Here is a 55,378-nt window from a genome sequence, read left to right on the forward strand (position 1 = left end):
ATTTTAGATGTGAAAATTTGTCTATTATATTGTCTTGCTTTCATCATAATAGCAAAGTACGCAAGCTGATATGCACGCTTATCTATATCTAATCCATATATATTCTTCTCAATAATTTTTTTTGCAGCATCTCTTTTGCTATACCCACAGCATTCATATACTTGCATTAATATATCAAACGCATACACCAAAATGTGTCCGCTACCCATACACGGATCAATTAGTTTAATTTCTTCTGGGTTAATTACCTTGCTTCGCTTATATATATCACTCAGTTGTTCGTGCACTTTTCTATCTTGTTCTACGTCATCAATATAGTATTTCCATCCAGCACACATGTCCTCATTGGGGTGTCCTTTTAACCAAAAACGCCCAAGACTATTTTCAATCATATATCTTATAGCCCAGTCAGGAGTATAAATTGTTGTAGCAGCAGGCAATAATTCCTTAGAAATCCTAGTTTTAGCCATACTTCCATCATATACTAGTTCGTTGATTTCCGTATTATAATACTGATACAACCATCCTATAATCTCAACTTGTCCTTCCTTGGATACATTAAAATCATCTTCTGGGATATCATTAACCAAGCGGTAAACAACACCATCTTTATCCGTAAAAGATACATTTAAAAGAAGTTCAGTATAGTCACTGGTTTTCTCAAAAAGATTAGGAAGGTTAGCGTTTAAAGCATTACACTGCTTAATAAAAAGCATTCGAAACAGTTCATCCAGCTTGTTTTCTTGTTTAAGCTTCATAACTTGGTCTTTTTCGTAAGCTGAATACTCAAGGTCTACGTCTAATGCGTGTGTTACAATATCTGGTTCCGATTTCCCTTTACTTTCAGAAGAAAGTACCCTTACTCGGGTTGGAAGATAATCGTTCACTTCCATAAAACGAATAGCAATCAGACGATTAAACCAGGTATAGGCTACTTCCTCGATAACATTTTTATATGCTGTATTATAATCAACCTGACTGGATTTTCGTTGAATCTCTTCTACTAATTTCTTTCGCTGTTCAATTTCAGTGCCTGTAATAGAGTTCGGCTCTTTAGTTCCGATATCAAAAAACTGAACAGTTTGTGTTGACTGTGGTAGCGGATTCTTGATTTCTTTTTCAGTGATGCCTAAAAGTCCAGCTTTATAGATTATATCTGCTATGAGCTTGTTTCTTGCCCATATAGCAAAATGCTTAATCGCAGTTTTATTCATGGTTTTCCTCCTCTAAAACTCAATATTTATTATGGTATCTTGATCGATTTCCTTCATGATTTTTTCTCTTAAATCACTTATATATTTATCTAAATCTTGAGTCGTTTCTATTTGCCATGATGAAGTCAAACTTACATTCTTAATGCTAATGCTCTTTCTTTTTTTCACTGGTGGCTTTGGACTTGGAGTCTCGCCGCCATATGGAGGTGTTTCTTCGGCTATTTTTTCGTCTTTTCTAGCCATTTCATTAAGAAGTCTTACTTTCAGTGCATCTGCTTCAACCTTTACATTCTGAAGCGTAGCCACATTGTTGCATGTAGTTGCTTTATCATGAATTTCTTTAAATAGCTTAATATACCGATCTTTTAGCTCATGCTTATAAGCCTTGGTATCAAGCACCTCAAATACTCTAGTTTTTGAATCTGCTATGGCATTTAGAATAGGTCCTTCCATTTTAGTTAAAACAGCCATATAAGCATCGTTGAAACGATCTAAAAGATCAGGTAGTTTAGGAATATCACTATATGGCATTTCTTTAGTTATAATGCCTTTAACCGCTTTGACACATTCCTCTACCTTTTCATCTACTATAAAGGTTTTACTTTCATCATAGATTTTCATCAAACGAAGGGCACGTTCAAAAATAGTCTTTTGTTCCCCTGAGAAAAATGCTTTTACAGGTTCATAATCTTCCGCAAAATCAAGATAGTCATCACGATCGGAATGGACTTTTTTGAAAAATTCTGAAGGCGACTCTATCTGAACAACTGCACGAAGTAAGCTTTTACCATTAGTAATGATTTTCTTCCCTGGCAAATGGTGACTACGATACATGATTTCAAACTTTTCCAGTTCGTTAATAATATTCTTGCTATAGCTTTGGAATGATTGCATCATGGAATCATCGTCATCATTGATACTTGACACACCAAATAATTCCTTCATGACTTCACGAACAGCTTTCTTCTCTTCAATACCCGCTTGCTTACGTCGTTCTGTAAGAAGTTTTTCAACATACTCTTTTTTAGTGATATATCTAATGATCTCATCTTCCGATTTATTCATTAAAGTAATACTAGCACCATTAACCGTCATAGAGATATCTCCATTTTTAAACAGCTTTGCCACTATCCACTCCACATCATCTTCCACAAAACCGTAAGGTGCTTTCATAAAACGATCCATAATACTTTTCATAGATGTTTTCGTATGCATAGATGAGTTGCTAGCAATATAACTAAGTACATCATGGATAGCATTTACATTTGCTTCCTGATCACCTTCAATGGTTAGTGACTGCTGGTTGGATGATTTGAATAATGCTCTTATATTTGCTTCATTCATAGCAGCATCAATATAGGGTAGCTTGTGGTAAACGGTAGAAACTAATCGTCCGATAGCTTCATTAATACGAGAAGACACCTCTTTCGATCCAATCTGTGCCCGATCTCCATTTACATATATGTCAGCATTTTTCATAGATTCTTGCAGAAACAGTTTTGCATTGCCATTTCTTTCACGCATCTCAATTCGCTTAGCCTCTTTGATCTGCTCAAACTTAGCTAATTTATTTGACGTCGTAAGCCTTAAATATTTCTCTATTTTAAGAGCACTTCGGAGTTCATTTAAAAAAGTAGAATCATTAGGTAGTACAACAAGAACTTCCTTACCTTGACCTGACATCATTCGAAGGGTAGTTTCATCCTCCCCGTAATCAGACCCTGGAGTCAAAACACGAACACCAATATCGTGGTTTTGATTAGATTTGTAAGGTCTATCATCTACAATCTGGTTGAAAGCAAAGCTATATCGTCCATTGAACGCCGGATATCGGTATTTCTTATCACTGAAAATGTCTTCGAAAATTAGCTCCGAAGCTTTACTTATTACCTCTGCCATCTCGACGTTCTGGTTTTCAATTTCTCTATTGATTTCCTGCTCTTCATCTGTTAAGAATACATAGATTTCGCCATTTTTTTGAACTAGCATCTGACGAACTAAGATCTTCAGTGCTTCTTCTACTCGCTTTTTCAAAGCAATTCTATCGGTGTCAATATCTGATATCATCAGACTGGTTATATTGTCAATATTCGCAGTAATTTCTTTAACATACTTAATCATAAACAGAGTTTTTAGGACATTGACATTAAAGCAATCCGCTTCTTGATCAGGGTTGATATAGCTATTGTCAGCCGCACGTGAAATAACCCCTTTGTGACTGTGGTCCAGAAACTGATGCAGGGCATCATAGAACACATTAAAGGGAATCAAAGCACCATGGTCTCTATCCATAAGCTTCATGGCTGACTCCTTAAATAGTGCAATCATGGAACGTTCACCTTCAGAAAGATGCTTACCGGATGCACCATGAGTTCTGATAGAAGTTAGAACACTTGCCAGCAAATTGAACTGATAAGGTACAAAAGGATACACCAAAGAAAAGTCATTTTCATTACTATATAATTTCTTTTCTACACCATCATTAAAGACAATTAAATTTTTAATAATTGTCGATTTTTGCTCATACAAAATTCTTAAAGTTTGGTCAGCTGTTGTTGTTTTATCAAGGATTCTCTTCTTAATAACCTCATCCACATTGGCAGATGACAAGGAAAGACGTGTGTCAAAACGCCCTTGAATCTTCGAAAAATCATTGCCTTTTGTTTTTGTAATGGAGTCAATATCCTGTTGGCTAGTCACAACTATCCAAACCTTACCTTGGCAAGCGGTACCCAGATCCTCCGTTACCGTCTGTAGGTTGAGCATGAGCTTAGAATCCTCGCCTATGTACTGCCCAATCTCATCTACTAAAAACACAATATGGTGGTTGCGTCCTTTTCTGTCAAGATACTCCCTTACCATTTTAGCAAAATTTTCTATGCTAAGTTGATAAGGTTCCGTAGCCTTTTCGCACCAATTCCTAGCTGCTGCTTCACTCATGAATTCCATTTCTAACAGGACTTCAACTACAGAGTCTTGAATGAAGTCAAATTTATGTCTGGATTCTTCCCATGGTTTCCCGAAGTCTTCCTGAAATTTATTTTTAAATATCTCGTATTTCTCTTGCTCTACCAATTGCCTTTCCAAATCTGCAAGAAAAGGAATGGATCCACAAAATCCTTGCATTTCATTAAACACCTTTAAAAATACAGAAACGATGGCATCCTTTGACTGCTTTCCTGACATTTCACTCTTTGAGTCAATGTTAAAGAGAACCACATCCGTAGGAACACTAGCCGCAAGTTTCATATCTGCAAGCACGATTGGGTCGATAATTTTGTTGTCATCTATAAAATAATCGATCGCATTCTTGCCATTGACTACCTTGTTCTCAAGTAAATAAGATAATATTTTTAAGAAGTGGGATTTACCACTTCCAAAGAAACCAGAAATCCAAACACCCATTTTATCTGTATGGCCATTGACACCTTTTTTGTAGCTACTTAAAAAGTCAGCAAAATGCTTTTGAAGCTCTCTGGTAACGACATATTCTTCAAGTTCCTGTTTGATATTTTCGTCATCAGCTTGCCCTACTTTGATAACACCTTTGATATCTCGATCAATTGGCTTTGCAAACATATCTTTTATAAACATATCTTATCCCCCTCTAATCTACTAGCTTAAAAGCTCTGTAGTAATTATCATCTTTTATGGTTGAAAAAAGGACCAATTCTTGTCCATCATATTTTCCAGGATAAAAAAGAACTACCGGTACTCTGTCTATCGCTTGATGGAGATTATTAAGTATCTTGTGTGATCTTAGTATCGGATAGCATTTACCTATCCCTATCAGAAAGACCACTGCATCCTTCGGTGTGTTTTCTTGTATATGTTTTACAATCATGCTGTCTTCATCATTAACTTGTAATAGATTTCCCACAGCTTTGATGATACGTTCAAGACCTTTTTTCTTTTCAAATTTAAAGCATTGATCCATAAAGCCTTCAGATTCTAGAATATCAATTACAATATCATATAAATCAAAGACAACCAGCTCAAAGCCATCTGAACCTTTTAAATTTTTACCCTTCATATAATCAATTCGTTCCCTGACAATCAACTCTTTCTCAGCAGGATAATCAAAAACATAGTACCCTACTTCATTTCCCAATCCTTTGTTCTGTCTAAAGCTCTCACTCTTTATAAGTCGCTCAGCAACATCCAGCCTTTCTTCTAAACTGGCCATCTATCTCACCCCCATCAAAGTATGAAGTGTTAACCCCATATGGTTTTCTTTGAGTTTATCCTCTAATGTCTTGTCGAGGATTGGTTTTCGGATTTTTCGGACCTTAGTTGCCCTTTCCAAAACCCCAGCTTCCATAAGAAGGGTCTTATAGCAATTCCCAAGGCGCTTCAATGTATAATCTGTCCACTTAGCAACTCGCTCATTTTGTAATTGCTTGTCTTTGAAGAAGATACTGATATCACTATCTGTGATTTCATCCACACCAATAATCAGTTTTTCACGGTAGACTTCATACATGAAATCAAAGAACAGTGTATCGCTCTCCATTATTGCGACTAAAGTAATAAGCTTTTGATTCAATACGTCACTTTCTTCAAATAGTCTATAAAAGCTAGGATCCAAGGCTTTAACACGAGTAGATATGGTATTAAAAATTTGAATGGATCTTGCTTCTGTCGGTGCTGAAAATATATTTTCTTCTAAATTCATTTCCTTTATTTCTGGTAGCGTCTTTCCACTATTCAGTAATTGAATTACCTTGCGAAATTCGGAAAACCAGAACGAAAGTTTGACCATTCCTGCACTGTATTCTTTACGTTCCATATTGTTTTTCCTCCTGTTATCATATCTATTCATTTACTTTCTTTCTTATCATCGGCTATTGGAATTACCTCCATAATGTCCCCTACATCACAATGAAGAACACGACAAATTTTCACCAGTACTTCCATTGAAATATATTCATTGTTTGATAATTTAGTCAAGGTGTTAGGGCTAATCCCTGTTTCCTTGCGCAATTCAGTTTTTTTCATGCCTTTATCGATTAATAACTTAAACAATTTGTTATAGGATACACTCATCATAAACACCTCGATTTTTAATTAGGAATAGAATTACACAAATATAGTATAGCACAATAGCTTTCAAATAACCAATAAAAAAATATAGATATTTGAGATTTTTTCTTAAATATAAAAATGGTTGACAGCTTAATTTCAGCCTATAATGAGTATCTTAAGGATTCATTTGCTGAAAAATTTTATATAGGAGTTCTTTCGCTAAACCGTTAAACCCTTAAAGCAAAACTACATTTCCATGGGTGAGCTCAATTCAGCTCTTTTTCCTCATCCCCTTAAAACACACCCAAAATCTATCTCTTTGGCCACTCTCAAAAAATAAACAAACCCCTGAAAACACCGTAAATACGTCATTTCCAAGGGCTTATACATCTATTTTCTTGTCAGCAGAGCAACCGCCTCAACATGATTCCTTCAGGGAAACAAACATCATTACAATTTCGCAAAACACCTTCATTCTGCGAAATTGCTCACCCCCCTAAAGCAAAAATCCCCTAAACCGTAGTCTAGGGGAACATAAATCATTCTTCGATTTTCATTTAAAATCTATAAGCCACTGATTCCAACCTACTTCTTCTCTATCAACACCACACACTCGACGTGGCTCGAGTTGATAGCATTGATGTCAGAAATTGATTTTTGACACCGACGTATTGGGGAAGAGATCAATCGGTTTTTCGCTTATTTTTGAGAAACCGTCGTATGGGGAAACAGGTCGAGAGCATTAATCGTGTTCAAAACCTAACTTGTATATGTCTGGCTAATCGGGTATAAGGTCAGATGGTGGTGGGAGTTGAACGCACACAGCCCTCAAAAGGCACGACTAAACTTGCTGGACAAAATTCCTGCCCCCCCCGTCCCCTTATTGATCACTATTGGTAAAACAATTGTTATCAGACCAATCGCTCCAACCTTCGGCATTAAGCATCGACACTTGCCAGCAGTATATTTCACCGTCATCCAAGAAGTTAGAAACAGTATAACTGCTTTTTGTGCTTTCGGTCAAACGGTTATAAAAAACTGTGCCATCACTTTGCCTGACAATTCTTATTCTATAATTTTCAGCACACTCTGTAGCTTCCCATCTGAAAGTAATTGAAGTCCCTGGGATAAAATCTCCTTCAGCGGGAGACAGTGCTGCTAGTTCTACTGGTTCTTCCGCAGCTACATCTGTATCAGCAGATGGTTCCTCTTGTTGTTCTGGTGCTGGCTCTGTATCACCAGATGGTTCCTCTTGTTGTTCTGGTGCTGGCTCTGTAGTTCCATTACAACCTACAACTGCTATCGACATTACTAACAGTACTACTAAACTCAACAATAACATTTTACTCTTCTTACTCATTTTCTTTAACCCCTCCTAATGCGTATTTATCATAACTTGCTAATAAAATATACCCGTATATTTATTAATTTTATCTTCTTAAGTATACTACATTTATTGATTTAGTGTATTCCCCTGCTCCATATCTATCACAATGGAAACCCAGATGAAGCTATTAACTTGTTTGTTCTTGCATTTCTCAGCATGCTCATCGAATGAGCAATATGTCGCAAAGTGCCTAAATTTAAGGATTTCTAAGTTTTTGCTTTTTGTAGTAGATTTACCGTCTCAACATGAGCGCTATGAGAAAATAAATCCACCAATTTCAATTTCTTCACCCGAAAACCTCCCGGTAGACGGTAGTCGATATCTTTCGAACTTCCATAAACCAAATGTCTTTTCCCCTATAACAAAAAAGAAAGGTCCTGCCTCCTCTCTTTAACTTTCCAACTCATCCCTTTTTTCAACATCCAATAACCTTACCTGCTGCTCTAAGTTCTTTACTCTTTGGTTGATGCTCTCCGTTTCTTCATCGGTTAAATCTCCATCTACGACCTTTTGGGCTAGCTCTCTCATTTCAAAGATTTTTTCCTCTATCAAGTCAAGAATTTTGATTCTGTACTTTACCCTTTCCAGTTGTTGTTCCATTTCTTTTTTAACTTGCTCTTGGTCTTTCATTTTATCAGTCCTATTTGGTTTTAATTATAGCTTGATGTCTAAATTACTACCCAGGTTAGGGTTCACGGATTGCTCCATCATCCTTTGACTAGCCTCTAAGGATTCTAGACTACTCCCCATTAGCTTTTCCAATCCTCCACTTTGGGTATCCATCGCCATCTTCATGACGGATATACTAGCTTCCTGCTGGAGCTTCATCTGGCTGAGGCTCATTGATAATGCTGCTATATCCATGGTATTCGCTCCTTTCTTTTAAGAAACAATATATGGCTTTAAAACTCTAGTCATCTCCTCTTTCCAGGCATCAAACTTTGGTATTAAATGTAGCTTCATTATATCTATTGCTTTTTTGCCATTAGTTTGCTCTAGGTCTTTTAATAGTATTTCTAGGGCTGATTTTAATTCTTCATTTTTACTTTCTATTTCATTTTCTTCAAACTTTACTATTAATGGACTTACTGCTCCTTCTATTGTTGTAAAGGCCTCTGTAAGGTCTATTAGCATATTTATGGTCTCTTCTACTTTCAGTTCATTAAACTTTTTATTAACGTAGTCTATTCCTTCTTCCATGGTTTTCATTAGTTCTATTGTGTTATTTATTACTACCATTTCATCTTCGGTCATTATCTTAGTCATATTTTCAATCCTTTCTTTTTTAGTCATAGTATTCAATACTTACTTTTCCATCTTCCTTATACATTTCGTACTACCTGCATAGTCTTCTATTCTCTTTTTATATAGAATCCATGAATTTATATTGATAAGTATTTATTACCATTTAGTTATTTTTTACTTTATCACCTACTTATATTAAATCCAATTTTTTCGCGACTTTTATTCCCCTTCTTTCAAAGAATTTATTGAATAGTTGCTTAGCTAAATTTCTAGAAAACACTCCACTTTTAACCATTCCCCATTTTTTAATATCGTCAATATCAACCACACCATTTTGAACTTTTTCATCTACCAACTTGCACTTTACTTTTTTATATCCTAAATAAGCAAAAACTGCGATTCTATGCTGTCCTTCCGTAAACAAAAATCTATAATCCTTTCCATTTTTCAAAATATAACCATACATATATCCATCCACATAAATTTCAGGTTCGTAAGGACTATCTTTAAGTATTTTATAAGTAGTGATTATTCTATCAAACTCTTCTTTTCCAAAAGAGTCTTTATTAGGTCCAAAATGATGACTTCCACCCGGTCTTGTTTCTACTCTATTAGTTTGAGCTTTTACTTTACCTTTCACATTGAACCATGGATATATTCCCCAACCTTCTGAAATTGGCTTTTTACTTTCTTCTATTTCGTCATCAAAATAATACTGCTCTTGTAAGTTTCTAGGGGTGAAGCTTTCATAGTATTTTTTTAATACTGAGTCTTCGTATCGAATATTTGGATTTTCTTCATATTCCTTTATCACTTCAACAAAATGTTGCCAGTCATTGACATAGTGAAAACCATTTAAGTCGCAACATTTTTCTATATCTACATAAAAGATACTCGATTTTGATTTTTCAACTTCTAAACCTGTTGGTATTAAGGTTTTATTCTTCTCTTCTTTCAAATTATCTAAGAAAAGTAATTCATATCCTTCTATTCTTTTATCTCTTATCACCTTGTATGTTTTTTTACTATCTATATATTCCTTAAGCTTAGATATTTTCTCATGCATTTCACTATGATCTTCTAATTTTGCCGGTAGTGCGAAGAAGAAGTGTTCTTTTGATTTTTCTTCTAATGTATCAATATACTCCTTTAGTTCTTCTAGCGAGAATTCCTCAAAAAAACTACGCTTTCTAGGTAACAGAATTATCATATTAAAGTTATCCGATAGTTTTTTTGCCTTGTCTAGATCGAAGTTCATGTCTAGGTACTTTGCCGTCCCTATGGATGTATCCCTAATCTTACTATTTAATTCTATTCCTATCCACTTTAACCTGGTTTCAGTATTATTATCCACTGCTAAGACATTAAAGCCTATATCTGAGAGGGTTCTTGCTATTACTCCATCATTACAGTTTATTTCAAAGACTTTCCCCTCATCAATTTTTGCGTTTTCTATGATTATCTCTAAAAAACCTTTAGACAGTCTTAACTCGTCGAGCTTATAGATGATTCTTACAACCTCTTTATTTGCCTTTACGATATACTCATAATAGTCCTTTTTATGATTGATTTTCATACCTCTATTTTTATTCTTTTCCAGTTTAAGCTTGAGCCTATTCATTGAATTTTGCACTAGTTTTTTTTCTTTTTCATCTTGTATTAGAAATTCTGCATTTCTGTATGAGTTATAAGCATCTAAATACTGCTCTTCCTTTTCAAAGCATGCCCCTAAAAAGTAGGAAAACATGAAAACATTTGGATTTTCTTTTAACCCTTGTAAGAAAAGTTCCTTTGCTCTTTCAATATCACCTTGTTTATATGTAATTTGTCCTTTATATAGTAATATATCCTTATCTTTTGGTATTACCTTCTCATATTCTGCAATTCCTAACATAGCCTCTTTATATTTTTCTTCTTTGATATATTTCTCTATGGTTCTTTTGATTTTTTGTATTCTATCTAAAACATCCTTTTGATCCATGAATATGGCCCTCCTTATAAAAGCATTATATATAAAGAGCCAGAGGAAAAATCCTCTGACCCTCTTATTGGATCTTGCTTTTGAAATTGTTTTAAGCTATTGATCTTATCCTAATAACTGAAGCACTGATTGTGGTGCTTGGTTTGCTTGTGCTAACATGGCAGTTGAAGCTTGTTGTAGTATGTTTTGCTTTGTAAGCTCCATCATCTCTTGTGCCATGTCTACGTCTCTAATTCGAGATTCTGCTGCTTGTAAGTTCTCAGATACGTTATCTAAGTTGGAAATGGTGTGCTCTAGTCGGTTTTGGATCGCACCAAGCTTAGATCTTTCAGCTGATACGTTTTCTAGTGCATCATTGATCGCTGTAATTGCCACATTGGCTGCTTCGTGTGAAGAAATGTCAATTCCTTCTACATCTCTAGAAAAATCTGATGCGGAGAATACATCTCCTACATTCAATCCTTGCAGATTGTCGTATCCTCTTAGGTCAAACTGAACTCTGTTCCCATCACCATCGAAGAAACGCACTGTATTATCACTTGGAGCAATAGTATCTGTATAAGTGTCTGTACCATCACTGAAAGTTAACTCTACACTATCGTCTGCTCCTGCTCTTAGGCTAGCACCATTTGTACTAATAGCAAGAAGACCAAGTATGTCTCCATCAGTTGCTACAGTAATGGTTGATGCCCCTTCAAAGTTTGATTCTAAAATAATATTGTCTCCTGCAGTATTTAATGCTGCAATATCTCCACCAAATCCAGTTGTTGCCTCTGCGTTTATTGCTGCAACTAAATCATCAAGTCCGTGTACTCCTTGACTTAGAGTAACACTAATTGTTTGCATATCTCCATTTGCATCTGCGATGTCAAATTCCATTTCTCTTCCTGCTGTATTAGCTGAAGACAAGTCAAGTACGTTATTATCAACTTCTACTTCTAAACCAGTCATTGTAATGGATGTAAGTCCTGCTGTTGCAGTTCCACCAATATCTAAATCATCAAAGTCAATTGTAAATGTAATGCCATGGTTATCATAAGTGAAATCTGTATTTCCATTACCACCAACACCTAATCCACCTGAATCAAATGTGTAAGTGTCTGTTGATAAAACAGTGTCACCAGAAGATTTAATGATAACTTCTATAGTTCCAGAACCATCAGTTGAAAGTCCTGTTACATTTAAATCAAAATGGTCCGTTCCTTCTAATAAACCACTTGCATTTACTGCGACTGTACTTATTAGAGATGAATTAACTGAAGTGGCTGCAGAAGCATTTACACTAAAATTACTTAATACTGCATGATTTGCTATTGCAGATCCACCGTCATCTACGATATCATTTAAATCAAGGGTGAACGTCTGTCCTGATTCAATAGATGTTAGAGTAAAGTCAACACCGTGGTCATTATATACAAATTCTCCGTCTGTGTTTGCTGCAATTCCAGGATCCACACTTGTAAACACATTACCATCAGCATCTTCTGCACTAATATTAACTGTAATGTGGTCTCCACTTGCAGAGGCTTCGATCTCAATTTCATTTGTTTGAGCTCCTGATGAAGTGTTCCCTAAGTTAGTCCAGTCAAACCCTGTATAAGCTGCAATACTGATCTCGTTTCCAGCAAATTCAGCTTGTGCATCAGTATTCGAAACTCCAACAGCAAAATACGTGTCAATATCCGGTGCATATTCTTCAATCACATTTTCATTGTCAGCTGTAAGTCTTGCTGCTATTGCTCCACCACCAGTTGCTGTTAAACTGAATCCGTCTAAATTAAAACCTAAATCTGCTTCTACCCCTGTTACACCTGCACCAGACTGACCCATACTTGTAACATCAGAAACCACTTCTAAAGCCTCAGCACTCATGTCATTAATAGCCAGCTCAATATTTTGGTCTTGATTAGCACCAATTTGGAATATAGTATTATCCATAGTTCCATCAAGTAAGTTTTGTGTATTAAACTCGGTAGTTTCAGAAATTCTTGTTAATTCTGCAGATAGTTGGTTTACTTCTTTTTGAAGCTCGTCACGGTCAACGTCTACATTGGTATCATTGGCTGATTGTACTGCTAGTTCTCTCATTCTTTGAAGAATCGCGTGAGATTCGTTTAGAGCACCTTCTGCTGTTTGAATAAGTGAAATACCGTCTTGTGCATTTCTAGAAGCTTGATTCAAACCTCTAATTTGCCCTCTCATCTTTTCACTGATTGCTAATCCTGCTGCGTCGTCTCCAGCTCTGTTAATTCTAAAGCCTGAAGATAACTTTTCCATCGACTTTGAGCCACTGTTTTGAGCGATCCCTAACTGACGATGGGTGTTCATTGCCATTAAGTTGTTGTTAATTCTCATTATTAATTCCTCCTTGAATTATATGTATTCTCCCTTGAATGGCTTCCTTGCCTTAAGGGAAACTTAGTATCTTTGATTCTTCAGAGCAATCCGGCCGGAATTGACTGAGTGAATCAATTACTTGACTCATTAATAGTTTCGGTTATTATTTCTATTTGATTAAATTGTTGTACGCTGTTTTAAGAGATTTAGCTGTATATATTTTCTTTTTACGCTGTAATTCTCTTACTAAAGCCTCAATCCTATTTTTTTACTCGTCCTATTATTTCTTTTAACTCTGTTATATTAGGGGCAGCAGCCATTCTATTTTCCTGTTGAATTGCATCGTAAAGCTCTTTTCTGAAAATATCCACCTCTTTTGGTGCATCTATCCCCAAGCGCACCTGGCCATCCTTGACCTCAGTTACTGTAACTTTGATATCCTTCCCGATGACAATGGCTTCCCCTTCTTTTCTGCTCAGGATCAGCACATTATTTCACCTCTTTCTGGGCCTGCTCATTAAAGAGCCGGTGGCGAGTTGTGTAACCACTATCAGGCAGTATAACTTGTTTACCCAGTTTTCGGCGACCATTGATAATCAGTGGAGCCTGAAGATTTGCTGTCATCTCTTGAGGATTGTTGTGGGGAATTGTGACTAACACCAGGATTACTGCCTCTTCTTCCCTTTCAATGCCAATGTCTACCAGGTCGCTTTTGTCTAGCTTTACTTTGTAGTCGGTAAAAAAGGCCATGGGTTCTGCCACCACGAAGGACAACTCGAGTTGATCCACCGCTTGAAGGAAGTGAAAGGGACTGTCCTCACTGTGATCAATTAATACAAATCTGTGGCTTTCTTCAAATCCGGGAATGCCCCGAGAAAATAAGATAATATCATCGGGGTTTATTTCTAATTCACCAAAGTCTCTGGTATTTATCTTCATTGTTACCCTCCTATAGTGAAAAAGACCCTTTTCCGGGTCTATTTTAAAATATTTTATCCAAATTATTACCTACATAGGTGATGTCAATATGAGGTCTCTGTTGCCAGTACACGTCCACATTGCCATCTCTAGCATGAATGTTAGTCCGACCCCTAATGAGCTGGCCATTGACACTTCCCTTCCGTACATCCACCTGTACATCTCTAATGTCAAACCTGATATCCACTGGAGTTTTGGGAAGAACTTCAATAGTTAGTCGCTTTTCTCTGGGAACCTGTTCCCGCTGAGCAGTTATTCTAGCTACATTTACAGACTCATGAAAGTCCGCCATGCGGTTGCCCTCATTCACCCTGCGATCTATCCCCCGAGCCGCTGCCGCCCTGCCATTATTAGCATATGTTTTGGCAAAAGATACATGTTTCTTGCGACCAAGCTCGTCAAACTGCTGGGTTTGATCTATTTCAACTATCCTGGGGTGGTGCACATCAATGATTACCGCTGGCTCTACTGGACTTAACTCCATTCTAGGTTGTTCAGACTTCATTTGAAAATGATTTTTAGTAATATTTAGACCTATTTGGCCCTGTTGACTGTGGATTCTCAAATCCATTCAACTCACCGCCTAACGCAGGAAGTCAACTAATGTGGGCTGAATAGTTCTAGCTCCAGTAGCTAGAGAAGCCCGATACACATTCTCAAAGTTAGTAAAGTGGGTAATAGCCTCGGCCATATCCACATCCTCCATCTTGGAGGATAGGTCTGTTAGGTTGATGTTTAAGTCTGTTAACCAAGATTGGGTGTGATCTAATCTATTCACCCTTGCTCCCACATCAGCTCTAGTAGTGAGGATATTATCCATAAACTTGTCAATCTCCCCTAAATATTCTGATACAGCCTTTTGATCTATATCTGGGTCAAAATCTTCTTTACTTAATTTATCTGCTAATTCATCTAAGAGGCCAAAAATGTCTTCTGTAACTTCACCGTAGGTAGCAGATGCTTCGTCATTATCTCTAATCCCAAAGACGTTGCCGCCATCCACATTGATTGGCACCTTCACACCTTGGCCGATTTCAAATTCAATATCCTTGCTGTTACCTTCCCACTCTACGGCACCATCTCCATTAATTACAGCTGGGGAGTTTAGTGTATCGGTCCCTGCAAAGATATGTCTATCTCCCACCTTGGTATTGGCCACCTGAACTAAGTGATCTCGCAGCTGTCTAATTTCATCGGCCATTGCTTTAAAGTCAGTTTCTGAGTAGGTGTCATTGGCACCCCTCACTGTGATTTCCCGAACCCGGTGCATTACATTTCCAGTCTCACCTAATGCTGCGTCTATGTTCTCCATCCAAGTCAGACCATCTCCCACGTTACCTTTGTACTTGTCTATTTCCGTGCGCTGGGTTCTATTTCTAAGAGCGTTAACCAGGTTAGCTGGGTCATCGGCAGGGCGCCGCATCTTCTTGCCACTGGCCATCTGGTGCTGTATTTTTTCCATGCTGCGCAGGTTTTGCTGCATATTGCGGAGCATATTGTTGCTCATCATGTTTTGAGTTACTCTCACCACTCTCACTCCTTCTACTTGCTTTTACCTATCTACCTTCCAACTAATCCTACTCTATTTATAAGGGTATCTAGCATTTCATCCATGGTAGTCATCGTTCTAGCCGCCGCATTGTAGGCGTGCTGGAACTTAATCATATGAGCCATTTCTTCATCTAGGGAAACTCCTGAAACAGATTCTCTTCTGTTTATCTGTTGATTGAGTAACTGCTCCTGGTTTAAAGACATTCGCTCTGCTTCTTGGGTGTCTATACCCAGTTGACCTACTACCCCACGGAAGAAGTCGTCAAAGGTTGCTTTAGAAGTATTGACTGTCATATCATTTCCATACTTATCAACAATCGTAAAATTATCACTAAAATTGCCTACTCCGACCCCAGGCAACTCTACCAACTGAGGGTTTCGCATATATTCCCTTGAAGTTATAACTGCCATATTGTGCTTAAGTTCTGCTAATGCTAATGCGTTTTGATTGTCACCTGCTATCACTCGTTCCTTTCCAGATTCACCTATAAAATCCCTACTAGCAGCAATCTTACCAGTATCATTAATAATTTCTTGGTCCACAAACATATCTCTAGCTCTAACTGGAGCTAAAGCCTCATACTCTTGAATAGGCGGATCGTTAGTAGTATCTTCCGCTTCTGATAATATGGTTTGAGTGAAAAACACCCGCGCATCTGTATCATCCAACCCATAACCCTGCAAGTGAGTCCAGTTAGTTGCTGTAACTACAGAATTTGCTAAGTGGTCTATCTCTCGCATCATGTCTGGGATAATTCCCTTTACTTCTCCATTCTCTATGTAACCCACAGATTCCATGAGGGCGTGTAGCTCTCCACTTCTAATATTTAAGGCTGCCCCATCTTTCCACTGGACCGTGTTTATGCCCTTGATTTTGTCCAGTTCCCACTCGTGGACATTTCCGTCTAAGTCATTGTACTGACTAGTACTGGTCATAGGCACAGTCTCTAGTTCATTAACCCTAGTTCCCATCACTAAGGCCTTGCCGCCCACTGTTATCCTAACTGAGCCGTCCTGGTCCTCCACATAGCTCATGTCCACAATCTTACTCAGTTCATCCATTAAGTGATCCCGCTTATCTCGCAGGTCATTAGCGTTGGAGCCATCCACTTCAATTCGCACAATCTGATCATTTAAGTCTCTAATTTGTCGAGCTAGTGAGTTAATCTGATCTACCTTTACTCCTACAGTGGCGTTTATATCCTGCTGAAGCTCTGTAAGCTGCCTGTCCATATGGCGGAAGGTCTCAGCCACAGCAATTCCCCGTTGGCGCACAGTTGCTCGCACCGCGTCGCTCTCTGGGTTCTTGGACAATTCCTGCCATGACTCCCAGAACTGATCCATTACCGTGCGCAGTCCCGCGTTAGAGGGCTCGTTAATGACCACCTCTAGCTTCTGCAAAGTATCTGCCTTGGCATCCCAATAGCCCAGCTCTTTGCTCTCGTTGCGCACCTGTAAATCGATGAACTGATCCCGCATGCGCTGAATTTCCTGCACCTCAGATCCTGTTCCCACCTGCCCCGCTTGATGGGGCTTGTTCATGCTGGGAATAGTCCAGGGCCTAGTTGCACTCTGAACGGCACTTTGCCGAGAATAACCTGGCGTATTGGCGTTTGCTATATTATGACTAGTCACATCAAGGGATCGCTGTTGAGTCTGCAATCCCTTTCTGGCTATTTCTAAACCGAAAAAAGTAGTCCGCATTCTGCTTCCTCCCGTATGTTACTCTTCTATAATTAAACCCGCTTATCAAAGACCCGGTTAACCGACTGGCGCTTATTGGCATCCTGTTCTGAGCCCCGGTCGTAGGTCTTCTTCTCCTCAATTGCGGTAAACATTTTCATGGCGTAATCGATATAGCTAAGGGAATCCTTAATCAAAACCTCATTCTGGCTACTCACTGTCTTGATTTTGTCCACTTTGTCCGTAAGTTGCTTTTGCAACTCTATAAATTCCTCTCGCTTTTCCTGGGGTGCCACTTCAATTACCATAGACAAGGTTATATCCTTGGCACTTAAGCCCAGCTCTGTGCCCAAATTAGCCAGAACTTGGGAGCGTTCCTCCTCCAGTTTGCCCGAGGCCACAATTGATAATTGCTGCTTTTTCAAAGCGCTATTGAGCTCCTCAAAGTTGTTAGCCACCAAGGCTTTCTGCATCTCCTCTGTTATGCTCAAAATCCCATTGTAATGTTTTACTTCATCTCTTAGTACCTGTGCCAAATTTGCAAAGCTGGACATCTAATTCACCCCATCACTAAATTAATTCATCAATTCCCTTAGTCATTATTTTCTCTGCGATCTCTTTACCTGAAACATTATAGGTTCCCGCTTCTACCTGTTTCTTCACCGCTTCTACTCGTTCCTCTCGCACCTGAGAAGTCTCCTTTAGGGCCTTGGCCGCTGTCTGATACAGCTTCCCCTGTTGAGAGATCATTGACTTATCCCGCTTCTGCACTCCTGTACTCTGCTGCTGGTTCTTTTTCCCTTCTACAGCAGTCTTCTTATAGCTATTTAGCATGCTATTTAAGTGGGGATGTGTTATTTTCATGGAATTCACCTGCCTCACCGTACTTTTCTACTAAACCTATTATCGGCTAACAGTATCTTTTTATAAACAGGAGTATACCCTGTTTATTATTAGCTTCCTCCCCATATCTCCCTCATACTCATTCTCAGTGCTAAAAATAGCCTATAGCGTTTAATATTTTCTTATATATGGAAAAAAGCCAACCGCAACCAGTTGACTTTTAGCGCCTTCTAAATCTGTCCTTCATATGGATCTCCATTTTATCCTTTTTACTCAAATTGGGATCCTTACCCTGCCACTTATTTTCATCAGAGGCATCTCCTCCACCTAGTCCTTGAGATAAACCGCTCTTTAAATCCTTGGCACATTTGTCGCAAAAACGCCCTGTGAATATCTTGGCATCACAGCGCTCACAATAGAGCACAATACCGCTAGAGTTCTTGCTCAGCTCCAGTCGCCCTTCACGCAGATAGGAAATAATCTTCTTTTCGCTAACTCCAGTTTCCTCGCTTACTACAGCAATATTAGCTCCTGGATTTTCCCACAAATATTCCTTTACCTTTAGGTAATTCTCTTCGTCCTCTTCTATACATCTGGGACAGAGATTTCTAGTAGTGTACATAAAAATGCGTCCGCACTGGGGACAGTTCTTAACGCTCATTTGCCCACCTCCTCTTGGTTCCTACACTGTTTTCCTTTATATATTTTATCTTTTTTCGCCTAAAGGTGAGCTTATTCCTGCATTTTTTATCTAGTTTTAGAAAAAATATATCAAAAGTCCTATTACTTTAATTGTTAACCCCTAGAGCCAAAGCAAATACATTAACCTTACTAACTCCTACACTCAGCAGTTCTCGAGCTGCATAGTGACAGGTAGCTCCCGTAGTAACCACATCGTCAATTAAGATTACATCCTTCCCCTGAAGCTTTTTCACCTCAGATGGTTCAACTGTAAAGGCATCCCGCACGTTATCTAAGCGCTCACGCTTGCTCAACTTGCTCTGAATAGCCGTATTTTGCTCTCGCTTTATGGCATTTACTACAGGTATTCCTAAGTTCTTGCCCAGCTCCAGGGCTAGTTCTTCTGCCTGATTAAAACCCCGCTGGACTAATTTTTCCCCATGCAAGGGTATGGGTATCAAAGCTGCAGCGTTGCTGTAATCCCTGTGCCCAATCAATTCCGTAGCCATAATCCTTCCCAGAGATGGCCCCAAGCTGCGCTTCCCCACAAACTTGTATTGGTGTAGCATTTCTTGAAGTAGACCCCTGTGGTAGCCCACGGCCCGAACTAGGGTAAAGGAATCCCTTAAGGACTCACAGTTAGGACACTGAGCTACTTGCCTTTGGGTACTCTTACCACAGCGCTTGCAGTAGGGTGGAATAATTTCTTCTAACTGTCTCAGACAGTTACCGCAAAGCCCTGCTCCCCTGTATTCCTTATGGAAAAAGTCAGAGTGCATTGGGCCTGCACAATGGGCGCACTGGGGCTCCCTAGGTAAAAACAGATCCATCATCTCCCCAGCTAATTTACTTAACATCACTGCTCTCACCACCTTCGGACCACATGTTTTCCTCTACCAAATACCCCTTAGCTCTGGCCAAGTTGTTCTGGCGCCTAATATCCCGCACTGCTTCTTCCATGGCTTGACTAACCTTGTCTGCTACAAAGAGCACTTTTCCCTGAGGATATTTACTACTGCGACCGGAACGACCAGCCATCTGAATCAGTGTCCCCCGGTCAAAAATGTGACTGTACCCGGAAAAGAGAACCAGCACATTGGCCTTTTCCACTGTAATGCCTCGCTCCACAATGGTGGTAGTCACGAAGATGGGGAACTGGCCATGGGCAAAGCCCCTGCATTTCTCCCCTCGATTATCATCTCGGGAGTGACTGTATTCCACCCAGGTGCCATCAAAGCTGTTAAAGGGCGGAAGGCGAGTGGCTTCCTTCAGTGCCTTTCCCACCTGCTCTGCCAGGAAGATAGAAGGGGTAAAAACAAATAGCTGGGCTAAATCCCCCTCTACTGAGCTGTGGATAAATTCTAATAGTGTATGGCTAATGGAGAGCTTTCCACCCTTGACCAGCTGACAGTGCTTTCCTATTAAAAACTGAGGCTCGGGCACTGGATGCCCGTGATGGCGCGCTGGTATATGCACAAGCCCAATCTCACCTCGGTCTGCCTCCACAATCAAGTCCTCTCTGGGAGTGGCACTCATGTAGACTACCTTGCCCTCAGGTTTTTTTGCTCGCTCCACTGCTCCATAGAGCATGGGGCTTCCCCTAAAGGGAAAGGCATCTACCTCATCTAAGATCACCAGGTCAAAGCATTGGTAAAAGCGCATGGTCTGATGGGTTGTGGCCAAAACCAGCTGCCCTTTGGCATACTTGTCCTTGCAACCACCGTACAGGGCTACCACATCAGCTTGGGGAAAGGCTGATTTAAGCCGAGGCCACAAGTCAACCACCACTTCTCTCCGGGGAATGGCAAAGAGCACTCTTCCCCCGCGATTTAATATTTTCTCGATAACTCCATAGCTAACTTCAGTCTTGCCCGCTCCACACACTGCCCATACCAGAGCTCTCTGCCATCTGTCCTCTCCCTGAATTCGTTCCAATTCTTCTTTGGCGTCCTTCTGGGCTAAAGTCAGGGGAAATCCCAGTTGACAAATAATCGGTGCCCTAAAACTATCTGCATCCTCAGCACTGCTCCCGTAGCTACTGGTAGCAGAAACCGAATAAAGAGCCCTGCACAGCCTCACTTCTCCCATGGCTATACACTCCTCACAGTAAGAGCAGGATTTGCTGTTGCAGTCAAAGCAGGTAGCTACTACAATCTTTTGGGTGCTGCCACAGCGAACACAAGCCTTCCCCTCCTGGCTCTCATATTGAATACCAGGATATATATGAAGTTCTTCCTTCAGATATAGTAGCTGCAGTAGGGCCTTTAGCTCAAAGCTAGATAACTCCTGCTCCAGCCACCTGCTGGAAATAGCTTGTCTCACTTCAGCACCCAAGAGAATCCGCCCCTCTAAGAGTTCCTTTAATCCATCCAAGTATTCCCCTTCTTGGGATAGCTCTAAGCTATAGCTTTCTGAGGCCTGAAATTGGTGTAACTCCTGCTCTATTCCCAGTTGCTCCAAAGCACCCTTAGTGCGCCGCTCCAAATCCTTAATCAAAAGGCCCATGGAGCTAGTAGCTGGAAAATCACCTAAAAACCTTTCCAATAGTTTCTTGGAAAAGCTCTTAGAGCTCACTTGATAGTGAATTGGCTTATGAGCTTCCTTGGAGCTCACCTGGGAAAACACATAGCAGGCTTGTCCCAGTGGAAGCTCTGGAGTAAGGCAGAGCAGGCTGTGGTAGCCCTTAGCTGCCTTTAAGTAACCCAAATCAACTTGCGGGACGGGACTCAATGCCAAGGTGGCACTGCGGCTTCCCCAAGCCACATAGAGATAGCCCTTCCAACAGAGATTATCAACTGTTTTCACATTTCACTCCCCCTCGACCGGTTTCCCGAGTCAGCCTTTTAAGCTTATCTACCAGTGCCCCTGTGAGAACACTACTATCATAGCGCCAGTGCCAGTTGTCACCAACCGTCCCCGGAGTATTCATCCTGGCCTCGGTGCCCAAAGCCAAAACATCCTGCAGAGGTACAATAACCATGGAGGCGCTGCTCTCAAAAGCCATCTTAAGCATACGCCAACACAAATCTTCTCTTCCTACGGTAGGTTCAATCTGAAAGTACTTCTGGGCTAACTTTATCACCTGCGGTCGCTGCTCCAAAGACTGACTGTACCAGCCCCAGGTAGTGTCATTATCATGGGTTCCCGTATAGATAACCTTATCCTGGGCAAACAAATTTGTAAATAGGTCTACAGGGCCCCCTTCCATGAGGAAATGAATAATTCCCATTCCTGGATAGCCAAGCTCTGCTCGCATCTGGTTTACTTCCTCAGTGATAATCCCCAAGTCCTCTGCAATCACATTCATCTTGCCAAGCTGGTTTTCTAACTCTTTAAAGAATTCTGCTCCAGGGCCTTTGACCCAATGCCCATTTACCGCTGTCTCCTCGCCCCAGGGCACCTCCCAACTGCTCTCAAAGCCCCGAAAGTGATCAATCCTCACAATCTGGGCAGTGCTGAAGGCCTGCTCAAAGCGCTGGCGCCACCAGGAGTACTTATCTTCCTTCATCACATCCCACCGGTAGTGGGGGTTGCCCCAGAGTTGCCCCGTCTCACTAAAGTAGTCAGGGGGAACTCCCGCAACTACTGTGGGCAAATTATCCTGATTTAGCTTAAATAGGTGGGGGTTAGCCCACACATCACTGCTGTCATAAGCAACAAAGATGGGGATGTCTCCAATAATGGAGATGCCCTTTTCTTCAGCGTATTCTTTAATTTGCTGCCACTGACTGAAAAACTGGTACTGGAGGAAGTAGTGGTAGTCAATTTCACCTTGGAGTTGCTCCCGCCAATGTTCTAGAGCCTGCTGTTGGCGCATTACCAGTTCCCGAGGCCATTGGCTCCAAGCCTGGCCTGAAAAGTTCTTTTTAAGCGCCATAAAGAAGCAATAATCATCTAGCCAGTATCTATTTCTACTAACAAAGTGCTGGTACTCAGGTGCGCTTGTGCCCCCTTCCCCAAAAAATCTGTCCTTAGCCTTCCGCAACAGGGGCTCCTTTAGCTGAGCTGCTAAGTCAAACTGAGCCCTGTCACTGGGGTACTTCTCCTTTTGCTCTAGCTCTAACTCTGCTTGAGCCAACAGCCCCTGACTCTCCAGCTCCTCTAGACTTATGAGCCAATGATTGCCTGCAAAGGCAGAAAAGCACTGATAGGGCGAATTTCCGTATCCCACAGGATTTAAGGGCAGAATCTGCCAGTATCTCTGCTCACTGGCCGCCAGAAAGTCTACAAACTCCCTGGCTCCTGCTCCCATGTCCCCAATCCCCCACTTAGAAGGTAAGGATGTGGGGTGAAGTAAAATTCCGCTTCCTTTATCTAATCGTTTCAAGGTAACACCTCCGCGTTAACTGGAGTAGAGAATCAACCCTTGTAAGGGTTTTAGCTTTAACACTGCCAAGTGAGTGCTGTTTAATTCTGTTCCAGAAATGAGATTTCTCAAGCTAGCTTCTGTACCCAAAGGCAACTGGCTAGCATCAACCACAGCTTCCTCATCACTTCTGTTTATCAGCACCACGGCAGTCTCTCCCTTATTATTGTTGCCCACACCGCTCCTAATATACCCATATATATGGGCACTTAGGGGTAAAGAAATCCAGTCCCCATCAATAAAGACAGGGTAATCTCTCCTAATATGGGCTAACTGCTCATACCAGTTGTAGAGGTCCTTGTTCCCGTTCTCCCAAGGGTGGGTCTTGCGGCAGTCAGGATCATCTACTCCCTCCAGTCCCGCTTCGTCTCCGTAGTAGATACAGGGCACTCCAGGCAGGGTAAACTGCATTATAGTCAGCAGCTTTACCCGTTCCACAGCTTTGCATTTGGCTTCACACCCAACACCTTCAGCCATTATAGTGAGAATCCGGGGTACATCGTGGGTCCCCAGCATATTCATTGTGGCGTAAAAGTAGGGCTCTGGATAGTTCTCCTTTAAGCTCATCAATCGGCAGTGGCATTGATAAGCGTCAATATGACCTAACATAAACTGTATCAAGCTACCTCGCAAAGGGTAATTCATAACCGAGTCCAGCTCTTCTCCCCACAGGTACTCACGCTGCCGGTCATAGCTCACCTTGTTGGAGGCGTCCTCCCACACTTCTCCAATCACCACAGCCTCTGGATTAACTTCCTTGGCAGTGTTATACAGGAGCTTTACAAATTCATCAGGCAGTTCATCTACCACATCAAGGCGCCAGCCCCTGATACCCTTGCCCATCCACTTTTTGACCACGCTGTCCTCAGCTCTAATGATAAAGTCCAAGTAGGAGGGCTCTAGCTCCTCCACATTGGGCATGGTGTCAATCCCCCACCAGCTCTCATATTGGTCTGGATGCTGGTGAAACCGATACCAGTTGTAGTAGGGGGACTCTTTAGACTGATAGGCCCCTAACTCTGGGTAGTTTCCCTCCCGGTTAAAATAGCGACTGTCACTACCTGTGTGGCTAAAGACTCCGTCTAAGATAATTTTAATCCCCATTGCCTCCGCTACTTTACACAGGGTTTCCAAGATCTCTTCGTCCCCAAACATTGGGTCAATCCGCTTGTAGTCGGCAGTGTCGTATTTATGGTTGCTAGGAGACTCAAATATAGGGTTCAAATAGATAATGTTAACTCCCAATTGGCACAGGTAGGGTAGTTTTTTTAGCACTCCCAAGAGGTTTCCTCCAAAAAAGTCCCAATTGATCACCCGCCCTTCACTATCCCTGATGTACACCGGGTCGTTGTCCCAGTGGGCGTGGATTAGACTGTCCTTTTTGGGGTTGAGCACCCTGCCGTCCTCACAACCATTATAAAAGCGGTCTACAAAAATCTGATACATAATCCCTTGAGTAAACCAGCGGGGAACCTGAGTTCCAGGCAAGTAAGCTGTAATCTGATAGGAAAGAGGTGGGCTCTTATAGAGCTGACCCTCTCCTCCCAGCTGGTGTTCATTGTTGCCCCAGTAGATGGTTTCCTGATTCCCGTGGATGATGAAATAGTACCACAGTAGTCCCGGTTCAGAGGGGGCCTGAATAACCGCCTGGTACAATAACCGGCTATAAGTGCCATCCCGGTCCGCTAGGGGCTTCATATCCACTAGCTCTTCTCCCCCCTCTAACCACAGGCGCACCTGGACCTTTTCTACAGGAAGCTCATGGTCTACTTCTAACCCTAAGCTGATTTTGGTGCCACAGGTTACTGCCCCAAAGGGATTTCTAAACTTTTCCTCATGGGAGTTATGATAAGCCACTTTTTCCACTGGCTTCACCTGCTCCTACCTAAAATCTCCAGGGGCTCTACCTTCCAAATTCCCGTGGCGTATTCTGAAATAGTTCTGTCGCTGGAAAATCCGCCTGAATTAGCTATATTGATGGCACTCATCTCCCGCCAGCGGTTTTGGTCTCTGTAGGCCCGCTCTAACTCCTGTTGAGCATTAGCGTAGGAGGCAAAGTCCTTTAATACGAAGTATTCATCGTTATTGTGCAAGAGGTAGTTATAGATGGTTTTAAACTCTTTGCTCCCATCTCCCAGAAAGCCATTGACCAGTTGGTCTAGTATGGCCCTTACTTGCTCATCCTGATGGTAAATTTCCCAGGAGTTATAGCCACCATGGGCGTAATACTCTATAACCTGCTGTTCCGTTAAACCAAAGGTAAAGATGTTTTCAGATCCCACCTGTTCTAAAATTTCAATGTTAGCTCCATCTAAGGTACCTATGGTAATAGCTCCATTCATCATCAGCTTCATATTGCCAGTTCCCGAAGCCTCTTTGCTGGCAGTGGAAATCTGCTCGCTCACATCGGCAGCGGGGATAATTTTTTCTGCCAGGGAAACTCGGTAATTTTCCAAAAATACAACCTTCAATTTCCCTTGAATGCTCTTATCATTGTTAACTTTATCCGCAATAGAGTTAATCAACTTGATAACCCACTTGGCATGATAGTAGCTGGGTGCTGCTTTAGCGCCAAAGATAAAGGTCCTGGGGACAAACTCCATCTGGGGAGCTTCCCGCAGCTTGTTATACAGGTGGAGAATATGCAGTGCGTTTAAGAGTTGCCTTTTGTAGGCGTGAAGTCGCTTAATTTGCACGTCAAAAATGGAATCAACTTCCACTTGTACTTGATTCTGTTCCTGAATTAGCTGTGCCAACTGCTCCTTGTTCTCTCGCTTGATTTTTTGTAATTCTTCCTTAAAGCTGGCATCCTGAGCATAGAACCGTAGCTCCTTTAAATCCTCAGGATGCTTAATCCAGCTAGTACCAATGCTATTAGTAATCAAATCTGCCAGCTTGGGGTTTGCCTGGAGAAGCCATCTGCGATGAGTAATCCCGTTTGTCTTGTTGTTAAATTTCTGGGGATAGTATTTGTAAAAGTTTTTCATCTCTTGCTTCTTTAAAATTTCGGTGTGAATGCGAGCAACTCCGTTGACACTGTAGCTGCCCACTATGGCCAAGTGAGCCATCTTCACAAAGCCGTCTGCAATAATGGCCATTTGAGCTATTCGATCCCATTGGCCTGGATAACGCTCCCATAGTTCTCGGCAAAAGCGCTTGTTGATTTCTTCCACTATCATATATATTCTTGGGAGCAGTTCCTTAAAGATATCTACAGGCCACTTTTCCAGGGCTTCTGCCAACGTGGTGTGATTAGTGTAGGACATGGTGTTTTGAGTTATCTCCCAAGCTTCGTCCCAACCAAAGCCCTCTTCATCCATTAAAATCCTCATCAACTCTGGAATAGCCAGGACAGGATGGGTGTCGTTTAGGTGAATGACCACTTGCTCCGGTAATTCCCTAATAGACTTGTTGCCCTTTTTATAGGAGCGCAGGATACTCTGAACACCTGCTGACACCAGGAAGTACTCCTGCTTGAGCCTTAAAACTTGACCCTCTTGATGGCTGTCATCGGGATAGAGTACTTGAGAAATGGCCTCTGTCTCATATTTATATTGAACTGCCTTCATGTAGTCTCCGTGATTAAAAGAGGGGAAATCGAACTCCTTAATCCCCGATTCCGCATTCCACAGGCGCAGGGTATTTATTGTATTGTTTTTAAATCCCACCACTGGAGTATCATAGGGGACAGCTAACACTGGGTCATAGTTTTCGTGGATAGGCACCAGCTTGCCATCAATTTCTTCTAATCGCACCTGACCGCCAAACTTGACCATAACTGCTTTGTCTCCCCGCCTAACTTCCCAAACATTGCCCTCCTTGAGCCAGTTATCCGGTAACTCCACTTGATAGCCGTTTACAATCTTTTGTTCAAAGTGACCATATTTGTAGCGGATCCCACAGCCGTGTCCGGGCAACTGCAGGGAGGCCAGGGAGTCTAAAAAGCAGGCAGCTAGTCGACCTAATCCTCCATTACCCAGTCCTGCATCGGGCTCCATCTCTTCCACCTTAGAAAGGTCGATATTCAGCTCTTGCAGGGCTTCCTCTACCACGCTTAAATTAGCATTAAGCAAGTTAGAACGCAGTTGCCTACCCAGCAAAAATTCCAGGGAAAAATAATATACTTGCTTACTTTCCTTTTTTCGGTAATGGTTGTTGGTCTCCACCCAATTCTTGTAGATATAGTCTCTAATGACCCCACCTAGGGCCATATACTTATCCAAATTGGTAGCTTGCTCTAAGGCTACTCCCTGCATTGTCTGCAATTTATCCACAAAGGCCTCTTTGAACTGCCTTGCATCTTCAAACATTTGATTCCCCCTTGCTTATTAGTTGGGTATACACTTCCAAGTATTCTCCAGCCGAGTTATTCCAGCTAAAGTCCTGGCTCATTGCCCGCCTTCTCAACTTGGTCCAAGCACTCTTCTTGCCATATACGGCAATGGCTTCTTCTAGGGCAAAGAGCATTTCATGGGCATTGTAATTGGCAAAAGTGAACCCCCATCCGGAATCCCCTGTTTCATCATAGGGCTCCACTGTATCCTTAAGTCCACCTGTAGCTCTCACCACTGGAATAGTGCCATAGCGCAAAGCAATTAGCTGGCCTAATCCACAGGGCTCAAATCGGGATGGCATCAAGAATACATCTGCCCCCGCATAAATTTGCCTAGCTAATTGATCATTGTAGCTAATTGTAACCGAGACTGAGTGGGGATTTTCTCTACCCTTAGTCCTGAACCAGTTTTCATAATCTTCATCCCCTGAGCCCAAGATAACTACTTGGGCTCCAGTAGCCAAAACCTCATCCCATACAGCCATAATCAGGTCAATACCCTTTTGCTCTACCAGCCTAGACACTATTGCAATTATGGGTTTTGTGGAGTTTTGCTCCAGACCCAGGCACTGCTGCAGCCTTCTCTTGTTTTCGCTTTTTTTAGTAAGGCTTTTTTCCGTATAGTTGACAAATATATGTTTATCCCACTGGGGGTTGTATTCATCATAATCTATTCCGTTTACAATTCCCTTGAGCTTCTCCGCAGCACTTTTCTCCTGCAGGATTCCATCCATGCGCTCGCCATAATAGGGTTCCTGAACCTCCTGAGAATAGGTGGTGCTCACAGTGGTTATCATATCAGCAAATTGGACACCCGCCTTCATAAAGCTAACTTGATTCCAAAATTCAACTCCGTCCCAGTTGAAATATTTTTCATGGCTCAAGTCCAGCAAGTCACCTAAAATCTCTGTGGGAAACAGCCCCTGATATTTTAAATTATGAATCGAAAAGACAGTCTTTATCCTACTGTATAGCTCACTATCTCCGTAGTGCTCCTGTAGCAATAGGGGAACCATTGCCCCGTGCCAATCATGGCAGTGAATTATCTGAGGAGCTACATCTAAGTGGGGCAGAGCCTCCAGTGCCGCCCGGCAAAAATAGGCGTATCGCTCGCCGTCATCCCAGTGGCCGTAAAGCCCCTCCCGTTTAAAGTAGTATTCGTTATCTAGGAAATAGTAGGTCACCCCTTGGTGCTCTAATACTTCTAAACCACAATATTGCTTGCGCCAACCCACTGGAACGGTGAACTCCCCTCGCTTTACCATTTGCTCCTTGTATTGTTGGGGGATTTCATGATACTTGGGTAGCATCACCGCAATCTCTAATCCCCTCTGGGCCAATGCCTTGGGCAGGGATGCTATCACATCCCCCAACCCACCGGTCTTGGCAAAGGGAGCTCCTTCCGCCGCCAAGTGTAGTACTTTCATTAATCATCACCTTTCCTTCCTAAATTACTGCGTTTCGCTTAATCATGGTTAAGCCCTGGTCAGTGCCGATTTTAGCTTCTGAATTTACTGTAGCTCCCTTTTCTAAAATTGCCTGTTGCACCACACTATCCCCTTGGATTGTCACCTTAGGAAATACTATACTATCTACTACCTTAGCTCCTTCTTCTACCACTACTCCCCTAAACAAAATGCTATTTTCCACATGCCCCTTGATGATGCACCCGCTAGCTATAATGGAATTGTTAACACTAGCCCCTTGGGTATATTTAGTGGGAGCCTCATCTTTTTTCTTAGTGTAGATGGGCTTTTTCTCAAAGAACAGCTCATTGTAGATATCCCTGTTGAGGAGATCCCGATTGCACTGATAATATTTTCTAGAGGAGTTCACAATCTCTGCATAGCCCCTGTACTCATACCCTCTACTTTTGAGTCTACCTAAGTTCTTGCGCACTCCCTGTTCTATAAAGTTGCGCTCTTTTTCATTTTGGGATTGGGCAATAATGTCCAACAGTAGACTCTTTCTCAATAAATAAACCTCTAAGGACATATTTTGCTCTTCTCCAGGAGTTCCCTCTTTTATCTCTTCAATATAGCCTTGCTTATCTAGTTCTAACTGGTGATACAGAGGAGCCTCTTTTTCATCTAAAGTTTTGCGGGCATACACAGCCGTTATATGGGCCCCTGAACGAATGTGCTCTGCCAGGATTGGATGGTAGTCCATATTGTTAATCCCGTTCCCTTTAGCCATCAGGACATACTCCTGGCGACTCTGTTGCAAATAGTCCAAATTTCTCTCAAGCAAGTTTAGTTCTTCTTTGCACTGGGCACCAATGGCCGGGCAGTTTGGAGGGAGAATAAAGAGTCCGTCTCGCTTGCGATGTAAGTCCCAATCCTTACCCATGCGCAGGTGCTCCATCAAAGATCGATACTTATGCTGGGCAAATACGCCTACATTTCTAATGCCCGAGTTGACCATGTTGGATAAGACAAAATCTATCAATCGGTAGCGGCCACCAAAGGGAATTGCCCCCACTGTGCGATCATAGGTGAGCTCCGATAGCTGTTCCTCTCTCTCGGTTAGCATGATGATACCCATGGTGTTGTTTTTCATAGCGCTTCCCCCTTCCCTACAGTGACCTCACTGCCTACAACTGCGATTTCTCCACTTTTATCGCCCCATTTTCCGATAGTGCATCCGTCTTCAATAGTTGTTCCCTCGCCGATAATAGCCCGATATATTTTTACGTTCTTGCCTATGGTCACATTGGGCATAATAATGGAATCCACTATCTCTGTTCCAGCTCCCACTGTGACACCAGTAAACATTACCGAGTGGTCTACCTGCCCAAAGATGCGACAGCCTTCGTTTATCAAGGAATTTTTTACTTCCGCTTCCTCACTGATAAAGTGCGGAGGAAGTTCAATGTTATTAGAGTAAATTCTCCAGTAAGGGTCGTGTAAATCTAAACCGTTTTCTTCATCTAGTAGATCCATGTTGGCTTGCCATAGGCTGGGGATTGTCCCCACATCCTTCCAGTATCCCTGAAAGGGATACGCGTATAATCTGGACCCTTCTCTAAGCATCTTGGGAATTACATCCTTGCCAAAATCGTTGCTGGATTTGAGGTTCTGTTCGTCTTCTTGCAGGTGCTTCTTTAGAGCTTCTATCTCAAATATGTATATTCCCATGGATGCCAAATTGCTATCGGGTACCTCTGGCTTTTCCTGAAATTCAGTTATTCGCTTCTCTTCATCGGTAACCATTACCCCAAAGCGACTGGCCTCTTCCCAAGGGACTTCTAGCACTGCAATAGTTACCTCAGCGCCTACGCTCTTGTGATACTCTAACATGGCAGCGTAATCCATTTTGTAAATATGATCTCCTGAGAGAATTATCACCCGCTCTGGATTAAACTGCTCAATAAACTCTAGGTTTTGGTAGATAGCGTTAGCAGTCCCCCGATACCACTCAGCACTGCCCTCTCCCGTGTAGGGTGGTAACATATACACGCCACCTCCCTTCCTGTCTAAGTCCCAAGGCGCTCCAATTCCAATTGCCGAATGCAATACAAAGGGATTGTATTGGGTTAAAACCCCCACAGTTTCTATTTCCGAATTAGCACAGTTGCTCAGGGTAAAGTCTATAATCCTGTACTTCCCCCCATAGGGAATTGCCGGCTTGGCTTGTTTTTTTGTGAGCACTCCCAAGCGACTGCCCTGCCCTCCTGCCAATATCATTGCTACACACTCATTCTTCTTCAACCACGTTCCTCCTCACATTTAAAGTATACTGTAGCCAACGGCGGTGCCTTTACCACTATGGAATAGGGCTGATTATGCCAAGGTTCCTCTTCCGCCTGAATTGCAGCTCCGCTTAGCTGACCAGATCCGCCGTACTGGCTCCAATCGCTATTAAAAACTTCTCTATAGCGCCCCAATTTGGGAACGCCGATCCGGTACTCCCAGCGAACTACCGGAGTAAAGTTACAGAGAACAACTACAAAGTCATTATTGCTCTTATCATTACGTCTAAAGCTAATTACACTTTGATTGTAGTCATTGGGATCAATCCACTGAAAACCCTCCCAGTGGCAATCCTGCTCCCACAGGGAGTTTTCACTGAGATAAAATTCATTCAGTTCTCGCACATACTGCTTTAGCTTCTGATGCATGGGGTATTCCAAAAGGTGCCACTGCAGCTCCTCATAGTGGCGCCATTCAATAAATTGGCCCAGCTCTCCACCCATAAACAAGAGCTTCTTTCCTGGATGTGCCATCATGTAGCCATAAAGTGCCCGCAGATTGGCAAATTTTTGCCAGTAGTCCCCGGGCATTTTATCTAAGAGGGATTTTTTTCCGTGAACTACCTCATCGTGGGACAAGGGCAGAACAAAGTTTTCACTGAAGGCATACATGAAAGAAAAGGTAATCAGGTTGTGATGCCACTTGCGATTTACCGGATCTTTTTCCATGTACTGAAGCATATCGTTCATCCAACCCATGTTCCACTTGTAGTTAAAACCCAATCCCCCTGCATAGGTGGGACCGCTGACCATGGGCCAGGCAGTAGATTCCTCTGCAATCACGAGGGCCCAGGGACAGTTTTCAAAAACCGCTTCGTTGAGGCGCTTGAGAAACTGGATTGCATCAATATTTTCCCTACCGCCATACTGGTTAGGCCTCCACTCTCCTTCCTCTCTACCGTAATCCAGGTACAGCATACTGGCCACTGCATCCACCCGCAAACCGTCTAAGTGAAATACCTCTAGCCAATAGAGGGCGTTGGAAATTAGAAAGCTTCGCACTTCGGTTCTGCCAAAGTCGAAGTTTCTGGTTCCCCACTGGGCCGAATCCCGTCGCAGAGGGTCATCGGGCTCGTAGAGATAGGTACCATCCAATTGGATTAAACCATGAGCATCCTTGCAAAAGTGACTGGGAACCCAATCCAAGATTACGCCAATTCCCGCCTGATGGCACTGATCTACAAAGTACATAAAGTCCCCAGGAGTTCCATGTCTGCTGGTAGGCGCAAAGTATCCTGTCACCTGATAGCCCCAGGAATCATCTAAGGGGTGCTCCATCACCGGCAGTAGCTCCACATGGGTATATCCCATTTCCACCACATAGGGGATTAGCTCATCAGCTAACTCCCTATAGGAAAGGTACTCTCCCCTGTCATTTCGCTTCCAAGATCCCAGGTGAACTTCATAGATATTTACAGGAGCACTGTAGCTATCCCAGCTCTGCTTCTGGCGCTGCCATTCTTGATCCTGCCACTTGTATTCACCTAGTTGATACGTGCGGGAAGCACTTTTAGGCCTTAGCTCTGCCCAGTAGCCATAGGGATCAGCTTTGTAAACTACTTGACCTGTAGCAGTGACAATGTGATACTTGTATAATTCTCCTTCTCCTAAGTCGGGAATAAATATATGCCAAATCTCCCCGTTAACTCTTTCCATTTTGTGCTCTTCCGGTTGCCATTGGTTGAAATCCCCTACTATTGAGACCGCTCGGGCATTGGGTGCCCACAGGGCAAAGCTGGTGCCAAATTCCCCATCTCTATTAACTATGTGAGCACCTAGCATTTCATAACTGCGAAAGTTCTCACCTTTATGAAAAAGATACATTTGATAATTATTAGGTACTAAATTTCTTAATTCCACTAAACCATCACCTCCGTTTACCTTTTTCTGTTACTTTACATAAATAATTCAATTTATTCCATTGTTATTCCTTCCCTTACAAAAAAAGATATAGAAAAACCTGTACCAGCTTATACACCGGTACAGGTTTGTTCTCACTTTTCCTTTAATTTAACTGTCTCAAGACCTCGTTCACTGACCCAAGCCTCAAAATTTCCATAGAAATTTTGTATTTTTTCACTAAACTTGCCCACTGTTATTACCACGTTGGGGTAAATCTTGTTGGCTTTTATTTTTGCATCCTTAGGAACTGTAATACTAGTCATAGTTCCCGAGGGTGTACCTATCTCCCCAACGATCACATCGCCATTGGCGTAAATTTCTCCACCCCGAAATACCCCTGGCCTTCCAGTAAAGGTGACTTGGCCACCTGAGTTAATCTTTGAGTTATAACACCCCTTGCCAGTTATAAATACATTACCACTGGCTTTAATCACACTGTTTTGAACGTAACTAGCTGTAATATCGGAAGTATTGGCCCTCAGCTCCTCTAGGATGAAAAGAGCCTGATCAACTGTCTTTCCTATTTTGCGCAAGGTTGCAAAGTTCAGTTTGCTAGGCCCTAGGCCCAGTAAACTTTGCTTCAGTATTTCCACCACTTTTTCCACCTGTTCTTCTATCTGATAACTTTCGCTTTCTAAAGTCTTCTGAAGACTTAATACACTCTTTTGCACTTGGGGATACATCTTTTCTAACATGAGCACAATAATGTAGCCTTCGCTCACATCCTCCCCTTTTTTCTTCAGTAGCGCTTCCCGGGCTATTTTTGCCTTTTGCTGCATCTGAGAAAAGATTACAGGTAAGTCTTTAATGTGCTGGTGGATACTCTGATAAATTACCGTTTCCCCTCCCACCGACACTTTACTGGCAAAGACATTTTTATTAATAACAACACTGCTCCCAGCCATAACCGTGGCGTTGTTTACACTTCCATTTACTTCTACGCCATCTTTAGCAGTTACCTTCATTCCCTCTTCCACATTCCGTTGCACTATTACTGTACCATTAAAAGTTATATTTCCACTGTCCAGGTCAACTGATCCTACCTGGTAAATTGGTACTACAGTGAGCATCTTTCCCTTTAGCTCAGGCTTTCCGTCAATAGTGGCTACCGCTTTGATACCCCCATCCTGAAGCTGTACACCTTTACCTGGCTTTAAATCTACGGTTTTTGGCATAGGTGGAGTCCAAACTTTTCCCGTCACATCCATTCCCTCTTCCCCCAACTTAGGAGGAGTTTTAGTGGCTAATAGATCCCCTGGAGTCACAGTGGGTATTTTCGTTCGCTCCCGATGGTCAACCCTAGCATTCTCATCTTGAATGCAATGCTCACATTCCATTGCAAAGTGATATTCAACAGTCTCATCTACAGGGTACTTTCCCTTTTTTCCCTTAGCTATTACAAATTCCTTTGACCCTTTAGTCCCTAGGGCTTCATTTATAGCCATAGCATCTACACCATAGACTATTTTCTTACGCTGTAACTCCTGTACAACCTCCTCAATAGGCAGGTAACCAGGTTCTATTTCCTGGGCAAGTACAGCTTTAATTTCCAATATTTCTTTGGGCTCACAGTCCTCTAGTTTGTATTCAAAACCATTTGTCTTTTTCACTTTGAGCAAGGCTTCCATCTTATCCTCAGATAATACAATTTCAAAATCAGTCTGGGGCTCCTGATGCTGTAACTCAATTTGGATATCATCCTCTGGACTCACTTCAACAACCCCTGTAATTTCTTCACCATTTAGGTGAACTTGCATCTTTGCTCCAGGCTTAATTCTAGCCTTTAGCCCCCCTGGTCCCGGCGGACTAATTATTAGCTTTCCATCTCGAATTGCAGCTGAGCCGGCAATTGTGATTTCTTTGACCCAGACCTCTGCTGTAATTTTATTACCCAGTCCCATTAAGCCCTTTTTATCTTCGACTACTTTGTACTCAAGCTGCTCTTTGGGAACTTTTAACTCTTCAGTTGCTTTATGTAGAACCTTTTCTAGCGATGTGTCAGTATATCGCTGTGACTGGGTCATAGGCGTTCCTCCCATCGGTTTTCATTTGTAAAAAAACCTATCTCTGGTATTTAGAGATAGGGTTCTCGGTAGCTAAATGATAATATTATTTATTTAATTTAAGTATATTGGCAAAATTATCCCTAGTCAAGGAGTTTATGTTAAATTAGGCCAAAGGTCCTATAAAATAGCTTGATCCAGTACCTCCTGAATAAAAACATTATTGTGCTTGACCAAATCTATCTCATCAAAACGACGCAGAAGTCCACCTGTCTTATCGGTTATTAACTTCACTATAGGCCTAGTGGGAAATGACTTGTTTACATCAACCACCACTGCCTTAGGTCCCGTATTGAGCTTTACTAAGCTGCCAATGGGATAAACTGCAATGTTCTGTAAAAACTTTTCCACCAACTCCGGATTAAAAAGCCTCCCCCCATTGGCCTGCAGGTATTCCACCGCTTCATAGGTTTGAAACCGTTTCCTGTGAGGCCTGTCACTGGTAAGAGCGTCAAACACATCAGCTATTGAAGTTATTTGAGCAAAAAGGTGAATCTTATTCTCCTGTAGGCCTCTAGGGTAACCAGTGCCATCCCATTTTTCGTGGTGCTGTAGAGCGCAGTGGGATGCCAGTAGATTTATCTCTGGGTATTGCTTTAGCACATCAAAACCCAACTTGCAGTGTTCTTCCACCTTCTTTCGCTCAGCTTCATCAAGGGTGTCCTTTTTCATTAGAATGTTCTGATCTACCTTACTCATGCCCACATCGTGGAGTAGAGCCCCTATTCCCAAATGCTTCAACTCAAGCTGGTTCAGGCCCATCCCCTTACCACACATAAGAGCCAATACAGCTACGTTAACTGAGTGGGCAAAGACATAGGTATCATTGGTTCTTATATCGATTAAGTTAATTAAGCCCGAAGCTGCTAACACTTCGTCCAATATATTATCCACTATTCCCTGCACAGGCTTTAGCTCGAACTTTCCCCCTTGAATAACTGTGTCCATCACTTTTTTAGTAATGTTAGTTGCATTAATTCTGGTCTGGTCGCTAACTACATCTTCTACGTCTAACTCTCCCACATAAGGGTCTTCCACATATAAGAAGGAGAGTTTCATGCCCTTGAGCTTTTCAATATAGCTTTCTTTTAAAGTAGTTCCTTTTGCCAAAAGAATTTTTCCTTCATCGTTGTAGATGGGCCTCGCCAAAACTACTCCTGGTTCTATCTTGTCCACCGATACAGGACGCATATATCTACTCCCTTCATTTTATTTGAGTTCGCTTTCAATTTTATCCATCAGCGCAGCTAAATTAGTGCCCCTATCTAAATATAAAGTCACCACTGGTTTGCCCTGAACAACACTGACCTCTTCATCATCTACTATCAACAGACTTAGCCAGTTATACCTTCTGCAGAGGCGCATTAAAATTTCTCTACTATTATCTTGGGATTCACTCAAAATTACAATAGCCTCTCCTTTGCCATCTAGCCGCTGAAAGAGCTGACTTAAGTAAAATAGCAGTCCCTCTACTGTCTCTTCACAGTTTTTCGCTTTAATTACAACCTTCATATTTTTTTTGGCTTGCTTTTCCTTTACAATAGCCTTCCAAACCATTGCAATAATCCAGCAGCTCAATGCTGCTATTAAAACTAATGCAATTGTAAGACTTAAATCCACTACTGTCACCGCCCTCTCTAGGGATTTGTAACAGTATATGTGGCCCTAAGTCTAATGGTTAAAATGAATTAAATTTGAACCAGCTTTGCCTTAATTGCGCAGAGAGCAGCCTGGGTTCTATCATCCACCTGTAGCTTCCTAAAAATACTAGTGATGTGGTTTTTTACAGTCTTTTCGCTAATATACAGATCTTTTCCAATCTGCTTATTAGTTTGTCCCTGAGCGATTAAGCGGAGCACCTGAATCTCCCTTTTGGTCAAATCCTCAAACTTGTTCTTTTCCTCTTTTATCTCAGCCATGCGGTTAAACTCAAGTAGCAACTTAGAGGTAATGGATGGGTGGATTACAGATTCCCCTTTTACCACCTTTTTGATAGTATCAATTAACTTGTCAGGGTTTATATCCTTGAGCAAATATCCGGATACTCCAGCCTTAATTAGCTCCGATATATATTCCTCGTCATCATGCACAGTTAAGGCTACAATCTTTACTTGGGGACACTCTCTTTTTATCACCTTTGTGGCCTCTATTCCATTTATGCCTGGCATATTAATATCCATTAACATTACTTCGCAATCTGTGTCTCTAGCAACATTGATTGCACCTTGGCCATCGCCTGCTTCATCTATAACCTGAATTACTGGATCTAACTCTAGAATTTTTCGTAATCCCTGCCGTATCAAAATGTGGTCATCTACTATCACTACTCTAATCTTTTTCACTTGTCATCACCTGCTCGTCTTTTAGTGGGATAGATGCTCTTATTTCAGCTCCCTTACCTGGCTCTGATTTTATTTCAAATCGACCCTCCAGTAAGTCTAATCTCTCCTTCATGCTTATCAAGCCAAAGCGACTTCTTCCGCCCCCGTCCATTGCCTCTTCCACAGAAAATCCTTTGCCATTGTCTACAATACTAATGTTTAGAACCTCTTCTGTAATCTCTAGCCTAAGCTTGGCCCTATCTGCCTTAGCGTGTTTCTTAACATTGTTTAGTGCCTCTTGGATTACGCGAAAGGCAGTAACTTCTATAGCAGAATTAAAGCGCCGTTCTTCTCCGTGAAAGGCCATGTGGACAATCATGTTTTCCCTGGTTTCAAACTCTGATATGTATCGCCTCAAAGTGGGGATTATCCCCAAGTCGTCTAGTGCCATTGGTCTCAGATCAAATATCACTTTACGCAAATCCTTCAAGCTTTCTCGCACCATCCACTTCAACTCCTTGAGCTCTCCTTCCACCTCATGAGGTTTTATCTGCAACAGCTTCTCGCACATTTCTGCCCGAATGACTATGTTGGCCAAATCCTGAGCCGGACCGTCGTGAATTTCCCGAGCTACCCGCTTACGCTCCTCTTCTTGAGCTCTAATAATGCTCATACTAAAGTTCTTCCGCTGCTGTTCACCCTCTATTTGGTTGCTTATCTTTTGCAGGTTACTTCCAAGATACTCAAGTACCACCCCTATCTGCGAAATCAACCCTTCTGCCTTTTCCACCATATACTCCAAGTTTTTTAGACTTAGTTCCAGCTCATCTCGCTTAATCCGCAAGTTGTTTTCCCTTTCCCTGGCTAAAGATAGCTGTACTTGAGCATTCTTAGCCATCTCATATGCCCTGCGCACATCTTCCTCTGCATATTTACGAAAGTTGCGGCTAACTTCCATGAGCTCCACTCGTCCTCTGCGCTCTTCTCGATCCATGCGCTCCACTTGCTCAATAGCTTCAATTACTTTGGCTTTTAACTTTTCCACTTCTTTTGCCACCCGTTCGTACTCGCTGCGGGCGCTTTCAGCAATGTCGTAAATCTGCTGTCTTCCCTTTTCTATACTTTCTATGGTATCCTTCACAATTTTATCTAAGAGCTTAGGGTCATTTATATTTTGATCAATCATATAATCACGTTCCCTTTCTACATTCTAGCACAATTGGATGATAAGTCTTGGGAATTTGCTTAAAGTTTCTACAACTAATAGTATATTTCCTGCTATTATACACACAATAATTCCTGCAGAATACTTTGTAAATTAGGAAAGGAGAGTGGAGAGATGAGTAAAGCCAATTGCATTAGGTGTGGACAGTATTTCCCCTTATCCACTGATATAGGCCTACAGGTAAACCAAAGTGTGTCCACCTCCAAAGGAGAAGTGTGTGTTGAATGCTACGGCCAAATGTCAAAGGAAGAAGAGGATTATTTCTTCAGGTAGGGGCGCAACTATACTTTTCTATGGTATAAAAAGAAGAAGGTAGAAGGAAAGCCTGTTGGGCTCTTCTTCTACCTTTTTACTTTCTTTGCTTTCTTCTTTTTATAGATTATAAGCCTAATTCTAACTTAACCGCATCTTGTAGGGTATCTAAATCTTCCACTGTCTCTGTCTCGCCGTAAATGCGGAACAGGGGCTCAGTTCCAGATGCTCTCACTAGCACCCAGCTTCCGTCCTCTAAGACAAACTTGATACCATCCACTGTAATTACCTCAACCACTGGTTTTCTCGCTATGGTATCTGGGCGCCAACTTTCCAGTTTTTTCAGAACTCGTTCTTTTTCTGAGGGTTTGCACTCTATGTCCAAACGTCTGTTTACCAAAAGCCCAAATTCACTGTCCATCTCTGCAATCAGCTGTTCAAGACCTTTGCCAGTTGCGGCCACTAACTCCACTATCAAGAGGCAGGCCAAAATTCCATCCTTTTCCGGAACGTGCCCTTTTATACTCAGGCCACCGCTTTCCTCGCCTCCGATTGCACAACCCTTCTCCATTAAATTCTGACCGATGTACTTAAAGCCCACTGGCGTCTCAAGAGCTTCATATCCGTTTCTCTCTGCAATTCGGTTGAGCAATTGAGTTGTGGATACGGTTTTTGTTACCGAGCCAGTTATTCCCTTCTTCAATAGGTGGATATATAGAAGTGAAATCACCTGATTAGGAGTTACATAGCGCCCATTGGCAGTAATGATGCCAAATCTATCCGCATCGCCGTCTAGGGCCAAGCCCAGATCATACTTTCCTGTCTCCATCATTTTTGTCAACTCAGTGAGCACCTTAGCTGAGGGCTCAGGCATTTTTCCCCCGAAGAGGGGATCTCGATAGGAGTTAATTGCTTCTACTTCGCAGCCTAAATCTGCTGCTAACTCCTCCATGTAGCCCACTCCTGCACCGTACATGGGATCTATGGCAAGCTTTAGCTTAGCTTGAGAAATTACCTCTATATCCAACAGGGTTTTTATCTGAGCAAAGTATTCTGCCTTTGGGTCTATTTCAGTGACCATGACCTTAGCTACGGCTTCATCATAGTCCAATCCGTTTATCTCTCTCTTTTCGGTCACCGCACTTACCTGCTTTTCAATTTTATCAGTTACCTCAGGTAGAGCTGGCCCAGCATAATGGGGGATAAACTTAATCCCATTATACATTGAGGGATTGTGGCTAGCCGTAAACATCAGAGCACCACCCGCTTTATTGTGCGCAATGGCAAAGGCGGTCACTGGCGTAGGCATTGCTTTTGCCCCCAGTAATGTCTTGATGCCGTTACCCGCTAGAACCTCCACCGCTCGCTGAGCAAACTCCGGTGAAAGAAATCTATTATCATATCCCACCACTATTTCTTTATCTTTCAAACCCTCTGCAATGAGATAGTTTGCCACTGCTTGCACTACAATTTCCACATTGCCAAAGGTAAAGTCCTGAGCCATTATAGCCCGCCATCCATCTGTTCCAAATTTGATCGTCAAAAAAATCTCCCCTCTCTAATAAAATTATTGCCTCTCACTGTAGATATGCGGAAAGTATTTATCATATAACTGACTGTTAAAGACTCTAGCATATTTTTTCCTGAATTCTCGGAGCTTATCCATATTTATAGTACTTACCACAATTTCTTCCCGGTGATGGCTTGTAGCCATTGCCAAAATGCCATCGCCCCCTTCAGTTAGTTCCATAGGGGCAAAAATCCCCGCTCTCCCCGTCAAGGTTAGGCCGAATATGTTCCCCACCAAGCAGCTCTGAACGCCATAAACTGGAGTCTCCTGCACCCGAGGCCAAATCCCGCGCATGGCCTTGTGGTAATTGTACTCATCAGGATTAGCTGTAGGAAGAAGCACCAATTCTGCCCCTTGAGCCCACAAAATGCGGAAAGTCTCAAAGTATGTTGCATCCATGCAGATTGGAAAAGCCACTCCGCCCAAGGGAGTCTGATAGACCTTGAGCTCACAGCCGCACTCTATGCCCCACTCACGCTCTAAGGGGAGCAGGTGTGCTTTGGTTTGACTGCCTATTAGACTACCATCGGGCCCGTAAAGATAGGCATTGTTGACCACTCGCTCCCCTTCTGCCACAATGGCACTGCCTGTCATAATGTAGACTCCAAATTGCTGGGCTAGAGCTGAGAATGTACTGCTCACTACCTGCTCAGTCACTGGGCTCAAATAGGAGAAAACATGACCAATCTTAACCTCAGGTCCTCCCACTTTTTCTAGAGCCGAGCTCATATCACCTTGAGCCATTTTATCTATTCCCGGAAGCAAACCCAATAGCTGTGTAGCATTGTCCTCAGGAAATACCACCAACTGAGCACCTTTAGCTACAGCATCTTTAGTAAGCCTGTACATCTCTTCCACATAAAGAGCAGAGGTTTTAGTCAAAATCAGTTCACTTTGTATGGCCGCCACTGTAACCCTATCAGTAGCTATTTCATCCCTCTTTTTTATTACAGGGGTTATTCTGTCTTTCCTAGCTAATTGCTTTACTTGCTTTTCAATGGCCCTGGGTCTACTGCGCCACTTTAGCCACTGAAGCAGGGCCTTTTCTGTAAGCTTCAACTGAAATCCCCCCTATATATTCGGGGCAACCACTGATTGTACAGTGGAGCGTTTAACTGTTGTAGCAGAGGGTATTGAGCTCTAACCTGCTCTAACTCCCCTAGCTGCACCTTCCCTGTGGCCAAATTCTCAGCAGCTGATTCCTGCTCTAAAAATCCCTCCTCCCCTGGTGTGATTTCACAGGGACCATAAGCTTCCACCTTGCCCTCATAGGCTTTCTCAAAATGCTCTCCTCCTAAAGCTGACTCTAGAGCAAAAACCTGATTCTGCTGAACATTTTGCCAGGCCCCGGATAACTGTTTCCAATGTGTGTAGGGTTTTTGCACAGCGGATAAGCACACCATTAGCTTGACTCCCTTCAGGGCATATATGCGCCACAGCTCTGGGATAAATATATCGGTGTGGAGCAAAATTGCCACCTTCCCAAACTCAGTTTCCCCAATGCTGATGTCAGTGCCTTGCTGCAGCCCCAACTCTCGCTCTTCTGGTTGCAGGTGAGTTTGCGTGGCTAAAAGTACAACTTGCCCTTGAGGCGAAATCATGACCGACTGCCGCTTTATCTCCCCTGACTTCTCCTTTACTAAAAGGCTCCCCGGTACTATGTAAAGGGATGCTTGGGCTGCCATCTCACTTATTTCTGCTATGAGTTTGTCCGCCTCTGGTTGAGATAATTTTATGCTAGTGGAGGGCAACACTAATAGCTGGGGGCAACTGGTGTCACCCCCGGCTCCTACTGCATGAATCCGCCTAGCTATGGTTTTTAGTAAGTCCTCTGATTTTGCTACTCCCTCATATCTTCCTAGCCAAAATCTTATATTCATCTATTTCCCCCCGCTTTTTGTCCCACAGCGCTGTAAATACTATAAGCTACAAACCCAGCACAGGAGGCCATGTGCCCTCCCGTTTTGACAATCCCCTTTTCTCCGTCCACTGTTTCACAGGCATAGCCCCCATCCATTTCTGCCCGGGAAAAAAATTCAAGTCCCTCTTTTATTTTCCCAGCTAATAAACCATTGCAGTGGCTCATAACCCAGGGATAGGGAGCGTGGATTCCTCCCAGTCCTGGAAACGAGCCTTCCCAATAGCTATACTGGTTATCCTTTGAGTAAATCCAATCCAGAGTATTCTTGTATACTTTATCCTTTGGTGAGCAAAAGCCGTAATAAGGTAGTAGCAAAAGGCTTCCAGGCGGGTTATCGTAAATTTGATAATCTCCCTTCCCATTGACAGCCCATGCGTACATTTGCCCCCCAGGTCCTTTTATCACACAGTGCTGTTGAATTGCCTTTTTCAGAAGGCGATCCACCCCGTCTAGATGGCGCACCTTAACTGTATTATTGTTGGCCTTATATATTTTTTGTAGCACCGAAAGGGCCTTCCACACCAACACATTGCTATAGGTAAGGTAAGGGTGTTTCACCTGATCGTCCGATGGGTCCAAAAAGGTGGAGAAGAGGTAGAGCTCGTGGTTATGATGCTGCCACAGTATTTTTTCTAGGGCTTCTGCCCCCTTTACCACCCAGTCTTCAGTCAAATCCAAGTCTCCGTAGGCCTCAATGTACTGATTGAGAGCAATAAAATAGGCGGCTAATTGATCCAATTCAAAACCCGGGTACAGCACCTGACCGTTCAGGTAACAGCTGTGAAAAGGACCATTTTCACCGTAGCGAGTGAAACCAGTTTCTAGCACCTGTCTCGACCACTCTTGATCTACTAATAGAATAGCGGGAAAGCTCCACAAAAAAGCATCTCTAGCCCAATAAGCACCACTCACATAATAGCGCTTGCTTCTAGAGGTCAGAAGTACTATATGGCCACTGTCTAATGTCCGAGCAGTGGTATAAAAGTAGTTAAAGAATAAATTCCGATTGAGGACTGGCTCTAAAGTGGCCTTGGTTCCACCCTTTAGTTTGCTGTTGTCTACTTTCAAGCTCCTGCTTCTGAGCCAAGATTCAGTTGAGTCCTTTAGCCAGCCAAAACCCCGTCGAGCTATATGAACGGCTGCCACTGCCGCTCCATCTGCCTCACTGTTGACACCTACAATGAAGTCAAAGATCAGCTCTTCACCTGGCTTAATACCCATTTCTTTTCCTAGGACAAAACTATGCCCCTTTTCAGATACTCCCTCCTGCCATTTGCGCACATTGGTCTCGTGATCCACTAAAATGCCCAAAGCCATCCACCCCGTGTCAGGTCGAGTTTCAAGCACCAATGTGTTGGTCCAATCTTTCCATAAGACCCTGTTGACAGCATTTAAGGGATGACTTTCAAAGACTATTTGGTTTGTCTCCGCCCAGTACCCCTCTATTTGGGCACCCAGCTTTAACTCTTTGTTCCCCTGGTTGCGACACCATAGCCTGTATACAAATCCCTTTTCGTTCTGGGGAGTTAGGATAGTACCCCCGTAGCGCACCTGGCCTCCCTGATCTTCTCCCTGGAAGGCAGGAATCCAGTGCTCACACATATACCAGCTTAATTTATTTTGCTCTGTAATATCTTTTCCCTCTACTAAAAACCTGGGCTTTAAAAAGGGCTCTGCTCCACCGTTAAATTCCAACAAACCATTGCCCCGCAAATGGGCGCAATTAATACTGAGTATTGTCCCATCCTCTTGTATCTCGGGAATGGCAATCCACTGATTGCCCGTAAGTCTATATTTAACCTGCTCAATCGGCTCCGGCACTGTCATCACTTCCTGACCCATGACAACCCCTCCTTTTACAGCGGTAAACGTCTCTACTATTATAAGCTAGTGGTGGGTAAAAAATGCGCTTAATCGAAGGTAGCAATGGCCGCTTCCACTACCTGACTATCAAATTGAGTGCCTGCATTCTCTTTAAGAATTTCTAAGCCGTCACTAAAACTTCTGGTCCTCTGATAAGGACGATTGGTGGTCATAGCATCAAAGGCATCTGCCACTGCCATTATTCGCCCCAGTAAAGGTATTTCATATCCCTTTAGCCCATCGGGATATCCCAGCCCATCAACCCGCTCATGATGAGCTCCGGATATGGGTGCAAAATGAGCCAACTCACCTACATACTCCAAAATTTCCATTGTAAATAGGGGATGTATTTTTATTATTTGTAACTCCTGAGGTTCAAGTCTACCTGGCTTATCCAGTGTTTTTCTGGGAACTGCAAGCTTCCCCACATCGTGCAATAAACCAGCATGCCTAGCCAAAATAACTGTTTCCTCATTAAAACCCATGGTTTTGGCTAAATCACTGGCATAGCTGGCGACCCTTTCCGAATGACCCTTAGTGTAGCTGTGTTTGGTATCAATCACTCGAGCAAAGACTTTTAAAGTGTTATCCAAGGTAAAGCTACTAGCCTCTATTTCCAGCTCCATTTGCTCCCTTATCTGGCTTACATGAAAGACCAAGCTATTTTCTCGCGTCAACTTGTGAAAAAAAGTCCCCCTGGCAATGGTTTCTGCAAAAAGGTCATAGATTTCTCTTGAGTACTCAGTGCCAATTCCCTTTTGAGCTTTAGCCAAAATTTCTGTTTTAGTAGCGTTAGGGTTATACCTGACCCATAGATCAAAGGAGTCAGCTAAACGCAGTATCTGTCCACCTAAACAAATTTCATCTCCCTTTTTCCCCACAGGGTAGCCCGAACCATCGTACCACTCGTGATGATCTAGAATCATTTCTTTTGCTTCCTCTAGTCCAGGTAATGCACCAACAATAGATGCTCCCTTGTGACAGTGCCCCACAATTTGGGGTATCACAAGCTGTTCTTCTTTTGTGGGATAGTGAACTACATGGTCATCTAGCCCGATGGCTCCCACATCGTGAAGAAGTCCAGCGTAAAAGATGGGCACCTTCAACTCAGGTTTTACCAGCTCTGCCATGGCCTGCCCCAGGACTCCTACACGCCATGCGTGATAAAGCTTCACATCTTCTTCCAAGTCTAAAGCTAATGAAATTGCTGTTATTAATTCACCCACTAACTTGCCTTTGTTTCTCATAAAATTACCCTCCCAATTTACTATTACTTCATATTTCTCCAGTTGGTTCAATCTTCCTTTATTGGGCAAAAAAAAGCCCTTGGCTATTGCCAAAGGCTAGTGCAAAATCTTAGTCTCTTCAGTTTTATCTTCGCTCTTTTCGCTTTCCTCCATCATTTTCTGAGTAGCCTGATAGAATAGGTCAAACAACCCTTCCCGTCCCTGAGTTCGCTTTAGTACAATTTTTTCTTTCACACTTCCACCTCTTTCAGTGCTGTCACTAGTCTCATTACAAGTATGTCCAAATTAGCACTTTAGTAGTAGTGATGTCGGTTGAAAACTTCAATAAACAAAAACGTAGGTATCAGGGAAACCAAAAAGTAAATAACGTAAAAACGCACTTTCCTAAACCAATAATCCCTCAGTTCTCCATCACTTTGATGTTTCCTCCACAGGAGAAAGCTGACAAAGGTCACAAGAAAAGCTAGCATACTCACAAACATAGCAAAGGTTAAAAATACGTACTCCATCTTTCTTTCTACCTCCAAATAATAAAAAACTAATCTAAGTCTAAATTTTATAGGTTAATTTATTCTACACAGCTAAACATTTTCCTTCTCCACAAGCTAAAAAAAAGCGCTTTGCCAGCACTCAACTAGCAAAACGCCCTTAACTCAGTTTACCAAAACCGGACGGGAAAGCTCAAAGATTAATTCTCCTCGTTCGCCATCCACCTTTAGGTTTTCCACATACCCCAGCAACATCATGTCATATAAATGCTTGCCCATATTACCGCTAGTCTTTTCTGTTTTATTCTCCACCAGTTCAGCACCAAAATAGTTCCATGCCACATCCAGTAAGAATTTTTGTTCATCACCTAGTTTTTCATAAGGCTCTCGCTCCAAAGCCTTGATGTATATCAGTTCCAAATCCCTCAAAACCGCACCAGTATCCAAGTGATAAGACATTCCGTCATAAATGAATTGCATATGTACTCACCTCTTTTCTTGGATTTCTTTTATTCTACCTTTTATCTCAGCTATCTCTTTACGGTAATTATCAAGTCCCCCTGGGGTTTCCAATATGTAAGGTAAGTGCTTTAGCTGGGTGTGTGTGACAAACCCCATCACTGCTTCCCATCCCAGCTCCCCATCTCCTAATGGAGCGTGCCTGTCACGATTACTGCCAAAAGGTTTGATTGAATCGTTCAAGTGGGCAACCTTAATCTTTTCTATGGGAACTCGTGCCGATATTTGCTCTATTAATAAGTCTGGCTCCTTAACGGCATAACCTCCTGCAAACAAGTGGCAAGTATCTATACAAATCCCCACTCGCTCTGGTTGATTTACCTGGCCCAGGATGGCTTCCATTTCTGCAAAGTCGCTACCAACTTCAGTCCCTTGGCCAGACATAGTCTCTAGTAACAATGTGGTTTTTCCATGATAGTTATCCATGACAGAGTTAATCCCCTGAATAATATATTCAATTCCCTGTTCTCTGCCTTGGTTCACATGACTACCTGGGTGAACTATTAAGTAGTTGGCACCACAAGTCTCCATTCGCTGTAAGTCCTCAGTTAAAACATCCACAGCAAACTTTCTCACATCATCTTTATTCGAGCACAGGTTAATGGTATATGGGGCATGACTAATTATCATTACTCCATGGCTTTCAGCTAGTTCCAAAGCCCGATTAATTTCTGCCTGGTCTAGCTGCTTTGCCTTGCCACCTCTGGGATTGCGAGAAAAGATCTGAATTACATTGGCGTCTATTGCTACAGCTTCTTCCACTGCCTTATATAGCCCTCGAGCTATTGATACATGGCAACCTATTTTCATAAATGCGCTCCTCAAAGTTCCAATATTGTTTCCTATCTTGGAAATAATTTTAACACTAAAAAACCATATTGAAAAGGTTTTTTTATTATAATACTACCCAATTTATCTTTCCCTTATCGTATAATTATATTAGAGGTGTAAACATGGAAACAGTTGATTTGAAATTATTATCTAGCGCACAACAGGGAGATGCTGAAGCCAGAGACAAACTGATTGCTCAGTATAAGCCCTTTATAACTAAAATTGCTTCCGAACAGTGCCGGCGCTATCTGGACTGGTCCAATGATGACGAGTTGAGCATTGCCTTAATTGCCTTTAATAAGGCCATAGATAATTTTGATATCACTAGTAAGAGCTCCTTTACCAGCTTCGCCAAGACTGTGATAAAAAACAGCTTAATAGATTACTTCCGGGTAGAAGGCCGACACAGGCACGTGCCCCTTTCTAGTCTTCCCGACCAGGGAGGAGAAATTAAACCTGCTCTGAGCGCAGAGTATCACCACCGGGACGAAGACAATGCGGACAGAGCTACTGAGCTCCTGGCTTTTCAAGAGCTCTTATTAAAGTACGGCTTTAATATAGAAGATTTAGTGGCCTCCTCACCCAAGCACCGAGATACCAAGGAGAGACTACACCAAATTGCCAAAGCTTTGTGTCTAGACAAAGAATTGCTTGCAAAGTTAAAGACTAATAAACAACTACCAGTAAAGGAGTTGGAGAAAAAAACTGGCTTTAGTAAAAAGATATTACAACTTGGGAGACGCTATATTATAGCAATAGCCCTGATAATGACTGAGGAATTATATCACTTGCAATCTTTTGTTCAAATAAACATGGATAGAGAAGGTGCGTACAAATGAGTAAAAAAAACCAAGCCCTGGTAATGAAAATCAAAGAGAGTACAATGCTTGTAGTTACTCAAGAGGGAGATTTCTGGGAAGTTCCTCTGCCCCAAGATACCCCCAAGGTGGGTGATCAAGTGGCCGTTTCCCCACCCTCTCCTAAAGCTGTACCTACTAAGCGCCGGTCCTTCCAGTGGAATCGTTGGCTTCTTCCAGTGACAGCAGCTATTATGTTTTTCATGATTGGAACAGCCAACTGGTTCTTGCATTCAAATGGAGGCAATCAGGTAGCTGAAAATCCAAGTCATTCTACTCCTGTAGCTCCTGTGGAAGAGAAGGAATTCTCGGATGTTATGTCACTTCCACCTGAAGTTAGCTATGTGGTAGCAATAGATATTAACCCCAGTATAGAGCTTCATTTAGATAGTGAGCTCAGGTTAATACATGCTGAATCAAAAAATAACGACGGCAAAGTGTTGCTGGAAACTGCCGCCCTAGAGCCAAAACAAAACTTACCCGCTGTCATGGATGCACTTGTGCAAAAGTCCCAGGACCTTCTCTATTTTAGCGAGGTAAACAACTTGGTACTAGCAACTTTAGTTTCCCATGAGACCCAGGAGGAAGATGCTACTGAACCGGTCATTTCCCAGGTAGAAAATAGTATTGTACTCTCTTTAGAAACTCATAATATTGGGGCTCAGGTAGGGGTAAGAGAGGGAACAGCTACAGACTGGAATTCTGCCAAGGAAGAAAACACTTCCCTGAACAAGGCTTATATTCAGGAAATTCTTTCTGAAAAGGGAATCCAAGTCAGCTCAGATGAGCTAGAGCGAAGTAAGCTAAACAAAGTGCTCATAGCAAATGGCATCCCACCAGGACAAATAGTTCGCCAACTAAAGCAAACGAATAAGCAAAAAGACTTTGAACAAAATGAAACTAAAAGGGCATTAGAAAAACTGCGAGAAAAAGAAAATAAAAAAGAAGATAAAGAAAAAAGACCGATAAACCAAGCTCCCGGAAGACCTGAAACACCTGGCAATCCGGCGGCTCCAGGTAGACCTGAAAACCCCGGTATGCCCCAGGGACCTACTCCTCCTGAGCACGCCCCTGCTCACGGGCTGAATAGGGGTAATGAATCGTAAATTGTATTAAGAACACTGGGAATGGGAAGAGTGTGGCCTGCAAGAGTATACAGGGATAACGCTATACCTGAAAGCCAAATCACCGCAAAGGCCCCCCTCTCCCTATTACCTGTTTTCAAAAGACTGGGTAAATGAGTGATTAAAATAATCAAAAAAGCTAATAAAACAAGTCCCATTTAGCTATTCTCCTCTCATCTGATTATTTCTCCAAAGCTTTTCTCTATTAAGCCCATTCTCCTCACTTCCGCATTGACCACTATTTCAAAGTCTATCTCTGAAAATATTTCATCCCAATCATCTTGCAACTCTCTCCACACCCTGTGATTCTCGATATTTATCTGTCGCCCTAGGCCTATTACATCCGCTTCCAATTCTCTGGATTTATCCAGGCAAGCCTTGATTTCATTTCTAATGATTTCAGCAAACCTGCTCTCTATTCTGCTCATCTGATCATAGTCCATGGGATCAAATTGCTGACACATGACTTCGCCAATATCACCCTCTGCTTCTACTTCAATGGTGACTACTGGTTTGCCCTGGACAAATTCCACTTCCATTTCTGCTTGGGAGAACAACACGTTGATTGCAATTCGCCGTCCCTGTTCTTCATCGCATTCAACTAGGAAAATCCCTCTGCCCACATTGTTGGTTATCCAGTTATATCCTCGGGCTTCTTTACGATCAAACCACCCTACCAACTTATCTTCCTTTAGTACCGCTGCCCCTGTATACCGCAAGAGTTGGCCATCTTCCGTTTCTGCTACTTCTCCTTCTTCATTACCCCCATTGCCCTGCTCCTCAGCAGTTTCCTCTTGTTCTTCTTCCTGACCTACTAATTCTACCCTGCCCACAACTAATGCCCTGCTCTCATCGGTGAGCTGTTTTGCTAAATCTGAGATGTTAACCTGAACTGCCTGAGAGCTGATTCTACTGGCTTGCACTAGAGAATCCAGCGCATCTGATGTGAGTCCACCCAGGAGGTGTTCAATCTCCAAAATTTCTCTACTCTCAGAACCCTTAGATACTATAATCCACATGGTTCTGTTAAGTTCTTCATCCCTAATAAATAAGTCAATAATTGGTTTGATCCCATCCCGGGCCAAGTCCTCACCAATGAGAAAAACTTGACTGTGAGACCAAAAAAGCTTGCGCCTAACCTGCATCACAAAGTTTCGTATTGCATCAAAAGCAGTCCAACCGGTACTGGAGATAATCCAAGAGGGAGTGTCCCCTTCTCCTCCTCCAGCCAGTGGACTCACTAAATCTGCGGGATTAGCTATTTCAACTGTGACCATGTATTTTTCCTCCACAGCGGGAGCTTTGTCAAGAGCCGAACCCATTACGAGCGCCCTCTCATCTAATTCTGTTCTATTCCAACACCCTACCGCTAGCAATAGGATTACTAATACTGCTATTAGTAGCGCTATATTCTTTCCCCTCATCATTTCATCAACCCTATCCGTCTGATTTCAGCTCGCACGTCCACATTTATATCTAAATTTGCAAAGGTATCATCCCAATTCTCTTCTAATTCCTGCCAGCGACGAAAATCAGCCCTATGTACATCTCTACCCAGTGCTATAATATCGCTTTCCAGTTCTTGTGCTTTAGCTAGTGTGGCATTTATATCTCCTTTCACCACAGTTGCCATTCTCCGTTCAATCTGTTCAACAAATTCCTCAACTATAAATCCCCTGTCACACTCTATTTCCGCAATATTCCCTTCTACATCTATTAAAATAGTCACATTCAGTTCATCGCCCTCAAACTGAATTTCAACCTCGGGGTGAGCAAAAAGAACCTCAACGCTCACCTCTCTTTTTGGGTCATCTGGACACTTTACTACCAGGATTGCACTTTCCAGCATCCCCTCAATCCAATTAAGCCCCCTAGCCTCTCTTTCATCTAACCAACCTACTAACTTGTCTTTTTTAAACACAGCAGCACCTGTATAACGAAGTATTACGCCCTCATCTTCGTCCTCTTCCTCAAAGCTCTCAATCCTGCCCGCTATAGCACTACCTTTATCACAGAGTAATCGGTCTATAAAATCTACCACACGCACCTGTACAGCCTTAGATGCTGCCGTACTAGCATTTATCATCTCACTAATCTCATTAGATGTTATACCTCCAATTTTATGATTAATACTGATAGTATCTTTAGCGGAGCTATCTTTAGCAATGACTAACCACACAGTTCTCCGCAACTCCCAATTTCTGTAGTGAAAATCTATTACACGAGCTAGGCCCTCCCTGGCTAGCTCCTCACTCACTATTAGCACTTGTTGGTGAGCCCCAAATAGTCTTCTAGGGCTTAACTGAAGTGAATTATATATGGCATCCCAAAAAGTCCAGCCCGAGCCGGTCAGAAGCCAAGAGGCACCTTCCTCCTCGCCTCCCTCTCCTCCTGCCATAGGAGACACAGCCTCTAGGGGATTGGCAGCTTCTATTGTTACCATAAATTTGCCTTCAACTGACGGAGATTTGTCCACTGCAGCCCCCAAGATCAACATGCGCTCGTCTAACTCAACTTTATTCCAGCATCCTCCAGTAGCAACCAGAACCCCTACCATGACAATAAGTAATAGCAACTTTCTCATATGCCTCACCTGCCCCCCTCCTCTTTTTTATTTCTAACTATCGCTAAAAAAAGAGTTGTGACTGGAATTACCAATATAAAAAAGTAATTGTGTAATACTTTTCCCCGCTGATGGAAATCCATAAGCTGGGAAAAATTCTCGAAGCTTCCTATACTCAAAGCGATAATCAGCGCAGCAGCGGGCAAAACCAAGCGAGTAACCTTCTCTGTCTTCAAAATTTGCCCCACCCCTATTACAAAGCAGTAATAGAAAACGGACACTTTGATAAAAAAAGCTCCCACCCATACCAGCATTACCAATGGGTCCAAGCGCTCAAAGAAGTCCGCTACTGAAATAATCCTGACCAAAGACAATCCCTTAAAGTTAACCATTTCAGCTTGGTTTACTCCTAGCACACCAATAACAAACACTACAGTGGTAGCGATAATAAATCCCTTAACCAACAAACCTATTGTCACAAAGGGAAATGCAAGGGCTCTTTTTTCCACATAGGGAAATAGCACAGCAATGGCTATCCCCAGCATAAATCCAGCCAGAACAACTATTCCTCCCCTAATAATGGGTATAGGACCCGTCTCCAAGACTACCGGCCTTAGATTATCAAAGTTTACCTCTTGAAACACTAATAGCCACAACGAAAAAATCATCAACAGCACCACAGGTAGTAGAATATCGTTAATTCGAACTATAGTCTCTATACCCATGTAAACCCCATAGGCACATGTGAGTACAAACATCCCTATAACAACTATTATAGGTGTTTCGGGTATAAAAACCGTAAGTATAAATTCTCCTAATTCCCTTACCAGGGTAGCGGTCATGAATAGAAAAAACCACAAGTATCCTAAGCCTAACAGAGTTCCCAACACCTTTCCGTATACCAAGGGCAGATACTGATACAGTGATTTATTTTGAAAGCGAAGTCCTGTGGTGATTATTACATACGCTGCAAAAATCATTAAAAGCATCCCCAACAACTCAGAAATCCAGGCATCCTGCCGAGCTCCTGCATCAATTGAGGCCACCAAAGTTATTACAACTGATGTCTGGATAGTTATTACCAGCCAGGCCAGCTGCCTGGCATTTATCCTGCCGTCTATTGACATTTAACTCACCTTTTCTTTATTTTGGCTTTCTGGGCCTGTTATTGCCACTGCGCTGTCTCTCTTGCCCTTGCCAGGTGAATATATCAGGTCTAAATCGAAAACCCCAATGGGGTACTCGCACTAATACATCCCGCAAACCTGTTAAGTTAAAGGGAGCAATCGGCCACATAAAGGGAATTCCGAAACTCCTCAAGGAAACTAGATGGATGTGAATGAAAAGTAATCCAATTGTTATTCCATAAAGTCCCATAGAGGCAGCCAATAGCATCATTCCAAAGCGCAACAGCCTCACCGATCCCACCACCTCTGGATTGGGAATTAAAAAAGAGGCTATGGCTGTGGCTGCCACAATTACCACCATGGGTGGCGATACAATCCCTGCTGAAATAGCCGCATCTCCTATAACTAATGCGCCCACAATACTCACCGCCTGCCCCACAGGCCTAGGCATCCGCACTCCCGCTTCTCGCAACACTTCAAAGGTTATTTCCATTATTAAGGCTTCCACAAAAGCGGGAAAGGGTATCCCCTCCCTGGAAGCCGCAATAGTTAACAATAGGGTAGTGGGAAGCATCTCCGGATGAAATGTGGTCACCGCTATATATGTAGCCGGAAGTAGTAGGGTAACTGCTAGTCCCATAAGTCTCAGCCAACGACTGAACGTTGCCAAGGGGTATCTATTAAAGTAATCTTCTGGTGTCTGAAATAGTTGAAAAAAGATAGTGGGAACTATCAAGACAAAAGGAGTCCCATCGACCATGATCCCAACTCGCCCTTCAAGCAAAGAACCCACTAAAGCATCTGGTCTTTCTGTATTTACCATTGTGGGAAAAATCGAAAAGGGAGCATCCTCAATCATTTCCTCAATATAGGAGGATTCTAAAATAACATCTGTGTCAATCCGTTTAATTCTACGCTTTAGTTCCTCTAATACTTCTTCATTTACTATCCCCTTAACGTACACTAAGGCTACATCGGTTTGACTCTGTCTGCCCAGCTGAAAACTCTCGATCCGCAGGTTAGGGTTCTTTAATCGGCGACGCAATAAGGATGTGTTGGTGATTAAGGTTTCCGTAAATCCCTCTCGGGGGCCTCTGATCACAACCTCACTGGCAGGCTCTTCAATCCCCCTTGCAACCCAGCCTCTAGTTGAAGCCACAATGGCTTCAGGGAATCTATCTAAAAAGAATATAGTATCGCCAGAGAGGGCGCCATAGATAACATCACTCAAACTGTTAACCTGTTTAATATCTCCAATGCTCAGGTGCCTTTCCGCAATTTGCTCAAAGACCTCTTTACCTCCACCACGGATTGGAATTTCCAGGCTTTCTGTACCCTCCATTATATTTTTTATAATATTGTCATTTATAATCTTATTTTCGACCAACCCGTCCAACCATATAGCTGCTCCCTCGATGCCCTTGCCTTTCCCTATTTTAAATCTGCGCAGGTTTATATCCAGAGAATCCCCTAAGACTTTCTTTATAGTCTCTAGATTGGTTTCTAAAGAATTAGATATCTTGATTTTCTCCGGAATTTCCCCAATATTCCCCAACTTTTCTTCCTGCCCCTTAGGAGTATTAGAAAAACTCAACTTTTTCTGGAGCTTTTTTCCCAGCTTACTTAAAAGTTTGCTTTTCATTTTTCACCTATACAACCGATTTCAGTTCTGTAGTCAGTGCCACAGTTGGGGCAGTATAGCAAGTGAATGCATACCTGGTCTTTTTTTTCATCAGTTTCCCAGTGCTGTTCTTCATAGGGACTATAGGGACCCAGGTACTCCTCTGGCTTTCCCCCATCTCTCATCAAGTGGGAGCAGGAGGGACAGGTAGCTGTTATGTTTTTTATTCCATTACACAGTGGACAAATATTACTCACAAGGCTAAACCTCCCAAAAACTCGTCTATAATTATTTTCATCTTTTTTCAAGATTTTATACATGAGACTTTTGCAAATTAATTAACCCTTGATATATAAGGTTTTCAATAGCATAAAAAAGGACTTCACCCCAATGTGGAGAAATTTTCAAGTGACAAAACAAGAAAACCCACAAGGAGGGAAGTCACTTTGTATATTCTCCAAGAAGTTCTATTTTCCTTTGAAGAATTATTTGAAATTGAATCAAAAGAG

49 protein-coding genes (1 of these 49 running past the window's edge) are annotated in these 55,378 nt (G+C 42.4%); 3 read left to right on the forward strand and 46 right to left on the reverse strand.

Translation table 11 applies throughout. From position 1 onward, the window contains the following. From pglX to GGQ84_RS02835, 33 genes are all read right to left on the reverse strand, one after another. Positions 1-1,214: the 5' portion of a BREX-1 system adenine-specific DNA-methyltransferase PglX gene (gene pglX, locus GGQ84_RS02675; protein ID WP_429158788.1), read on the reverse strand. Its footprint begins 2,341 nt before the window's first position; 1,214 of the gene's 3,555 nt are visible here — the first part of the coding sequence; the start codon lies at positions 1,212-1,214; its stop codon lies beyond the left edge, outside the window. Positions 1,215-1,226: 12 nt separating this feature from the next. Next, positions 1,227-4,808, reverse strand: coding sequence for a BREX system P-loop protein BrxC (gene brxC / locus GGQ84_RS02680; RefSeq protein WP_429158791.1), 3,582 nt, complete (start codon positions 4,806-4,808; stop codon positions 1,227-1,229). A 13-nt stretch (positions 4,809-4,821) separates the two neighbouring features. Further along, entirely contained in the window at positions 4,822-5,400 is a 579-nt protein-coding gene (locus GGQ84_RS02685; RefSeq protein ID WP_429158794.1) for a DUF1788 domain-containing protein, read from the reverse strand. Continuing rightward, the gene (locus tag GGQ84_RS02690) at positions 5,401-6,003 is read right to left on the reverse strand and encodes a DUF1819 family protein (protein ID WP_429158797.1); all 603 of its coding nucleotides are present in this window, start codon (positions 6,001-6,003) and stop codon (positions 5,401-5,403) included. 29 nt (positions 6,004-6,032) lie between these two features. Next, a complete protein-coding gene (locus GGQ84_RS02695; protein WP_429158923.1) occupies positions 6,033-6,260 on the reverse strand; it encodes a helix-turn-helix domain-containing protein in 228 nt (75 codons plus the stop codon). An 859-nt stretch (positions 6,261-7,119) separates the two neighbouring features. Beyond that, complete coding sequence (locus tag GGQ84_RS02700) at positions 7,120-7,599, reverse strand: fibronectin type III domain-containing protein (protein ID WP_429158800.1); 480 nt, start codon at positions 7,597-7,599, stop codon at positions 7,120-7,122. Positions 7,600-8,016: 417 nt separating this feature from the next. Next, entirely contained in the window at positions 8,017-8,256 is a 240-nt protein-coding gene (locus GGQ84_RS02705) for a hypothetical protein (protein ID WP_429158802.1), read from the reverse strand. Between the two features lie 24 nt (positions 8,257-8,280). Continuing rightward, positions 8,281-8,490 (reverse strand): YjfB family protein, encoded by a 210-nt coding sequence (locus GGQ84_RS02710; protein ID WP_429158805.1) that lies wholly within the window; start codon positions 8,488-8,490, stop codon positions 8,281-8,283. A gap of 18 nt (positions 8,491-8,508) precedes the next feature. After that, entirely contained in the window at positions 8,509-8,919 is a 411-nt protein-coding gene (locus tag GGQ84_RS02715; RefSeq protein WP_429158808.1) for a DUF8042 domain-containing protein, read from the reverse strand. A gap of 142 nt (positions 8,920-9,061) precedes the next feature. Then, positions 9,062-10,852, reverse strand: coding sequence for a tetratricopeptide repeat protein (locus tag GGQ84_RS02720; protein ID WP_429158811.1), 1,791 nt, complete (start codon positions 10,850-10,852; stop codon positions 9,062-9,064). A 105-nt stretch (positions 10,853-10,957) separates the two neighbouring features. Continuing rightward, complete coding sequence (locus tag GGQ84_RS02725) at positions 10,958-13,207, reverse strand: flagellin N-terminal helical domain-containing protein (protein ID WP_429158814.1); 2,250 nt, start codon at positions 13,205-13,207, stop codon at positions 10,958-10,960. Positions 13,208-13,449: 242 nt separating this feature from the next. Continuing rightward, a complete protein-coding gene (gene csrA / locus GGQ84_RS02730) occupies positions 13,450-13,677 on the reverse strand; it encodes a carbon storage regulator CsrA (protein WP_429158817.1) in 228 nt (75 codons plus the stop codon). 1 nt (position 13,678) lies between these two features. Then, entirely contained in the window at positions 13,679-14,128 is a 450-nt protein-coding gene (gene fliW / locus GGQ84_RS02735; protein WP_429158820.1) for a flagellar assembly protein FliW, read from the reverse strand. A gap of 43 nt (positions 14,129-14,171) precedes the next feature. After that, complete coding sequence (locus tag GGQ84_RS02740; protein WP_429158823.1) at positions 14,172-14,738, reverse strand: DUF6470 family protein; 567 nt, start codon at positions 14,736-14,738, stop codon at positions 14,172-14,174. A gap of 12 nt (positions 14,739-14,750) precedes the next feature. Continuing rightward, positions 14,751-15,695, reverse strand: coding sequence for a flagellar hook-associated protein FlgL (flgL, locus tag GGQ84_RS02745; RefSeq protein ID WP_429158825.1), 945 nt, complete (start codon positions 15,693-15,695; stop codon positions 14,751-14,753). A 32-nt stretch (positions 15,696-15,727) separates the two neighbouring features. Further along, positions 15,728-17,422, reverse strand: a complete 1,695-nt coding sequence (flgK, locus tag GGQ84_RS02750) for a flagellar hook-associated protein FlgK (protein WP_429158828.1) — start codon at positions 17,420-17,422, stop codon at positions 15,728-15,730. A 32-nt stretch (positions 17,423-17,454) separates the two neighbouring features. Continuing rightward, a complete protein-coding gene (locus tag GGQ84_RS02755) occupies positions 17,455-17,955 on the reverse strand; it encodes a flagellar protein FlgN (RefSeq protein ID WP_429158831.1) in 501 nt (166 codons plus the stop codon). Between the two features lie 16 nt (positions 17,956-17,971). Then, a complete protein-coding gene (flgM, locus tag GGQ84_RS02760; protein WP_429158834.1) occupies positions 17,972-18,265 on the reverse strand; it encodes a flagellar biosynthesis anti-sigma factor FlgM in 294 nt (97 codons plus the stop codon). 199 nt (positions 18,266-18,464) lie between these two features. Further along, complete coding sequence (locus GGQ84_RS02765) at positions 18,465-18,905, reverse strand: TIGR03826 family flagellar region protein (protein WP_429158836.1); 441 nt, start codon at positions 18,903-18,905, stop codon at positions 18,465-18,467. A 127-nt stretch (positions 18,906-19,032) separates the two neighbouring features. Beyond that, complete coding sequence (locus GGQ84_RS02770; RefSeq protein WP_429158926.1) at positions 19,033-19,782, reverse strand: ComFC family protein; 750 nt, start codon at positions 19,780-19,782, stop codon at positions 19,033-19,035. Continuing rightward, positions 19,772-21,730, reverse strand: a complete 1,959-nt coding sequence (locus GGQ84_RS02775) for a DEAD/DEAH box helicase family protein (protein ID WP_429158839.1) — start codon at positions 21,728-21,730, stop codon at positions 19,772-19,774. Before GGQ84_RS02775 ends, GGQ84_RS02770 begins: the two co-directional genes overlap by 11 nt. Then, positions 21,717-23,252 (reverse strand): 4-alpha-glucanotransferase, encoded by a 1,536-nt coding sequence (malQ, locus tag GGQ84_RS02780; protein WP_429158842.1) that lies wholly within the window; start codon positions 23,250-23,252, stop codon positions 21,717-21,719. Before malQ ends, GGQ84_RS02775 begins: the two co-directional genes overlap by 14 nt. Positions 23,253-23,267: 15 nt before the next feature. Continuing rightward, positions 23,268-25,157, reverse strand: coding sequence for a glycoside hydrolase family 13 protein (locus tag GGQ84_RS02785; RefSeq protein ID WP_429158845.1), 1,890 nt, complete (start codon positions 25,155-25,157; stop codon positions 23,268-23,270). A 5-nt stretch (positions 25,158-25,162) separates the two neighbouring features. Then, positions 25,163-27,601 (reverse strand): glycogen/starch/alpha-glucan phosphorylase, encoded by a 2,439-nt coding sequence (locus tag GGQ84_RS02790; RefSeq protein WP_429158848.1) that lies wholly within the window; start codon positions 27,599-27,601, stop codon positions 25,163-25,165. Then, on the reverse strand, positions 27,594-29,051 hold the full coding sequence (gene glgA / locus GGQ84_RS02795; protein ID WP_429158851.1) for a glycogen synthase GlgA: 1,458 nt from the start codon (positions 29,049-29,051) through the stop codon (positions 27,594-27,596). The genes GGQ84_RS02790 and glgA overlap by 8 nt, the downstream gene beginning before the upstream one ends. Before the next feature lie 19 nt (positions 29,052-29,070). Next, positions 29,071-30,183, reverse strand: a complete 1,113-nt coding sequence (glgD, locus tag GGQ84_RS02800) for a glucose-1-phosphate adenylyltransferase subunit GlgD (protein WP_429158853.1) — start codon at positions 30,181-30,183, stop codon at positions 29,071-29,073. Then, complete coding sequence (locus GGQ84_RS02805; RefSeq protein WP_429158856.1) at positions 30,180-31,334, reverse strand: glucose-1-phosphate adenylyltransferase; 1,155 nt, start codon at positions 31,332-31,334, stop codon at positions 30,180-30,182. The genes glgD and GGQ84_RS02805 overlap by 4 nt, the downstream gene beginning before the upstream one ends. Further along, positions 31,331-33,199, reverse strand: coding sequence for a 1,4-alpha-glucan branching protein GlgB (gene glgB, locus GGQ84_RS02810; protein ID WP_429158929.1), 1,869 nt, complete (start codon positions 33,197-33,199; stop codon positions 31,331-31,333). Before glgB ends, GGQ84_RS02805 begins: the two co-directional genes overlap by 4 nt. A 170-nt stretch (positions 33,200-33,369) precedes the next feature. After that, on the reverse strand, positions 33,370-35,301 hold the full coding sequence (locus GGQ84_RS02815; RefSeq protein WP_429158859.1) for a flagellar assembly protein A: 1,932 nt from the start codon (positions 35,299-35,301) through the stop codon (positions 33,370-33,372). Positions 35,302-35,460: 159 nt separating this feature from the next. After that, on the reverse strand, positions 35,461-36,516 hold the full coding sequence (locus GGQ84_RS02820; RefSeq protein ID WP_429158862.1) for an HD-GYP domain-containing protein: 1,056 nt from the start codon (positions 36,514-36,516) through the stop codon (positions 35,461-35,463). A gap of 33 nt (positions 36,517-36,549) precedes the next feature. Then, positions 36,550-36,960 (reverse strand): glycosyltransferase family 2 protein, encoded by a 411-nt coding sequence (locus tag GGQ84_RS02825; protein WP_429158865.1) that lies wholly within the window; start codon positions 36,958-36,960, stop codon positions 36,550-36,552. A gap of 68 nt (positions 36,961-37,028) precedes the next feature. Then, positions 37,029-37,682 (reverse strand): response regulator, encoded by a 654-nt coding sequence (locus GGQ84_RS02830; protein ID WP_429158868.1) that lies wholly within the window; start codon positions 37,680-37,682, stop codon positions 37,029-37,031. Next, positions 37,669-38,847: a sensor histidine kinase gene (locus GGQ84_RS02835; protein WP_429158870.1), complete on the reverse strand. Its 1,179-nt coding sequence runs from the start codon at positions 38,845-38,847 to the stop codon at positions 37,669-37,671. The genes GGQ84_RS02830 and GGQ84_RS02835 overlap by 14 nt, the downstream gene beginning before the upstream one ends. 153 nt (positions 38,848-39,000) lie before the next feature. Here GGQ84_RS02835 and GGQ84_RS02840 point away from each other — a divergent pair, with 153 nt between their 5' ends. Continuing rightward, complete coding sequence (locus GGQ84_RS02840; protein WP_429158872.1) at positions 39,001-39,159, forward strand: hypothetical protein; 159 nt, start codon at positions 39,001-39,003, stop codon at positions 39,157-39,159. A gap of 106 nt (positions 39,160-39,265) precedes the next feature. On the opposite strand, the gene GGQ84_RS02845 is transcribed toward GGQ84_RS02840, so the two are convergent. The 8 genes from GGQ84_RS02845 to GGQ84_RS02880 all read right to left on the reverse strand — a co-directional run bounded on the left by GGQ84_RS02845 (position 39,266) and on the right by GGQ84_RS02880 (position 47,556). Then, positions 39,266-40,681, reverse strand: coding sequence for a phosphoglucomutase/phosphomannomutase family protein (locus GGQ84_RS02845; protein ID WP_429158874.1), 1,416 nt, complete (start codon positions 40,679-40,681; stop codon positions 39,266-39,268). A 24-nt stretch (positions 40,682-40,705) separates the two neighbouring features. Then, positions 40,706-41,767: a nitrilase-related carbon-nitrogen hydrolase gene (locus tag GGQ84_RS02850; protein WP_429158876.1), complete on the reverse strand. Its 1,062-nt coding sequence runs from the start codon at positions 41,765-41,767 to the stop codon at positions 40,706-40,708. After that, complete coding sequence (locus tag GGQ84_RS02855; RefSeq protein WP_429158879.1) at positions 41,764-42,588, reverse strand: nitrilase-related carbon-nitrogen hydrolase; 825 nt, start codon at positions 42,586-42,588, stop codon at positions 41,764-41,766. Before GGQ84_RS02855 ends, GGQ84_RS02850 begins: the two co-directional genes overlap by 4 nt. After that, positions 42,585-44,471: a glycoside hydrolase family 125 protein gene (locus tag GGQ84_RS02860; protein ID WP_429158882.1), complete on the reverse strand. Its 1,887-nt coding sequence runs from the start codon at positions 44,469-44,471 to the stop codon at positions 42,585-42,587. Before GGQ84_RS02860 ends, GGQ84_RS02855 begins: the two co-directional genes overlap by 4 nt. A gap of 68 nt (positions 44,472-44,539) precedes the next feature. Further along, the gene (locus GGQ84_RS02865) at positions 44,540-45,739 is read right to left on the reverse strand and encodes an HD-GYP domain-containing protein (RefSeq protein WP_429158885.1); all 1,200 of its coding nucleotides are present in this window, start codon (positions 45,737-45,739) and stop codon (positions 44,540-44,542) included. 96 nt (positions 45,740-45,835) lie between these two features. Continuing rightward, complete coding sequence (locus GGQ84_RS02870) at positions 45,836-45,973, reverse strand: hypothetical protein (RefSeq protein ID WP_429158887.1); 138 nt, start codon at positions 45,971-45,973, stop codon at positions 45,836-45,838. Positions 45,974-46,392: 419 nt separating this feature from the next. Further along, entirely contained in the window at positions 46,393-46,707 is a 315-nt protein-coding gene (locus GGQ84_RS02875; RefSeq protein WP_429158890.1) for a hypothetical protein, read from the reverse strand. A gap of 6 nt (positions 46,708-46,713) precedes the next feature. Beyond that, the gene (locus GGQ84_RS02880) at positions 46,714-47,556 is read right to left on the reverse strand and encodes a deoxyribonuclease IV (RefSeq protein WP_429158893.1); all 843 of its coding nucleotides are present in this window, start codon (positions 47,554-47,556) and stop codon (positions 46,714-46,716) included. Between the two features lie 143 nt (positions 47,557-47,699). Here GGQ84_RS02880 and sigI point away from each other — a divergent pair, with 143 nt between their 5' ends. Next, entirely contained in the window at positions 47,700-48,416 is a 717-nt protein-coding gene (sigI, locus tag GGQ84_RS02885; protein WP_429158896.1) for an RNA polymerase sigma-I factor, read from the forward strand. After that, positions 48,413-49,540, forward strand: a complete 1,128-nt coding sequence (locus tag GGQ84_RS02890) for an anti-sigma factor domain-containing protein (RefSeq protein ID WP_429158899.1) — start codon at positions 48,413-48,415, stop codon at positions 49,538-49,540. Before sigI ends, GGQ84_RS02890 begins: the two co-directional genes overlap by 4 nt. 191 nt (positions 49,541-49,731) lie before the next feature. On the opposite strand, the gene GGQ84_RS02895 is transcribed toward GGQ84_RS02890, so the two are convergent. The 5 genes from GGQ84_RS02895 to GGQ84_RS02915 are packed head-to-tail and all read right to left on the reverse strand — an operon-like array spanning position 49,732 to position 55,126. Beyond that, a complete protein-coding gene (locus GGQ84_RS02895) occupies positions 49,732-50,985 on the reverse strand; it encodes a Ger(x)C family spore germination protein (protein WP_429158902.1) in 1,254 nt (417 codons plus the stop codon). Then, the gene (locus tag GGQ84_RS02900) at positions 50,982-52,142 is read right to left on the reverse strand and encodes a Ger(x)C family spore germination protein (protein ID WP_429158931.1); all 1,161 of its coding nucleotides are present in this window, start codon (positions 52,140-52,142) and stop codon (positions 50,982-50,984) included. Before GGQ84_RS02900 ends, GGQ84_RS02895 begins: the two co-directional genes overlap by 4 nt. Positions 52,143-52,147: 5 nt before the next feature. Further along, entirely contained in the window at positions 52,148-53,248 is a 1,101-nt protein-coding gene (locus GGQ84_RS02905) for a GerAB/ArcD/ProY family transporter (protein WP_429158904.1), read from the reverse strand. Positions 53,249-53,264: 16 nt separating this feature from the next. Further along, positions 53,265-54,890, reverse strand: coding sequence for a spore germination protein (locus GGQ84_RS02910; protein WP_429158906.1), 1,626 nt, complete (start codon positions 54,888-54,890; stop codon positions 53,265-53,267). Beyond that, positions 54,887-55,126, reverse strand: a complete 240-nt coding sequence (locus tag GGQ84_RS02915; RefSeq protein ID WP_429158908.1) for a hypothetical protein — start codon at positions 55,124-55,126, stop codon at positions 54,887-54,889. The genes GGQ84_RS02910 and GGQ84_RS02915 overlap by 4 nt, the downstream gene beginning before the upstream one ends. Positions 55,127-55,378: the final 252 nt, after the last annotated feature.

Source organism: Desulfitispora alkaliphila (assembly GCF_050433185.1).
GTDB lineage: Bacteria > Bacillota > Desulfitisporia > Desulfitisporales > Desulfitisporaceae > Desulfitispora > Desulfitispora alkaliphila.

What these genes read in the sequence shown, in the direction of transcription:
- brxC (WP_429158791.1), bottom strand. Translation starts at nt 4,808, where the DNA reads ATGTTTATAAAAGATATGTTTGCAAAGCCAATTGATCGAGATATCAAA.
- GGQ84_RS02685 (WP_429158794.1), bottom strand. Translation starts at nt 5,400, where the DNA reads ATGGCCAGTTTAGAAGAAAGGCTGGATGTTGCTGAGCGACTTATAAAG.
- GGQ84_RS02690 (WP_429158797.1), bottom strand. Translation starts at nt 6,003, where the DNA reads ATGGAACGTAAAGAATACAGTGCAGGAATGGTCAAACTTTCGTTCTGG.
- GGQ84_RS02695 (WP_429158923.1), bottom strand. Translation starts at nt 6,260, where the DNA reads ATGAGTGTATCCTATAACAAATTGTTTAAGTTATTAATCGATAAAGGC.
- GGQ84_RS02700 (WP_429158800.1), bottom strand. Translation starts at nt 7,599, where the DNA reads ATGAGTAAGAAGAGTAAAATGTTATTGTTGAGTTTAGTAGTACTGTTA.
- GGQ84_RS02705 (WP_429158802.1), bottom strand. Translation starts at nt 8,256, where the DNA reads ATGAAAGACCAAGAGCAAGTTAAAAAAGAAATGGAACAACAACTGGAA.
- GGQ84_RS02710 (WP_429158805.1), bottom strand. Translation starts at nt 8,490, where the DNA reads ATGGATATAGCAGCATTATCAATGAGCCTCAGCCAGATGAAGCTCCAG.
- GGQ84_RS02715 (WP_429158808.1), bottom strand. Translation starts at nt 8,919, where the DNA reads ATGACTAAAAAAGAAAGGATTGAAAATATGACTAAGATAATGACCGAA.
- GGQ84_RS02720 (WP_429158811.1), bottom strand. Translation starts at nt 10,852, where the DNA reads ATGGATCAAAAGGATGTTTTAGATAGAATACAAAAAATCAAAAGAACC.
- GGQ84_RS02725 (WP_429158814.1), bottom strand. Translation starts at nt 13,207, where the DNA reads ATGAGAATTAACAACAACTTAATGGCAATGAACACCCATCGTCAGTTA.
- fliW (WP_429158820.1), bottom strand. Translation starts at nt 14,128, where the DNA reads ATGAAGATAAATACCAGAGACTTTGGTGAATTAGAAATAAACCCCGAT.
- GGQ84_RS02740 (WP_429158823.1), bottom strand. Translation starts at nt 14,738, where the DNA reads ATGGATTTGAGAATCCACAGTCAACAGGGCCAAATAGGTCTAAATATT.
- flgK (WP_429158828.1), bottom strand. Translation starts at nt 17,422, where the DNA reads ATGCGGACTACTTTTTTCGGTTTAGAAATAGCCAGAAAGGGATTGCAG.
- GGQ84_RS02755 (WP_429158831.1), bottom strand. Translation starts at nt 17,955, where the DNA reads ATGTCCAGCTTTGCAAATTTGGCACAGGTACTAAGAGATGAAGTAAAA.
- flgM (WP_429158834.1), bottom strand. Translation starts at nt 18,265, where the DNA reads ATGAAAATAACACATCCCCACTTAAATAGCATGCTAAATAGCTATAAG.
- GGQ84_RS02765 (WP_429158836.1), bottom strand. Translation starts at nt 18,905, where the DNA reads ATGAGCGTTAAGAACTGTCCCCAGTGCGGACGCATTTTTATGTACACT.
- GGQ84_RS02770 (WP_429158926.1), bottom strand. Translation starts at nt 19,782, where the DNA reads ATGTTAAGTAAATTAGCTGGGGAGATGATGGATCTGTTTTTACCTAGG.
- GGQ84_RS02790 (WP_429158848.1), bottom strand. Translation starts at nt 27,601, where the DNA reads ATGTTTGAAGATGCAAGGCAGTTCAAAGAGGCCTTTGTGGATAAATTG.
- glgA (WP_429158851.1), bottom strand. Translation starts at nt 29,051, where the DNA reads ATGAAAGTACTACACTTGGCGGCGGAAGGAGCTCCCTTTGCCAAGACC.
- glgD (WP_429158853.1), bottom strand. Translation starts at nt 30,183, where the DNA reads ATGAAAAACAACACCATGGGTATCATCATGCTAACCGAGAGAGAGGAA.
- glgB (WP_429158929.1), bottom strand. Translation starts at nt 33,199, where the DNA reads ATGTATCTTTTTCATAAAGGTGAGAACTTTCGCAGTTATGAAATGCTA.
- GGQ84_RS02815 (WP_429158859.1), bottom strand. Translation starts at nt 35,301, where the DNA reads ATGACCCAGTCACAGCGATATACTGACACATCGCTAGAAAAGGTTCTA.
- GGQ84_RS02835 (WP_429158870.1), bottom strand. Translation starts at nt 38,847, where the DNA reads ATGATTGATCAAAATATAAATGACCCTAAGCTCTTAGATAAAATTGTG.
- GGQ84_RS02840 (WP_429158872.1), top strand. Translation starts at nt 39,001, where the DNA reads ATGAGTAAAGCCAATTGCATTAGGTGTGGACAGTATTTCCCCTTATCC.
- GGQ84_RS02855 (WP_429158879.1), bottom strand. Translation starts at nt 42,588, where the DNA reads ATGAATATAAGATTTTGGCTAGGAAGATATGAGGGAGTAGCAAAATCA.
- GGQ84_RS02860 (WP_429158882.1), bottom strand. Translation starts at nt 44,471, where the DNA reads ATGGGTCAGGAAGTGATGACAGTGCCGGAGCCGATTGAGCAGGTTAAA.
- GGQ84_RS02865 (WP_429158885.1), bottom strand. Translation starts at nt 45,739, where the DNA reads ATGAGAAACAAAGGCAAGTTAGTGGGTGAATTAATAACAGCAATTTCA.
- GGQ84_RS02875 (WP_429158890.1), bottom strand. Translation starts at nt 46,707, where the DNA reads ATGCAATTCATTTATGACGGAATGTCTTATCACTTGGATACTGGTGCG.
- GGQ84_RS02880 (WP_429158893.1), bottom strand. Translation starts at nt 47,556, where the DNA reads ATGAAAATAGGTTGCCATGTATCAATAGCTCGAGGGCTATATAAGGCA.
- sigI (WP_429158896.1), top strand. Translation starts at nt 47,700, where the DNA reads ATGGAAACAGTTGATTTGAAATTATTATCTAGCGCACAACAGGGAGAT.
- GGQ84_RS02890 (WP_429158899.1), top strand. Translation starts at nt 48,413, where the DNA reads ATGAGTAAAAAAAACCAAGCCCTGGTAATGAAAATCAAAGAGAGTACA.
- GGQ84_RS02895 (WP_429158902.1), bottom strand. Translation starts at nt 50,985, where the DNA reads ATGATGAGGGGAAAGAATATAGCGCTACTAATAGCAGTATTAGTAATC.
- GGQ84_RS02900 (WP_429158931.1), bottom strand. Translation starts at nt 52,142, where the DNA reads ATGAGAAAGTTGCTATTACTTATTGTCATGGTAGGGGTTCTGGTTGCT.
- GGQ84_RS02905 (WP_429158904.1), bottom strand. Translation starts at nt 53,248, where the DNA reads ATGTCAATAGACGGCAGGATAAATGCCAGGCAGCTGGCCTGGCTGGTA.
- GGQ84_RS02910 (WP_429158906.1), bottom strand. Translation starts at nt 54,890, where the DNA reads ATGAAAAGCAAACTTTTAAGTAAGCTGGGAAAAAAGCTCCAGAAAAAG.